Origin of the sequence: Micromonospora sp. DT15, assembly GCF_049841475.1 — a bacterium.
Lineage (GTDB): Bacteria > Actinomycetota > Actinomycetes > Mycobacteriales > Micromonosporaceae > Micromonospora.
In genome coordinates this window covers 172,096-229,766 of sequence record NZ_JBNCKJ010000012.1, presented here as the reverse complement: position 1 = coordinate 229,766, position 57,671 = coordinate 172,096, and the positions used below count along the sequence as shown (strand labels likewise).

The 57,671-nt window shown below is 67.4% G+C and carries 34 protein-coding genes and 1 pseudogene (2 of these 35 only partly in view); 13 read left to right on the top strand and 22 right to left on the bottom strand.

Going from position 1 to position 57,671, the window contains the following annotated elements; genetic code table 11:
• Nucleotides 1–2,470, top strand: the 3' portion of a protein-coding gene (locus tag ACLQ3F_RS25505; protein WP_425851858.1) for an AAA family ATPase. 434 nt of this gene lie to the left of the window's left edge; the window shows 2,470 of its 2,904 coding nt (coding positions 435–2,904); its start codon lies beyond the left edge, outside the window; the stop codon is at nucleotides 2,468–2,470.
• 779 nt (nucleotides 2,471–3,249) lie between these two features.
• On the opposite strand, the gene ACLQ3F_RS25500 is transcribed toward ACLQ3F_RS25505, so the two are convergent.
• Nucleotides 3,250–3,486 (bottom strand): hypothetical protein, encoded by a 237-nt coding sequence (locus ACLQ3F_RS25500; protein ID WP_393226349.1) that lies wholly within the window; start codon nucleotides 3,484–3,486, stop codon nucleotides 3,250–3,252.
• Here ACLQ3F_RS25500 and ACLQ3F_RS25495 point away from each other — a divergent pair.
• Nucleotides 3,485–4,372, top strand: coding sequence for a Scr1 family TA system antitoxin-like transcriptional regulator (locus tag ACLQ3F_RS25495; RefSeq protein WP_425851856.1), 888 nt, complete (start codon nucleotides 3,485–3,487; stop codon nucleotides 4,370–4,372). The two genes, ACLQ3F_RS25500 and ACLQ3F_RS25495, sit on opposite strands and share 2 nt — an antisense overlap.
• Nucleotides 4,373–5,091: 719 nt before the next feature.
• Here the strand turns inward: ACLQ3F_RS25495 and ACLQ3F_RS25490 are convergent.
• The 7 genes from ACLQ3F_RS25490 to ACLQ3F_RS25460 all read right to left on the bottom strand — a co-directional run bounded on the left by ACLQ3F_RS25490 (nucleotide 5,092) and on the right by ACLQ3F_RS25460 (nucleotide 14,512).
• Nucleotides 5,092–5,910, bottom strand: coding sequence for a hypothetical protein (locus ACLQ3F_RS25490; RefSeq protein WP_425851854.1), 819 nt, complete (start codon nucleotides 5,908–5,910; stop codon nucleotides 5,092–5,094).
• Nucleotides 5,911–5,919: 9 nt separating this feature from the next.
• Nucleotides 5,920–10,317 (bottom strand): AAA domain-containing protein, encoded by a 4,398-nt coding sequence (locus ACLQ3F_RS25485; RefSeq protein WP_425851853.1) that lies wholly within the window; start codon nucleotides 10,315–10,317, stop codon nucleotides 5,920–5,922.
• A gap of 292 nt (nucleotides 10,318–10,609) precedes the next feature.
• A complete protein-coding gene (locus ACLQ3F_RS25480) occupies nucleotides 10,610–11,164 on the bottom strand; it encodes a TSUP family transporter (RefSeq protein ID WP_425851851.1) in 555 nt (184 codons plus the stop codon).
• 94 nt (nucleotides 11,165–11,258) lie between these two features.
• Nucleotides 11,259–12,434 carry a metallophosphoesterase gene (locus ACLQ3F_RS25475; RefSeq protein ID WP_425851849.1) on the bottom strand — a complete coding sequence of 392 codons (1,176 nt, stop codon included), beginning with the start codon at nucleotides 12,432–12,434 and terminating at the stop codon, nucleotides 11,259–11,261.
• 475 nt (nucleotides 12,435–12,909) lie between these two features.
• Complete coding sequence (locus ACLQ3F_RS25470) at nucleotides 12,910–13,437, bottom strand: NUDIX domain-containing protein (RefSeq protein ID WP_425851848.1); 528 nt, start codon at nucleotides 13,435–13,437, stop codon at nucleotides 12,910–12,912.
• A 43-nt stretch (nucleotides 13,438–13,480) separates the two neighbouring features.
• Nucleotides 13,481–13,885 carry a YunG family protein gene (locus ACLQ3F_RS25465; protein ID WP_425851846.1) on the bottom strand — a complete coding sequence of 135 codons (405 nt, stop codon included), beginning with the start codon at nucleotides 13,883–13,885 and terminating at the stop codon, nucleotides 13,481–13,483.
• Nucleotides 13,886–13,957: 72 nt separating this feature from the next.
• A complete protein-coding gene (locus ACLQ3F_RS25460) occupies nucleotides 13,958–14,512 on the bottom strand; it encodes a transposase (RefSeq protein WP_425851915.1) in 555 nt (184 codons plus the stop codon).
• Nucleotides 14,513–15,286: 774 nt separating this feature from the next.
• Between ACLQ3F_RS25460 and ACLQ3F_RS25455 the strand changes: the two are divergent.
• Together ACLQ3F_RS25455 and ACLQ3F_RS25450 are read left to right on the top strand one after the other, a co-directional pair.
• Nucleotides 15,287–15,409 (top strand): annotated as a pseudogene (locus ACLQ3F_RS25455) (zinc-ribbon domain-containing protein); the annotation flags it as partial.
• A 66-nt stretch (nucleotides 15,410–15,475) separates the two neighbouring features.
• Entirely contained in the window at nucleotides 15,476–18,010 is a 2,535-nt protein-coding gene (locus tag ACLQ3F_RS25450; protein WP_425851913.1) for a zinc-ribbon domain-containing protein, read from the top strand.
• Nucleotides 18,011–18,377: 367 nt separating this feature from the next.
• Here the strand turns inward: ACLQ3F_RS25450 and ACLQ3F_RS25445 are convergent, their stop codons facing one another.
• The 6 genes from ACLQ3F_RS25445 to ACLQ3F_RS25420 all read right to left on the bottom strand — a co-directional run bounded on the left by ACLQ3F_RS25445 (nucleotide 18,378) and on the right by ACLQ3F_RS25420 (nucleotide 31,120).
• Nucleotides 18,378–19,556 carry a TIGR02679 domain-containing protein gene (locus tag ACLQ3F_RS25445; protein WP_425851844.1) on the bottom strand — a complete coding sequence of 393 codons (1,179 nt, stop codon included), beginning with the start codon at nucleotides 19,554–19,556 and terminating at the stop codon, nucleotides 18,378–18,380.
• 6 nt (nucleotides 19,557–19,562) lie between these two features.
• Complete coding sequence (locus tag ACLQ3F_RS25440; protein ID WP_425851842.1) at nucleotides 19,563–24,530, bottom strand: SbcC/MukB-like Walker B domain-containing protein; 4,968 nt, start codon at nucleotides 24,528–24,530, stop codon at nucleotides 19,563–19,565.
• Nucleotides 24,527–25,831 (bottom strand): DUF2398 family protein, encoded by a 1,305-nt coding sequence (locus tag ACLQ3F_RS25435; protein WP_363888382.1) that lies wholly within the window; start codon nucleotides 25,829–25,831, stop codon nucleotides 24,527–24,529. Before ACLQ3F_RS25435 ends, ACLQ3F_RS25440 begins: the two co-directional genes overlap by 4 nt.
• A complete protein-coding gene (locus tag ACLQ3F_RS25430) occupies nucleotides 25,828–27,369 on the bottom strand; it encodes a DUF2397 family protein (RefSeq protein ID WP_425851840.1) in 1,542 nt (513 codons plus the stop codon). The genes ACLQ3F_RS25435 and ACLQ3F_RS25430 overlap by 4 nt, the downstream gene beginning before the upstream one ends.
• Nucleotides 27,370–28,129: 760 nt before the next feature.
• Nucleotides 28,130–30,721 (bottom strand): tetratricopeptide repeat protein, encoded by a 2,592-nt coding sequence (locus tag ACLQ3F_RS25425; protein WP_425851839.1) that lies wholly within the window; start codon nucleotides 30,719–30,721, stop codon nucleotides 28,130–28,132.
• Nucleotides 30,722–30,832: 111 nt separating this feature from the next.
• Nucleotides 30,833–31,120 (bottom strand): hypothetical protein, encoded by a 288-nt coding sequence (locus ACLQ3F_RS25420; protein ID WP_355577616.1) that lies wholly within the window; start codon nucleotides 31,118–31,120, stop codon nucleotides 30,833–30,835.
• Nucleotides 31,121–31,224: 104 nt separating this feature from the next.
• On the opposite strand from ACLQ3F_RS25420, the gene ACLQ3F_RS25415 reads away from it, so the two are divergent.
• On the top strand, nucleotides 31,225–31,818 hold the full coding sequence (locus ACLQ3F_RS25415; RefSeq protein ID WP_425851837.1) for a DNA-binding response regulator: 594 nt from the start codon (nucleotides 31,225–31,227) through the stop codon (nucleotides 31,816–31,818).
• 275 nt (nucleotides 31,819–32,093) lie between these two features.
• Here ACLQ3F_RS25415 and ACLQ3F_RS25410 read toward each other — a convergent pair whose 3' ends face one another.
• Nucleotides 32,094–32,696, bottom strand: coding sequence for a hypothetical protein (locus tag ACLQ3F_RS25410; RefSeq protein WP_425851836.1), 603 nt, complete (start codon nucleotides 32,694–32,696; stop codon nucleotides 32,094–32,096).
• 67 nt (nucleotides 32,697–32,763) lie between these two features.
• Nucleotides 32,764–39,012: a hypothetical protein gene (locus ACLQ3F_RS25405; RefSeq protein ID WP_425851834.1), complete on the bottom strand. Its 6,249-nt coding sequence runs from the start codon at nucleotides 39,010–39,012 to the stop codon at nucleotides 32,764–32,766.
• 206 nt (nucleotides 39,013–39,218) lie between these two features.
• Between ACLQ3F_RS25405 and ACLQ3F_RS25400 the strand changes: the two genes are divergently transcribed.
• Together ACLQ3F_RS25400 and ACLQ3F_RS25395 are read left to right on the top strand one after the other, a co-directional pair.
• Nucleotides 39,219–41,015 (top strand): helicase-associated domain-containing protein, encoded by a 1,797-nt coding sequence (locus ACLQ3F_RS25400; RefSeq protein ID WP_425851833.1) that lies wholly within the window; start codon nucleotides 39,219–39,221, stop codon nucleotides 41,013–41,015.
• A gap of 16 nt (nucleotides 41,016–41,031) precedes the next feature.
• Entirely contained in the window at nucleotides 41,032–41,562 is a 531-nt protein-coding gene (locus tag ACLQ3F_RS25395; RefSeq protein ID WP_425851831.1) for a DUF6933 domain-containing protein, read from the top strand.
• Here the strand turns inward: ACLQ3F_RS25395 and ACLQ3F_RS25390 are convergent.
• The gene (locus tag ACLQ3F_RS25390; RefSeq protein ID WP_425851829.1) at nucleotides 41,524–43,092 is read right to left on the bottom strand and encodes a CBS domain-containing protein; all 1,569 of its coding nucleotides are present in this window, start codon (nucleotides 43,090–43,092) and stop codon (nucleotides 41,524–41,526) included. The two genes, ACLQ3F_RS25395 and ACLQ3F_RS25390, sit on opposite strands and share 39 nt — an antisense overlap.
• A 1,042-nt stretch (nucleotides 43,093–44,134) precedes the next feature.
• Here ACLQ3F_RS25390 and ACLQ3F_RS25385 point away from each other — a divergent pair.
• The 5 genes from ACLQ3F_RS25385 to ACLQ3F_RS25365 all read left to right on the top strand — a co-directional run bounded on the left by ACLQ3F_RS25385 (nucleotide 44,135) and on the right by ACLQ3F_RS25365 (nucleotide 47,421).
• Nucleotides 44,135–44,710, top strand: a complete 576-nt coding sequence (locus ACLQ3F_RS25385; RefSeq protein WP_425851827.1) for an NADAR family protein — start codon at nucleotides 44,135–44,137, stop codon at nucleotides 44,708–44,710.
• Nucleotides 44,703–45,479 (top strand): hypothetical protein, encoded by a 777-nt coding sequence (locus ACLQ3F_RS25380; protein WP_425851826.1) that lies wholly within the window; start codon nucleotides 44,703–44,705, stop codon nucleotides 45,477–45,479. The genes ACLQ3F_RS25385 and ACLQ3F_RS25380 overlap by 8 nt, the downstream gene beginning before the upstream one ends.
• Nucleotides 45,480–45,919: 440 nt before the next feature.
• Nucleotides 45,920–46,330: a hypothetical protein gene (locus ACLQ3F_RS25375; RefSeq protein ID WP_425851825.1), complete on the top strand. Its 411-nt coding sequence runs from the start codon at nucleotides 45,920–45,922 to the stop codon at nucleotides 46,328–46,330.
• 27 nt (nucleotides 46,331–46,357) lie between these two features.
• Nucleotides 46,358–46,756 carry a hypothetical protein gene (locus ACLQ3F_RS25370; RefSeq protein ID WP_425851823.1) on the top strand — a complete coding sequence of 133 codons (399 nt, stop codon included), beginning with the start codon at nucleotides 46,358–46,360 and terminating at the stop codon, nucleotides 46,754–46,756.
• Nucleotides 46,747–47,421, top strand: coding sequence for a hypothetical protein (locus ACLQ3F_RS25365; protein WP_425851821.1), 675 nt, complete (start codon nucleotides 46,747–46,749; stop codon nucleotides 47,419–47,421). The genes ACLQ3F_RS25370 and ACLQ3F_RS25365 overlap by 10 nt, the downstream gene beginning before the upstream one ends.
• A 61-nt stretch (nucleotides 47,422–47,482) precedes the next feature.
• Here ACLQ3F_RS25365 and ACLQ3F_RS25360 read toward each other — a convergent pair whose 3' ends face one another.
• Genes ACLQ3F_RS25360 through ACLQ3F_RS25340 form a run of 5 tightly spaced genes read right to left on the bottom strand, consistent with a single transcriptional unit; the run spans nucleotide 47,483 to nucleotide 54,365 of the window.
• Complete coding sequence (locus tag ACLQ3F_RS25360; protein ID WP_425851819.1) at nucleotides 47,483–48,493, bottom strand: Gfo/Idh/MocA family protein; 1,011 nt, start codon at nucleotides 48,491–48,493, stop codon at nucleotides 47,483–47,485.
• Nucleotides 48,490–49,761: an aspartate aminotransferase family protein gene (locus ACLQ3F_RS25355; protein WP_425851817.1), complete on the bottom strand. Its 1,272-nt coding sequence runs from the start codon at nucleotides 49,759–49,761 to the stop codon at nucleotides 48,490–48,492. Before ACLQ3F_RS25355 ends, ACLQ3F_RS25360 begins: the two co-directional genes overlap by 4 nt.
• Entirely contained in the window at nucleotides 49,758–51,473 is a 1,716-nt protein-coding gene (locus ACLQ3F_RS25350; protein WP_425851815.1) for a formylglycine-generating enzyme family protein, read from the bottom strand. Before ACLQ3F_RS25350 ends, ACLQ3F_RS25355 begins: the two co-directional genes overlap by 4 nt.
• Nucleotides 51,452–52,216, bottom strand: coding sequence for an alpha/beta hydrolase family protein (locus tag ACLQ3F_RS25345; protein WP_425851813.1), 765 nt, complete (start codon nucleotides 52,214–52,216; stop codon nucleotides 51,452–51,454). The genes ACLQ3F_RS25350 and ACLQ3F_RS25345 overlap by 22 nt, the downstream gene beginning before the upstream one ends.
• A 34-nt stretch (nucleotides 52,217–52,250) precedes the next feature.
• Nucleotides 52,251–54,365 carry an AAA family ATPase gene (locus tag ACLQ3F_RS25340; RefSeq protein WP_425851811.1) on the bottom strand — a complete coding sequence of 705 codons (2,115 nt, stop codon included), beginning with the start codon at nucleotides 54,363–54,365 and terminating at the stop codon, nucleotides 52,251–52,253.
• A gap of 389 nt (nucleotides 54,366–54,754) precedes the next feature.
• Here ACLQ3F_RS25340 and drmD point away from each other — a divergent pair, with 389 nt between their 5' ends.
• Nucleotides 54,755–57,671, top strand: the 5' portion of a protein-coding gene (gene drmD / locus ACLQ3F_RS25335) for a DISARM system SNF2-like helicase DrmD (RefSeq protein ID WP_425851809.1). It continues 254 nt past the right edge of the window; 2,917 of the gene's 3,171 nt are visible here — the first part of the coding sequence; the start codon lies at nucleotides 54,755–54,757; the stop codon falls past the right edge of the window.

Below are 57,671 nucleotides of genomic sequence, written 5' to 3'. Positions count from 1 at the left end.
GGACGATCTCCAGGACGCCGACGCCGAGACGCTCATGGTGGTCGAATACCTGATCGACAACCTCGACCAGCAGCCCACCCTGCTGGTCGGCGTCCTCCGGGCGGACGACTCCCCCGCGCTGGAGGTCGCTCGGGCAGCAGCCCGCCGCGGCCGGTGCACCGTGATCGAGTTGGGCGGTCTCGGGCCCGAGGACCTGCGCGCCATGGCTGGGGCATGCCTCGGCGTGGCGGCCGATGAGCTGCCCACGGCCGCGGCCGAGCTGCTCTGGGGCGGCAGCGGCGGCAACCCGTTCCTCATCGAGGAGATCCTCGCGGCGATGGTGGAGAACGGATTGCTCCGGCACGGTCCACAGGGGTGGCTCGTCACTCCAGAGGCGCCCACCACGCTGCCCACCGCCTTCGCCAGAAGCATGGCGCACCGGATCGAGAAGCTGAGCCCGCAGGCCCGGGAGCTGCTGTCCTGCGGCGCCCTGATCGGGCAACGCTTCTCGGTGGCCGTGGTGCAGTCGGCGACAGGGCTCAGCGACCGCGACCTGTTCAACCATCTGCACGGCGACATCGTCGCCCAGCTGGTGGCACCGGACGACCAGTTGACAGACTGGTACACCTTCCGGCACCGCGTCACCCGCGAGTCGCTGCTCGCCCTGGTCGAGCCGGCCACCCGGCGGGAGTTGGCCCACACCGTCGCCGAGGCCGTCGCGAAGGTCCACCCGGAGTTGCCCGGTGAGTGGTGCCAGATCTCCGCCACCCTGCGCGTCGAGACCGGCGACGCCCTGTTGGCCGGTCGGCTCTTTGCCGAAGCTGGCCGGAGGGCCCTCGCGCAGGGTGCCGCCACCTCGGCCGTCGCCCTCCTCGACAGGGCTTGGGAGCTCCAGGCCGACGGGCCGGCCGAGGCCCGCGCCGACACCCTGGAGACGCTCCTGCAGGCTCTCGGCGAGGCTGGCCTGGTACGGCGGGCACTGGAGCTGGTCAACAGTCCGGACCAGGTGGCCGGTCTCCCCGCTCGACGGCAGGCCAGGCTGCACACCCGGCTGGCCTGGACCGCGGTGTTGGCCGGGGAGCTGACCGACGCGCTGGCCCAGGTGGAGATTGCCCGTGAGCTGCTCGGCCCGGACCCCGCGGCGGAGGACGCAGCTCCGATCGACGTCGTCGCCGCACACCTGGCCCTGGACACGCCGGGGCGGGACCAGATGGAGGTCGCCGAGACCCTGGCCCGCCGGGCCGCCACGGTCGGCGCCGCCGTGCCGCTGCCGGTGGTGGCCTGTCAGGCCTGGCAGTTGCTCGGTGCGCTCGTCCGGCATCGCGACCCGGCCGAGGCTACCCGCTGCTTGGAGCAGGCCCGGTCCATCGCCGCCGAGCACGGCCTGCCGATCTGGGAGGTCCACGCGCTGATTCGGCTCGGCAACGACGACGCGTTGCTGCACGGCACACTGGACCGGCTGGAACAAGCCCGGGAACGAGCGCTGCGAGCCGGGGCGGTGACTGCCCGCCAGCAGGCCGAGGCGAGCATCGCGCTGCACCTGATCATGCGCGGCGAGTACCCGGCCGCACAGAACCTGATCGACCAGGTCCTCACCGCGACGACCCGCCTGAAGCTGATGGAGACCACCCAGTACGTGCTGCTGCTCAGCGCGGTGCTCGCCGCCCACCAGGGCCGGCGGGTGGAGATGCAGGACGCGCTCGCCGAGTTCCGGCGCTGGGGCGGTGACGAGAGCCTGCACACACAGCGGGTCCACGGGCTGGCCGGCACGTTCTGCGCGCTGCTGGAGGAGAACCGCCCGCGGGCGCTGGACGAGCTGTCCCTGGCGGTACGGGCGGATGAGACGAACCCGACCGTGTTCCACCTGGGTGGACGGCTCGGCCTCCAGTTGCTGTTGCGGGCGATGGCCGGCGAGGTCAGCTTTTCGGCGTACGAGGCGATCGTCGGCACACCGGCGAGCCAGCTCCGGTGGGACCGGCAGTTCGCTCTCTTCGCCCGGGCGGTCCTGCTTGGCCGCGCGGGTCAGCACGACGCCGCGACCGCCACCCTGGCCGAGGCCATGGAGGTCGGCGCGCTGTACGCGATGGGGCGACACCTCGCCCTGCGGCTGGTCGCCGAGTCGGCGCTCGCCGATGGCTGGGGCACCCCCGTGGAGTGGCTGCGTGCCGCCGAGAACTACTTCCACCAGGCGAAGGTGACGCCGGTCGCCGGGGCGTGTCGCACGCTGCTGCGCCAAGCTGGCGCGCGGGTCACCCAACGTCGCCGCGGTGCCGCAGAGATCCCACCCGAGCTGCGGGCGGCGGGCGTGACGGTACGGGAGTGGGAGGTGCTGCAGCTGCTCACCGGCCGACTGAGCAATCGCGAAATAGCCGAGCGACTACACCTGTCACCGCGCACGGTGGAGCGGCACGTCTCCAGCCTCATCACCAAGACCGGCGAGCCAAACCGGATCGCATTGAGCGATATCGCGACCGACTTCGACAGTGGCTGACCGGTCCATGAGCTTCCTGGCGCTGGGTCCACGGCCGACCCGGCTACCGATGCCGACACGGACACACGAGCACCCGCACCAGGACCTTCGCCCAACCGAAGATCCTCTACATCCGGGAAGACCACCTGCTCGACCGCATCCGACACGACCGCGGGCTACACCGTCGCCATCCCGCACTGCGCAGCCCCGACCCAGAAAAGCTTGCCGCCTACTTACGCACCACAACATGATCATTGTGTGTGACCACCACGCGTGGACCATCGAAGCCGAAACCGCGATCTACCCGCTCACCGCGGCGGGGAGCTTCCTCGCCAGGACAGCAAAAATCCCCGCCCAACGGGACGGGGATCACGCAAAACACGAACAACCATCACAGTTCGTGTGGAGATAACGTGTCCGAGGGGGGATTCGAACTCTTGTACGTATCATCTGTGCTCCATTTCGGGTGCACACATGCTTATAGATTACGGCACGGCCAGGGTTGGCTCAAAACTGACCGCATAACCGTACACATGCCTGCAGTCATCGAGTGGACTCAGTGAGACATTAGCGATGCTTGACAGTACTTAGTTCTGGTATCAGATGGTTCGCTGGGCAACGGAATCGAGCATGGTGTCACCACCAGCAGCGGGCAGGTGTGGGTCGGCTACGTCGACGAGGGGATCTACGGCAGCGTCGGCTGGGGTAACAAGGGAGCGCCGCCGCCACCGCTGGGCGCACCTGGGCCGGTCCGGATCAAGTCGTGAGCGTTACCCAAACGGCCTAACGCAGTCTGCCAGCTAGCAGCCTTGGGCGATTTTTTTTACTGTGCCCGAGTTGTTCGAGCGCGATGTGCCGGCCGTCGCGAGGATCGCGCCGAGCACGAGCCAGCAGACCTGGGCGGTCGACAGCTGCTCGTCGGCGGTGGCGAGCCCGACCGTTGCGGTTCCGCCGGCGACCGTCACGGCACGCACCAACGCCGAAGCATCAATGCGGCGAGTGCGCTTGTTGCCGGAACGGTCGACCATGTCTTCCATGATGCCCGATCGCCGCCACCCTGCTCCGGACGCCACGGACGTGGAGGAGCCAACGCCTGCGGTGGCGCGTTGGCTTCTACGCACCCGCCTACGCCGTCTGCGCGAGCAACGCATGCTCACGCAGGAGCAGGTGGCTAAGAAGATGGACTGGTCCTTGTCCAAGGTCATACGGATCGAGAGCGGTGCGATCGGTGTCAGCGTCAATGACATGCGTGCGCTGCTTGCCGTCTATCTCGTCAACTATCAGGCTCAGGTTGACGAGCTTCGGCAACTCGTGTTGATCGCACGGTCCCGGCAGGATCGGCGGATCTTCCAAATGCCACCCTCGGTGCGTGCGGTGTTCGAGCAGGTCGCCCACTTTGAACGGTCCGCGACCGTCATCGACGTTTACGCAGCGACATGGATTCCTGACCTTCTGCAAACCCGTGAGTATGCGGCCTATCTCGCACCCCTACAATTCGCTAGCCAACTTGTGGCCGACGATGTTGCCACGTCGATCATCCAACGTCAGGAGTGGCTGGCACGTCGCGCCGGACGCGTCCAGACGAAATTTCTGATCCAGGAGGCGGTCCTGCACCGCCAAGTCGGCGGATCGTCGGTCCTAGCCGGCCAACTAGGGCGGTTGCTGGAGTCACCATCGGTCCGCGTCATCCCCGGCACCGCCGCTGCACGGTTCGTCGCCGCACCATCATTCGCAATGATGACGATCGGCGACCACGGCACCCTCGCTTTCGTGCACGGGTTCGACGGCAGCGTCAACCTTGTTGAAGAGCCCGAGCGGCTGATACACCTGCAGAGTGCTCTGTCCGAAGCAGGCCAATTCGCCGCCGATGCCACAACATCGTCGCGGCTCATCAAGGTCTGTCAAGTTCACGGCCGGTCTTAGCTGTTGAGGCGGTCTCGGGGGTAGCTGGCGTGGTCGGCGGTCCCAACCCGCCCAAATTCGTTGCGATGCAATGACTGCAGGAGTGGTTGGCAACTCGTGTAGCGCGGTGGGCCAGCGCCACGGCCAGTTCGGGGTCCTGCCGGCGCAACTGTTGCGCCAACTCGGCGATTTCGCCCGGACTGTCGGACGCGGTTCTGGTGATCGAACTCTTTGGAGGCGTCGAGCAGACGTCGGGCTGTGGTGGAGAGCGGTGTCTCGGCGGCGAGCGCGAGGCGTCTGCAAGCGTTCGGCCGGGCAAGAGGTCGTCTGTGTGCGGGTCCGCTTGCCATGCTGTCGCGCGGTGCTCGAGCCGGGTGACGGTGCAGGCCCTCCTCGTTGGCGCAGATCAGCGAGGCGAGTCGGCGCCAATGGCGGAACGGGACGTCGTGAGTCAATTCGAGGCGGATGCCGTCCGGGACGTCGGTGGTCAGGCGGGCTGACCTGACCTTCAATCAGGCGTCGGCGAGCCGCCGCTAAGCATTTCTGCCTTTGGCACGCTTCAGCCGGTCGACGTGCCGGCAGCCGTAGCGGTCGGATTCTTCGGCGCTCAGTGCACGAGGTTCACCGCCCTCGTTCGATATCTGCGCTGGTCAGCCGGCCGACGACGGCTGGGGCCCGCTGGCGCACGGGATCTCTTTAGGCATGTCGAGTACGTCGAGCGGCCAGCCGCAGCCTCGGTGTCATGTTGCGGTGGCCGCCAAGTCGTTAAGGGCTGCGTTGATCACGGGCCAACACATGCTGAGAGTATCGCGGTCTGGAGCATGGCCGATCTTCACCTGGGCGTTGGGATGCACGAGGTTGCGGTATTCGCGGAGTTTTCCAGCAAAACCGCGGACGTCGGCTTGTATCCACTTTTCATGGTGGGCGGTCTCGATCAGCTCATGCAGGGTCCACTTGTCGAGAGGCTTTTGTGCGTTGGGCGTGCGGGCCTTGACGGCGTCGAGGAGAACGCCTTCCAGAAGGCTGCCGAGCATGATGATCGCGCTGGCGTAGGCACCGTTGCGGTCGCAGATTCGTGCCTCGTTGAGCCGACTTTCAAGGACGATCGCGAGGTCGGCGTCGCGGACGATGTCTGCCATGGCCACGTGGAGCATGACGTCTGGTGACTGTTGCTCTTGGTCCTCTGGCTGCTTGTAGGGCCGGATGACGGGTCGCCCCTGGCTGTGTGCGATCTCGAAGCCTTCGATGGCGAGGATGCTGTTGAGTAGCTCGGTGACCTCGGCGGCGGCCAAGGGCTCGTTGCGATGAACGTACTCACGTCGGTCGGCAAGGCGGCAGACGAGCGCGTCGATGGCTCCGGGTGCGTCTCGACGTTGACGGAGCTGGTTGGTGAGCCAGCTTCGGCGCTGTTCGCCGTTGTAGGGCGCGACGTTCTCCCAGCCGGCTTGTTGGAGAAGCTTGGGCAGCTCGGCCCCACGTCGATACACGGGGTAGTCGTCGCCGCCACAAGCGATTCGGGCGATCTCATCGAGGGTGTTGTCGTCGATACTCTCGAGCACGCAGGTCTCCTAGAGGTCGTCTTCGTCATCGGACAGCGTTGTGGGTCTCCAACGTGGCTGCTGGCGTGGTGCTGCGGGCAGTGAACGGGGTTCGATGCCTCGTTGCTGTAGTTGCTGCCAGAGTGGCTCGAGGGCGGCAGCGGGGTCGTGCAGGTATTCGCTGTCCCGGATGCGAATGAACTGCCAACCGGCTCGGCGTAGTTCTCGCTCGCGGTGTAGTTCCTGCTGGACCTGCTCGGGTTGTCGGTACCGCGACGGTGTGTCGCACTCGACGGCCAGCCGGCCGTTGTCGCCGACGACGACAAGATCGATGGCTCGATGGTCGACGGGGTAGTGCGGGACTACGGCGTAGCCGCGGCGCCGCAGCTCCAGGAAGACGCGTTGCTGCAGCAGGCAGGCGAAGGGTTCGGTGCGGGTGTCGGGGGTGACGTCATCGAGCTCGGGATCGACCGTAAAGGTCGCCGGAGGGTGGAGCATGTAGGTCAGCAGGGAGTGGCGAAGGTCGGTGGGATTCAGGCTGTTAGGGGGCACCGAGGTGAACAGCCAGAGTTGGTCACGGGCGCGACTGGCCGCGACGTTGTACCGACGCTGCTCGGTGCGGCCGGTGAGAGCCGTTCTGGCCTTCGTCACAACCATGGACAGCAGGACGATGTCGCGTTCGTCGCCTTGGAAGTCGGGGGGTTGGCCAACTCGAATTTGTCGGTGGCGTATGTCGGCCGGGTCGATGCGCTCGTAGAGCAGCTTCTCAAGGATCTGAGTCTGTTTGCCGCTCTGTAGCGCGATGATACCGATGGTCTTGTTGCGGCACATCGGATCGTCGATGATCTTTTGAACGTGATCGATGATGGCGCTGGCTTCGACCTGGTTGCGCAGGGTTGCCCGTTGTCCCTCTTCCATGGCGTCGTTGACCTGCACGACTCTGAGGGGGTCGAGGCGGTCGGCCCCGAACTGACGAAGTGGGATAAGTCTGCCGTCGTAGAACTGCGCAGAGGACCATCCGATGATTTCGGGCATGCATCGGAAGTGTTCGGAGAGTCGAACGACATCGGAGAAGCGGGTGGCGAGGAGTTCGTAGAGATTCGAGGTGGGGAGGAAACCGTTGCGCAGGTTCAAGGCCATGTCGGCTAGGTGCCGGTCTAGGCTCTCTTGCACGGCCTCGGAGTCGTTGTTTCGGTAGTTGGCACCGGGTGCGCACTGCTTCTCGTCGCCGACGACGATGACTCGTGGTGCCAGCCACAAAAGGAAGAGGTTGTCGACGCTGGCTTGGCTGGCTTCATCGACGATGACGACGTCAAAGGCGTTGGGTCGTGGCGTGATGGTGTCGATCACGGCTGATAGGGGCATGACCCAGGCGGGGACGGCCTGCTGGGCGTTCTTCATCGCCTCGAACGCTGCGGTGAGGTACCGGTCCTTGTTCTTGCCCTGCCCTCGGCCGTAGGCGCCCATGTTGGTCTTGTAGGACTGGAGAGCTTGACGCTGTTCTTCCGTTATATGTTCCAGGCAGTGTTGCAGAGCCTGTTTACCAGCTAGCTCTGCGGTCACGCGGTTGAGTTCTAGTTCAACATCGCCGATGCGCTGCTCGTGGATCTGCTCGGTATCCGTTGGCCGGATCATCTGGCGGTAGGCCGCTGCTGCGCTCCAGGCCCACGACGCTTCGAGGTCGTGGAGACGGTGTCCCCAGGTCGGATCGTTGAGGTTCTCGCTGATCTGGGTGGCGAGTGCCGGGTGGGCGGCGGAGAGTCTCTGGAGCAGCTGTTCGCAGCGCTGTTGCGAGTCCTTGTCGCTCCTGGCCAGATCAAGCTGTCGGCGGGCGGCCGCGTAACGGTCGATGTCGCTGCTTCCGAGAGCAACGCTGAGCTCGGCGGCTTCGGGGGCGACGTCTGGGTTCCGGCGCCATGTCTGCATTCTGTTGGTGAGCTCAGTGATGGCTTCGGACGCCTGCCGTGCCCCGGTGATAGTCGTTCGGTTGTGGCCAATGCGGACGAGGAGGTCCCAATCTTGCGGGCTGCGGACTGCGAAGCGGATTCCGTGGCTGCGGAGAAGGCGCTCCACTGTGTCCCGCACGGCGGCGAGCGTGCGCAGGGCCGAGGCGTTGTGTGAGATGTCGTGGAGATGTGCGACTCGACGGCGTAGCGGCCCGTGGAACGTCGGAACGCCGACCTGGGCCCATGCTTCCAGAGCCGTGGTGACGGCTGTTTCGGCCTGAAGGAAGGTCGACAGTGCGGTCAGTTCTGAGGTGGTGGCGGGCGGGGCGCCGTCAACCGTGCAGCTTTGCAGTAGGTCCGTGGCGTCGAGCTGGGCTCGTGGGGGCAGGTAGCGGCGTAGGCGTCGGCCATTGGCCAGGTGCCTACGCAGACGCTTGGCCTGGCCCGAGAGGCGGCTGAGGTGGGCTGCGGTGAGGGGTGTGGCGCCCAGGTCGATGTCGCAGTCGTTGAGCGCCGTGAGGGCACGTACGTGGGGCTCCACCTCTCGCAGTTCGGCGAATAGGGCCTCCCAGTAGGCCGGGCTTTGCCGGGTTAGGAGCGCTTCGGCGGCTCTGCGTCGCCAGTCTGCGGGGTCCCAGTCCGTGATCGCGTCGGGTAGGCCGCAGGATGCCAGGGCATCGGTGGCAACCGCGACGTGGCGCTGAATTTCAGCAAGGGTGGCGTCATCGAGGGTGGTGAGTGACCAGGCGGTGGCGGTGTGGTCGGCGCCGAGGATCCGCTCAGCGTGAGCGATGGTGGCGATCGTGGCGGCGACGTCCGCGGCGTGTGGAACCTGGTCGGGGTCGGGAATGAACTGCTGGGCTCGTGCGGCGCGTTCTGGTGTGGCGGAGGTGAGAAGCTGCCACAACTGTTGGGCCTGGTCGTTCGACAGGGGCGCATCCCCGCAGGCGCCGGTGGGTAGGGGTTCGATCCAGCCGTGCTGATCGCGGCCGGCGTTGATTTGTTCGACGATTTGCGCGAGCGTGCCGCCGTAGCCAGCGGCGATCGGCGGGTGAATCGTGTACTCCTGTTCGCGGATCACGCCCAAACCCCGGATCGTCTGGTCGAGCTGAGCGCTCAGGCTGGCGCGCTGTTGCCGAAGTTGGGTGATGTCGCTACGTAGCTCGTCGACGGTGATCGTGGAGGACAGCTCCGATAGCGCGGTGATGCTGCGGTCGAGTTCGTCTGTTCCTGTCCGTTGCATGCCCGTCATGAGTACACACAGTTGCCGCACCGACTCGGGTAACTTCTCGCGGAGCACGCGCAGCGCTTGGTCCTTCTGGCTCGTGATGAGCAGCCTCTGGCCGTCGGCGAGCAGCGCGCAGATGAGGTTGGCGATCGTGTGTGTCTTGCCCGTGCCTGGTGGGCCCTGCACGACGACGGTCGTGTCGTCGCTGAGCTTGGCCAGCACCCTGCGCTGCTCTCGGTTACTGGCGAGAGGAAACAGCGGGTCGTCGCTGTTGACCGGGCGATCCCGTCCCGCGCCCTTGAGCCAATTGCAGCGTTCCGTTGCCTCGATCGGGGTCACGAGTTGCGCCAGCCCGAGGGGGGTAGGAGATTCCGCGTCCTCAAGGCTGGCAGCGATGGTGCGGTAGACCCGCTCCAGTCCCTTGCGGTCACGGCGGCGGAGGAACAGGGCTGGGGCGAGGGTCAGCCGTGTCGTGTCGGCCTCGTCGAGGAGCGGAGGTTCCCACCGGTCGTCAGCAAGGTGGAGAGCACGGTCCCAGCAACGGCGCCGCCAGAGTTGCAGTAGGCGCACCACCTCCGGCGAAAAGGGGTGCAGCTGCGTTCCCGTATCGAACCAAGGTAATTCGAAGGGTTTGGCGCGGTATCCGTCCTGTGACGTGAGAAAGTCCTGATCCTCGATCTTCATCCGCTGGTCGAGGGACAAGGCGACCTGCAGGCTGTCGGTCGCCGGGTCCTCAACGATGGCCGCGTTCCAGACCAGCAGGTGCCGCCGAATAGCCCAGCGGCCAGCGGCGCTGGAGGTAAGGAGACCGACACCCAGCACAAGCTCCTCGGCATCGCCGCGTTGCTGTGCCAGGCGCTGAAGTCGCTCCAGGTAGGTGTAGGTGGCGCGCTGCTCCCCCACGCAGCGCTCCTGCTCGGCCCACTTCGTCCACACGGCGAGCCAGTCCTCGTACTCCCGCCGAAGGGAATCGGAGATTGCCGGACCTGTCGCTGCACGCCCACTGTCGTTCGTCACGAGCTGGAGTGGCGGGCCTTCGGCATTGCCGTACTCCGTACCGTCTAGCAGGTCACGAAGCGCTGTTGGGGGTACAGGTGGTTCCGGTGGCGGAGGGTAGGCGACCTGCATGATGACCGGTCCGCGGGAACGCGCGTTGCCTTGCGGCAGCCTACGAAACCAGTAGGCGTTGGCCTCGTCGATCGCGTCGCGATTCGGCCGCTCGCTGCTCTTGACCTGCGCGAGCAGGTGCGCCACGAGACCTTGGGTCAGACGTCTGACGGTAGGACTTGTCGGGGACACGGGGTCCGGCACTATGCCTCCTCGGGCTCGCCCAGCCCAACAGGATGCACGCAATCAACTACTGAAGGCAACCATCTGCCGGAAGGGCGACATCTAGCGACTCCATCAGTGGACAGGGCGCAAGTCGTCGACGGCTGTGCCGCACTTTGCTCCGGGAGGCCGGCAGGGACCCGACGGGTACGGCGCCCCTCATGCGGACTGCGGTGGTAACGAGGTCAGATTGCCCGACTTCCTTTGTGCGGTTCCGTCACGGTCCACCCCGAGGCAGTGCAGTAGAGCAGCGCGCGCTAGTGGCTTCGGTGCCGATGTACGCGGCGCGGGTCAACCCGTACGCGAGGAAGAACGGCGCGGTCAAGGGCCCCACCGAACCGAGCAGCGCCGAGCCGAGCCCGGAGCCCGCGCCCACGCCGGCGAACGCCGGGTCGGACGGCCGACGCGGGTGCGGCTTGCGTCGTCGCCAGACGACCACCGCGATGAGGGACACCCCCAACAGCCATTTGAGCGGCCCCAGCGGGGCACGGACCAGTAGCAGCCCGCCAAGGACAGCCGTGGGCACGGCCCCCAGGGCGAACCAACGCACCAACCGCCAGTTCACCTCCCGCCGGTTGAACCACGCCCGCGAACCGTTGCTCCACAGCTGGGTCACGGTCAGCATCGGCACCGCCATCCGCAGCCCGAACAGCCCGGTGAACACGGGCAGCAGCAACACGCCACCGCCGAAGCCGGCCACCGCCGACAGCCAGGCCAGCGCGAACGCGGCCGACGACGCCACGGCGAGGGCGCCGACCAGATCCATCGCCATGCCCCACCTGTTCCAGACCACCAGCTACGGAAGAGCCCATCCTCGCCGACACCACGACGGCCGCGCCATCGAGCGCGTCCCCGTAGCCGCTGGGCTACCTCGCTCGAAGGGTGAGCAGGGTGATCTCGCTCGGCGCGAAGATCCGGAATGGCGGACCCCAGAAACCGGTCCCCCGGCTCGTGTAGAGCTGGGTCTGGCCATGGCGGCTGAGGCCCTGCACGACCGGCTGGTCGAGCCGGACCAGGTAGTGGAACGGCCACATCTGGCCGCCGTGGGTGTGCCCGGACAGTTGCAGATCCACGCTGGCCGCGACCGCGTCGTCGATCTGCTTGGGCTGGTGCGCCAGCAGCAGCACGGGTAGCCGCGGGTCGGTGCCGGCGAGCGCCGCGGCGTGGTCGGCGCGGTGACCGGCGACGCCGGACGAGGCGGCGGTCACGTCGTCGACCCCGGCGACGACGAGCCGGGCGCCGCCCCGCTCCACCACAAGGTGCCGGTTGTGCAGCGGCTCCCAGCCGAGGGTCCGCATGTGCTCGATCCAGCCCTCAGCCTCGCCGTAGTACTCGTGGTTGCCCGTCACGTACACCCGGGCCAGCCGGGCCCGGACGGCGCCCAGCGGCGCGGCCTGCGCCCGGCGCTGGTCGACCGTACCGTCGGCGATGTCGCCGGTGTGGCAGACGATGTCGGCAGCCAACCCGTTGACCACCTCGGTGGTCCGGGCGGACCAGCGGGCCCGGTTGATCGGTCCGTAGTGGGTGTCCGTCAGCAGCACCACCCGAACGCCGTCGAGGCCGGCGCCCAGCCGATCCACGGTGACGTCCACCCGCCGGACCCGGGGCACTCGCATCGCCTCGGCGTACCCCCAGACGGCCAGGACGACCGAGACGACCGCCGCACCGACCGCCACAGCCCGGGACCGCGCCGGATCGGCGACCCCCGCGGCGGCCAGCGGGAGCCGGGCCACGTTGCCGAGCAGCGCCCAGACGAACAGGATCCAGACCAGGCCAAGGAGTGTGTCCCCCGCCCGGGCCGCCGCGTCCAGCCGCCGCCGGCCGTGCCCGAGATACATCAGAACGGGGAACGCGACCAGCGCGACGACGAACACGCTCGTGCCGGCGGCCACCACCGGCGCCGGCCACCGCGCCGCCACCGTCAACGTCCACCACGGCAGCCCGAACAGCAACGCCAGGAGCCCGACCAGCGTCGCCCCGGACACCAGCGGTCGCAGCGACCCCCGAGCCGGCCGCACCTGTACGGCATCGCCAGCAGCCATTGTCGTCCTCCGTTCGGGTCTGTGCAGCATGACACGGTCCGGGCCGGATCGACCACGCCCGAAAACCGGGACGAATCCGGCCCGTAGGTGATCGACTCGGCGAGCTGGGGAACGGCCCGGATCCGGTCAGCGGGTGGCGGGCGACGCCCGGCCGAGGGTCTGCGCCTGATCATTTCAGGCTCGCCGGCGACGGTCCGTGCGGTTGAGTCGGCGCTGTCGTTTCGCGCCGGTCGCGGTCGACGTGGGCGGCGACGTTGCCGCCACACAGTTCCTGCGCCGAGGCTTTGGCTGCTACTGGGACGAGACGCACCTGCTGGCCGTCGACAACCACGGAGCCTGGCGAACGCCTGGCGGCGGATCGTCGGACGACGAAGACCCACTGCGGAAGAGCTCGAGCGGGCCCGCGACGACCTCGCGCCGTATCAGGTGGCGCTGAGTGGGAGCCGCGTGGTCGGTGGCCATTTCGCTGGCACCTTTATGGGCACCGGATTTCCGCACCCGGCGATGCGGTTGTCCGTGCTTCGTCGCGACGAGGCAGCCGGTCAGGCTCAGGCAGGGAACCAAGCAATGCCGGCAGGGCGCCAAACACGAGGGGAAGGCCGCTCAGCTCGCTGATCCCGACCCATGCGATGTCGTCATGCTCATAACGTGCGCGATTGGTGGGAGAGCCGACCCAGTCTCTGATTTGCCAGACGCCCACGTGAACGGCGTCCTCGCCACTGCCTCCATGCCAGTCGCCCAACCGTGAAGCGGACTCCGCCACAATGTGAACCCCTAGCTCCTCGCGCATCTCACGCGCGAGGGCCTGTAGTTCCGACTCACCCGCATCGACATGCCCCCGGGCAGATCCCAGAGATCCGGGTATGCCCGGCGGGTTGGACTGCGGTGTAGCAGCAGGACCGCACCATTCTTTACGAGTGCGCCGCAGACGACGACATGCATGACGGGATGAGAGCACAGGGATAGGACAGGCTCGCCCGCGCCAGAGGGCACGCGCGGGCATCCGGCTCTGCCGCCGTTCGTAGGCTCGGCCTGTTCGCCGGCCGTCACTGTTGCGTGGATTGCTTGGATCGCCCGCCGTAGAGGGCAGCGAAGACGCGGTCCCGCAGGATCTCGTACTGCTGGCGGCATCGCCGAGGTGGGCCCGGCGGGCGTTGCTGGACTTGACCACCGACTACGACTTCCAGTGGCTGGAACTGGTCAGCTGTCAGGTCGACCTCGCGGCCGTCGGCCAATCGATTCCAATAGTGGTAGCCGACCTTGGCCTCTCCGGCGAGGACCTCGCCGAGGATCAGCTCTCCGCCGAGCAAGTCCTGAATGATCAAGGCAGTCACCCCGCATTGACCACGGGCTGGGTTGCCGGTGTGCCAATCCTGCACATCGTGCGGGTCGCAGGTATCCGCTCCCCAGCCGCCGCGCAGTACCGGCCGCAGCATCTCCAGGTCAATCACGAGAGGGACTGATCGTTGGTCGCGCTCTTCAGACGTCACCCAGGAAGGGTCAGCCCTCGACCGGGTCGAGAGTCAAGGGATACCCCCGCCTCGGGTCCTGGCCGACCGAATGGCGCCACTAGCTGGCGCGCTCATCTGGCACCCCTCTGTGTCAAGGGGCGGCGAGTAGTGGTGTTCTAGGCAGTTGTTGCGGGTCCGGGAAGTGACTGTTCCGAAGTGTCGACCATGGGGATTGGGTCGGCCGCGCTGGATTGAAGAGTCGTCCCCACGTGTCCTCCCGGGCCCGTCCTCGCAAACGGCGTCTTTGATCATCTGCTTGTAGATGGCGTCGGACAGGCGTCGTTTCAGGCAGGGTATGGCTTCCATCGGGGTCTTGCCGGCGGCGAGTTTGCGCCGGTAGTACGCGCGACCTTCGGTGTCGTGCCGCATCTGGACGATCGCCATGATGTGCAGGACCCGGTTGGTGCGCCGGTTCCCGGCCCGGGACAGTCGGTGGCGTTTCTGGTCGCCGGACGAGGCGTCCAGCGGTGCGGTGCCGTTCCAGGAGGCGAAGTGGCCGCGGTTGGGCGTCAACGGGATGTCGGTTCGGTGCTTGCCGACGTCCCGGTCATCTAGTGGTTTGAGCACTCGCAGTCGGCGTTGAAGCACCTGTAACAGCGAGGCTTGTCCCAGCAGTGCCAGCACGCGTCACAGGCGGCATCGTTGGTACGCAAAGTGTGGTGCGCCACGGCTTGCTCGTTTGTAGGATCAACTGGATCATGACAGGTCTCGCAGGTTCCCACTTCGGCGATCTCACGTCCAGTCACAGTGTCCACCCTGCCATCTCCGGCCTGCCAATTGCCATAGGACTCGGAAGGGTAACTGGGGTGGAGACGATCGACTCAACCCAGTGCTGACGCTGCCAAGTTGGTCATCAGACCTGCTTCGACAGACATGACAACGGTAACAAGCGTTGCTACCATCCGGCTCACCTTGCTCTCAGGACTCATTGCCGATACGGACACTGAGACAAGGGTTGAGATGCAAGCCAAACTAAGGAAAATCAGCACCACGGCCCGGTGGGTCAACACCGGGTTCAACCGACCGGCTCCATGATCAATGGTAGCCATGTCCGGCACATGCCGTCTCCTCCGTTCGGCTCGTTAGAAGTCGAGGCGGCCTTGACGCTCACTCACACTGCCCTTGAGTCGATGAGGGCGTCGCGCCGGTCCGCTTAGGACGGCGTGTTTGGCGTCCGGCGACCAGGAGAGCCTGCGGCAGTGGGTACGGCCTCAGCCGTTAAGGCATTCGGAAGGTGTCGTACTCGGTCGCCATGATGCAGGCGTGGCTGCCAAGACCCGGGAGACGATAGCGAACGTCCGCCCAGATCTCCTGCCGGAGCTGCTCGAGGTTGCGGGTTGGATGGGGGCTCTGGGTGACCTCCCCCGAGGCTCGAATCGCGAGGCCCGGTGGAGGTGCGCGACCTGTGGGGTCGAGTGGTGGCAGGCAACTGCGGTGCGGGTGCGAGCCGCACCCGGCTGCAAGGCTTGCCGGAGCCGTCTGCGGCGCAAGGCCGAGACACCAGAGCCGGGCAGTAGCCTGGCGGAAGTCATGCCGGAGCTGGCCGCGGAGTGGCTGGAGTGCGTCACCTACCCGACCGCCACACCCGAGACGATCAGCGCCCAGTCCTCAGCCGAGGCACGGTGGTGTTGCTCGGCCTGCGGCCACTCCTGGGTGGGCCCGATCGTCCGGCGGACCCGGTCCGGGGGCGGCGGTTGCAAGCCGTGCGCGGGCAAGCGCCGGTCGGATGCCAATTCCCGGCGGGTGGCCAACCGGGTCGGCGACGCGTGCCCGGAGATCGTCGAGTTTTTTCTGCACTGGGAGGATTCGGCCGAGCAGGCGCTGGTTGCCGAGGTGAGCGTCCGTTCCGACAAGGTGGCCTGGTGGCGCTGTGCCTGCGGTAACACCTGGCACACGAGGGTCCGGCTCCGGGTCGCGGGAAGCGTCTGCCCCCGGTGCAGAGCCGCGAATCGTCGGCCGCCGACCACCGCGCCGCTTCGCGCCACTCACCCCGCGGTTGCCGACATGTTCGTCCGCAACCTCATCAATCCGCACCGCACCCCCGACTCCCTGCCGAAATCTGCGAGGGACCGCTGCCGATGGCGGTGCAGTGCCTGCGATCACGAGTGGGAGCAGACGGTGTACAACGTGGTCGGCGCAGCCCGGCCCTGCCCTCGATGCGCTGCGTTGATGGGCGGTGCAGCGCAGCCCGGTCGATCGCTTGCTGACCTCTTCCCTGAGATCGCGGCCCAGTTCGTCGCCAACCAGCGGCGCCCCGAGCGCGGGCCGGCCCTGCTCCGGCCGAACTCGGTCGACCGATGCTCCTGGCGCTGCGGCGACTGCGCGCACGAGTGGGTCTCCACCGTGACAAACCGAACCGCCGGCCACGGCTGCCCGCCCTGCGGGCGCCAGCGGGCGGGCGAACTGCTGAGGGACCCCGGCGAGTCCGCGCCGTTCAACAGCACGCATCCGGAGTTGGCCGCGATGTTCGTCGCCAACAAGTCCCACCCCGGCCGGGGCCCGCAGAGCTTCACCGCGGGGACCAGCGACATCTGCGTCTGGCGATGCCCGGAGTGTTCCGGGCACTTCGAACGCTCCGTCGCCACCCATGCTTCCCGGCTGCTCTGCGCCGCCTGCGCGTACCTGGCTAGGGGTGCCGCCAGTCGGGTCGCCCCCGAGAAGAAGTCACTCGCCACGCTCATGCCGGAGGTCGCCGCGTCCTTCGTAGCAAACCTCTCCTGGCCGGGGCACGGCCCGGCGGCGCTGTACCCGCGCGCCGGCGCACTCTGCTCTTGGCGCTGCCGGTGCGGTGCTCTCTTCGAGGCGCACGTGCGCGACCGCGCGAAATCACCGGACTACGGCTGCGGCCGGTGCCGTCGTCGCGGCCGCAGCCTCCTCGAACTTGAGCTCGCCCATCTACTGGCGGCCGCGACCGGCGACGAGGTGGAGGTGGACGTCCGCCTCGACGGCGGCCGGCGCTCGGCGGAACGGCTGGACCTCTTCCTGCCCTCGGCTGGCCTCTACATCGACCTGGACCCGGCCCAGTGGCACTCCGATGTCGCCGCCCACGCTCGGGACCTGCGCAAATCGGCGGTCATAGCCAAGCTGGGTGTGCGTTATCTGCGGGTTCGGCAGCCCGGCACCCCGCCGGTTCCGGGAGCGACCGTGGCGGCGGGCACTAAGGACGCGACGGAGTGGTTCCTGGTCCTCGCGGAGTGGCTGCGGTCGCAGTCCATCCCGTGCCCGCCCCTATCCGATGACCGGATCGCCGTATGCCTCGGCACCGCACGTGAGGAGTGGAAAGCGCTTCAAAACGTGCCGCCCAGCGAGAGCCTGGCCATTCTGTTCCCCGAGCTTGCGAGCGAACTGGTAGAGAACCTGACGCGTCCGGAGATGAGCGCGCAGTGGTTGCTTCCCGGCTCGGCGGACCGCTGCGTCTGGCAGTGCAGGACCTGCCAGCACGTCTGGCGTACCCGAGTGGCCGACCGGGCCCAGCGCAACACCGGCTGCCCGCCGTGCTCACGGCGGGAACGCTCCTACCAGGCCCGTCTGAGCCGGGCCGAACTCCGGGTCCGTGACGTCGCTCCCGAACTTTTCACCCAGGCCGTGCGCATCCTCGACGTCGACGAAACCCGCGACATCAAGCTGCTCGACCTGGCTCGGGGGTCGACCGTCCGAGTGCTCTGGCGATGCCCGGACTGTGCGCACGAGTGGGTGGCGCCAGTTGTCACCCGCACCTCCGGGCACGGCTGCCAGCCGTGCGGCATCCGCCGGCGCACCGCATCCCGACAGCAGCCTTCGCCCGGTGGATCGCTGGCCGACCTACATCCCGAGATCGCGGGCACCTTCCTCGCGAACCTGGACCACCCTGATCGAGGGCCTGATCGGCTCCGCCCGGGATCCCACGACCGCTGCCGGTGGCACTGCCCCTGCTGCGGGTCGAAGGAGTGGGAAACGACGGTCTCAGCCCGAATCCAGCGGCAGGGCTGCGGAGGGTGCCGCGGCCTGAGGACCGGCAGGCCCAGGCGGGGCGCCGTCGCCAGCAAGGGCGACGGGCAAGAGTTCGACGTACTTCGATTGTTCTGAGGGTGGCCGATCGCGCGGTGTCGTGGCCCATCCGATGCCGAGACCGGGAACAACGCGACGCTGATCGAGGGCGCGGGCTCAACGTGAGCGCAGATCACGTTGCCTACAGCATCGTAGGAAAGTTGGGCGCCGACGTCATGCCACCAGCGCGAAAGATGCTCCCCCGTTCGGTTTACGCGACCGCCCGGCGAAGCGTGTCAAGGTCAACCTATGGCTTTCTTATGCACGAAAGCCGATGACTTGTGCATAGCGACGCAACCGCCGCAGACGCTGGCTGGGCATCGACCGATACCGCCGGACTGGCCTGATTCACGGAGTCCGCAAGCGAGGAGTTAAGCGTCCGCAATCGCGCTGCTGAGGTGAGGCGCTACTGGAGAAGGCGGTGCAGCAGAACGTCGTGTTCCTGGTAGATCGCCGGTGTGTCGGCCTGCGTGGAAGGTGCGGAGGCGACGGCTGGTGGCCGCTGCTGGGCTTGCTGCGCGGTGTCAGCGTCCATAGCAATGAGTTCAGCGCCGTAGGTATCGGCGACGATGGCGGCGATGTGCTGGCCGGCGTGGTCGATGTCGCCGGCGTATCGCACGCGAACGCCGTGGTGGACGGCGAGGCGGAACAGGGTGTGGTCGACGGCGCGAAGTTGTCCGCTGGTGCAGGCCAGCGGCTGGGGTGAGCCGTTGAGGTAGGCGACCTCCAGCACGGACGGGTTCTCGACGACGGTGAGAACTTGCGGGCCGAGGGTTGGCGGCTCCTGCAGGAGGTCGAGCAGGGTGAGGGCGACGGGGGTGCTGCTGTCGCGTAGCCGCCGGTCGATGGGACCGTCACCGGTGGTGTGGACGTTGAAAAGCAGCACGGTGGCCGACAACCGGTCGGCCACGATGCCGGATTCGGCCAGCAGTGCCCGTACGAGGTCGGGTCGGGCTGGTACGGCTTGGCCGGTGTGTTCGGCGATCGCGGCAACGAGGCGTCTACCGGCGAGCCTGTCCAGGTCGAAGTAGTGCGGATCGCCGACGGTGTCGTGGGCCAGTTTCGCCAGCGGCTTCGGCGGGGTCACGGGCAGCTGTTTCAAGACCGCGGCCAGGACGGCGATGGTGGTGCGGATGTCGCTGTCGTCTTCACCGAGGCCGGCGCTGCGCATGCGGGTGACCAGCTGAGGAAGCCCGGGAAGCTGGCCGGCGGCGTACTGCCAGAGCTGTTCGCGGTGGGCGGCTGCGGTGCGGGCTGTGGCGCTACGGTCGATGATCGGGGCGTCGATGGCGAGTTCCACGATCGTGACGAGTTGGTCAGGGGTGAGGTCGAGGACGTTGAGCAGGTCGCGGACGGGAACGGTGATGGTGTCGACGGTGATGGTGACGGCTGAGGTTCTGCGGCGGCGCCGGGTGGTGGTGTCAAGCCAGGTTCGCAATTGGGCGAGACCGGCGTGATTCATGTCGGTGACGCGAACGGTGGTGAGGGTTTCGGGGGTGGTGCCGGCGCACAGCCGGTCGTGGATCGCCTGCCAGAGCGGGTGCAGGTCGGAGTCGGCGGCGAGGTAGGTCAATTCGGTGGGCACCGTGGGTCAGCTCTCGGTTCGGGTGGCTGGTAGCGGCAGGGTGACGGGGGTGGCTTCGCCGGCGCCGTTCCACAGCCAGGGGATGGTGACGCGGTGACGGCCTGCGGTGGTGATGACTTCGTGGATGACGACGTCGCGGGATTCGCGTTTGATCAGTGGGGCGATCGACGGGGTGGTGGCGAGCACGTCGAATTTCCAGGTGCGCAGCAGGGCCAGGACCTGACGCAGGTTCTTGTCGTCGAAGGCGGCGTCGATCTCGTCGATGGTCAGCAGGCGGGGGCCCTGGTAGGTGGTGCCGGAGTACATGGACCAGGCGGCGGCGAGCAGCGGCAGCATGGTGGCCAGGCGTGATTCGCCGGTGGACAGGCTCTTGAGCGGGTTGGAGCGGGCGTTGACGGGTTTGAACTGGTCGACGCCGAAGCTGCTGTGGGTGACGCTGATGTGCCACTCGTGCCACGAGCGGTAGTCGAAGGTGTGGGCGACGCGGTCGGTCCAGGTTTCGTCGCCGGCTTCTTCCATCCGGCGGCGCAGGACGTCGTACATCGACTCGAAGACCTGGTCGGAGGGCGGGGCGGTGAGCAGGTCGACCATCTGGCGGGCGTTGTCGTCCTCGCGGACTTTCCAGTCGACTTGCACGCCAACGCGGGCGACCCCGGTGCGTACGTTCTGCAGGGTGGCGCGGATCTGGCGCACTAGCTCTTGGGCGGCTTCGCGGCGTTGCTGGATGTCGCGGCGCAGCTGGATGAATGTCGAGGTTTTGAGGATGCCTTTGATGTCGTGACGGAGGTCGGCTTCCAGGCCCGCGACGGTGGTGCGCAGGGTGGCGGTGGCGTGGCGCAGGTCGTCGCCGACTGCGGCGTTGGGGGCGGCGAGGGTGACGCGGCGCCAGTCGGTGTTCTCCAGGGTGGTGATGTCGAGTTGCTGGTCGAACGCGGCGAGGGCCTGGTTGACGGTGCGCGTGGTGTTTTCGAGCTGGCGCAGCATGCGGTCGCGGTTGCCGATGAGAGTGTCCAGGCGGGTGGTTCCCTGTCGTTGTGCCAGGATTCGGCGGGCCCAGCTCAGCGCGGCGGTGACATTGGCGGGGGTGCCGTCGGGCTCGTGCGCGATGTCGTCCGGGACGTCGGCGAAGCCGTAGGTGGCCAGCAGACCCATCCGGTGGTGGTATCGGGTCCGGGCTTGTTCGGTCTCGGCTCGTTGTGGTGCAAGGTTGGTCAGGGTCAGGCGGGCTTCGGCTTCGGCGACCTCGTGCTTGCCGTGCTGCTTGCCGAGCGCTTCGTCGTCGGCCTGCCGGGTGTCGTGTTCGGCTTCGAGGGTCTCGCGCGTACGCAACAGGTGGGTGTATTCGGCGCCGTACAGGGCTCGGGTTTGTTCGACGCGGGCCTGCAGGCTAACGGCGTTCTGCTGCAGGTTGCCCGCCTCGGTCGCGGCGGCCTGCGCCTGGGCGGCGGTGCGGCCGGCCGCTTTTCCGCTGGTGTGAGCGGTGGTGAGCAGGTCGAGGGTGCGTTGGGCGGCGCTGGACCAGGTGCTGATTTGACGGTCGAAGCTTTCGACCGCTTGCCGGTGCCGGTTCAGGGGTTGCGCGCTGGTGGGCAGCATGGTGCTGTCCGGTTGCGTGGCCGCGGTGTTGACGGCCTGCTGCGCCTGTGCGACACGGATGCTGGCATCGCGGTGCAGGCGCTCGTGGTCGGTGACGCGGGCTCGGGCGGCGATGGCGGCCTGATCCGCGGCGTCCTCGTCTCGTAGGGCTTGTCGTAGGTCGTCGAGGTCGGGGAAGGCATGTTCTTCGTGAGCGCACCGGTCTTCGGCGGCTTGGGCCTGAGCACGGTGGTCGACCTCGGTAGCCAGTTCGGCGCGCATGGTGTCCAGGTGTCCGGTGGCGGCGGTCTCGGCTTCCAGAGCGGCGTGCAGGGCGTCACCGGCGGATTCCACCTGTTGGCGGGCGTCGAGCACGCTGCGGTCGATGGTGGTGCGGGTAGCGGCGACGGCGGCCAGCGCGCGGGCCATGACGGCATCGGCCTCGGCGACGACTTTGGTGGTGCGCTGCTCGGCGGCGGCGAGCGCGAGGCGTAGCTGAACCAGGGTGTCGCGGGCTCGGGTGATGTCGTCGGTCGCCGGGAAGCTGTCGACCTCGGCTTGGGCGGCTTGTGCCGCCTGGTGCAGCGACTGCAGATGCTGCTGCGCGCCGGCGAGCATGTCACCGGCGGCGGCGAGCTGGTGTTCAAGGTCGGTGACCCGGGCGAGGCGGGCCCGTTCACGGGCGGTGCGGCCGATGAACGCGGCGCGGTAGCCGCGCGGGGCGGTCGCGATCAGCGGGCCGACGCGCAAACGTCCGGCGGTCGTGTCACTGTCGAGGTCGTCGATGGTGATGCTGCGCAGCAGACTGGTGATGCGGTGCGGGTCGATGCCGCAGTCCGGTTCCGCGGTCAACAAGTTGGCGAGGCTGCGACCGGGAACCGAATGGTGGGGGGACAGGGTGAGGTCACCGTCGCCGATGAGCCGCCCGTCGTGAGTGATCGCCGCATCGAGCAGGCCGGAGACCAGTAAGGCGCCTTCCAGCCGGTCGGCGTGGCCTGAGTCTGTCTGGGGTGCGAACGCGACCGTTGCCCAGAACGGGACGCAGGCGTCCTGGTGCCGCACGGCACGCCACGGCGGTGCCGCAGGTACCGGCGATTGCCGACGGGCGTTGCGCAGCTCGGCCTCGAGGTCGTCCACGGTGTGCTGGGCTTGGTCGCGGTCGTGTTCGGCGGCGGCGATGCTGCGCTGCAGCCGCGCGGTGAGCGTGGCATGTGCCTGCTGGACTGCTCGTGCCGGCTGGTGCAGGTCGACAATGTCCAGATTGCCGGGCAGTACGACGGCGGCCGAGTCGAGGTGGACCAGCGAGGTCCGCCATACGGCGACGTGGTGAGCCCAGGTGCGCTCGGCGGCGGCGGCAGCAGCCCCGCCGTCGGCGAGTGCTTGTTCGGCATCCGTGGTGATCTGCTGCGCGGCGTCGACCGCAGCCTCGTGAGCGGCGTGGTCCTGCCGGGCGCGTTCGTCGGCAGCCTCGTGATCGAGGACGGCTTGCTGCTGGGCTCGGGCAAGGCCGCGTTCGGCCTCGACCGCCGCTTCTGCCGCCTTCTCGCGTTTGCCGGCCACTACGGTCAAGGCAGTCTCCGCAGCGGTGACGTTGCGGCCGGCGTTGAGGACGTCTTGTTCGCGTGCGGCGAGCGCGATCCGCTGCCGGGTGCTGGTGCCGGCGCGGTGCAGCCAGCTCACCAGCGCGCCCGGTTCGGTCCTCTCGCCGGTGTCGAGCAGGTGTGTGGGTACGGCGGGCAGCTCGACGCGGTGGATGTCCCACTGCTGCACCGCGGCGCCGAGTTCAACTATTCTGGTTTGGCGCGCGGTCACGGCCTGCTCGGCAGCCTGGTCGTATCGGTCGCGGTCGGCTTCGGCGGCACGTACCTGGGCGGCGGCGCCGCGCTGGCCCTCGTGGGCTATGTCGAGTTCACGCATGGCAGCGTCGATGCGCTGCAAGACGTCCAGACGGGCCTGCACCCAGCTGTGGGGAGTGCCGGTCAGCTGAGCCAGACCGGTCAGCGTCACCGATGACCCGGGCTTACTGCTGGTGAGATGGTCGGTGGTGTCGGCGATACGGTCGACGAACGCCTGCGCACCCACCTCGGCGGCGCCGGCCAGCAGATGGGCCACGAGTTCGCTCAGATGCCGCTGCCCACTGGCGGCCTGATCCAGTGCTTCCTCGGCTGCGGCGGCGGCCAGCTGTGCGTCGTCGTTTAGGTCGTCTCGTCGCTGCCGCGCCGCGTCGTGCAGCTTGTGCAGCTCGGTTAGGCGCTCTTCGAGCTGGGGCAGTTCCGCGCCGGCGTGGTCGCGCAGGGCCGCGTCGGTCGCTTGGAGCTTGCCTTTCAGTTCGGTGATCGTGGTCCGCAGATCGGCCCGTTGCGCGGCGACGGCCGCTGCAGCCCGCGCGGCCTCGCTCAGCTTGTCCTCGGCGGCGCGCACCTGACGGGCGTGATCGTCGAAGACGGTTTGGGCGTGGGAGAGCTGCGCGGCCTCCACTGCGGTGACCGTGTCGAGGTAGCGCCCGTACTGCTGCTCGGCCTGCTCCAGCTGGCGGGTCTCGGACCGGGCTCGTTGCAGCTGGCGTTCCAGGTCGGCGATGCGTTCCATGGTGTCGGCGATGAACTGCAAAGCCCGCGGATCCAGAGCAGGCAGGGCCTCGGTCAGTACCGTCCGCATGGCGTTCGGGGAGATGGCCTCCGCGGTGCGCACGCTGCGCAGACTGCGCAGAACGCCGAGGAGCGCATCGAATTGCACGGTATCCAGCGGGGCGAACAACGTGGTGCGGACGGCGTCGCGGTACTGGTCTTCGTCCGCGACGCGCAGATGCGGTTTCGCCTTGCTGGTGAGCCGGTCGTGGGAAGTGAACAGCCGGCCGTCGAGGGCGGCCAGTTGCGCGGCGAGGTCCTCGACGGCGACCGGATCGCGGTCGCGTTGCAGGTACACGTCGATGCCGACCCGGCCGGGCGTGAGGAAGAACGCTCGTTGCAGGCTGCCGCCCTGCGACCGCAGCCACAGCCCGGTGGTCAGGTAGCGCACGTCCTCTGAGTCGGCGGTGCGCAGGCCGTACTCCAGCCACCAGGCTCCGGTGCGGTCCTCGGTGGGAGTGCGGTCGGTGTGCCGGTCGATGAGTGTGCCGGCGGCCTCACCCGAAACCGACAGGGCTTTCTGCGAGGTGTCGGCGTCCAGGAGCATGGTGACCAGCATCGACGCGGTCAGGGATTTACCGGAGCCGTTCGGCCCGGCCAGGGCCAGCCAGCCGTCGGCGAACAGGAACACCTCGTCGGTCCAGGCCCATGAGTTGACCGCACCGGCCCGGGTGGGCTGCCACCTGCCGACCACCCGCGGGACACCGAGACCGGCCACGTCCTCGACTGCCGGCTCGGGCAGGCGCCGGACCTGGTGCGGGATCACACTCACTGCTGCTGCTCCCCTGCCGTGGTGGTCATGCTGAACAGGCTGTCCGGCTCCGGTGAGGCCGGTGCGCGGGTGCGTGATCGCTCGCGGTGCCGCACGCGTACGTGCCACAGGTGCACCCCGGGCGTAATCTGCCAGCGGTCGTCGCCGCCGGTGGCGTGCAGCAGCCCGACGGCGACCAGTTCGGCGGCCGCGGCGTGGGCAAGGGCCGTGGTGCGTTCGGCGTAACCGGCGGCCCACCGTGGCGTCTGGGCCCGGATCCGCTCCACCATCGTGGTGATGTCGGCGACGCTCACGTACCGGTCGGGGTGCTCCGGCAGCATGGCCAGCAGCGCCAGCGCCGCCTGCCGTTCGATACGCCGGCCCTGCGGAAAAGCACCGGTGGTAGCTGATGCCGCCGGGTCGGTAATCTCCCACCAGTCGCGGCGGACGGTGCTGACCAGTCCCAACGCTGACGCGACATTGAGGGCCCGCTCCCGGCCGGTCAGTGTTGCGAGATAACCCACATCGTTCAGATCATCAGCAGGGTCTGCGGCAGGATCGTCGGCAACGCGCCGTAGCGCCGTCAACCGGCGGACCTCCACCCCGGTGCGTCGTTGCGCGGCGGCGACCGGGTCCGCGTCGGGCAGCGACACCGCGGTCAGCGCTTCGACGTGCTGGTCGGGTGGCCGGTCGTTGAGCGCCAGCAGGGTCGGCGATAGCGACGCGAATTTGTTGGCGAGGCTGTCGCGGTCGGCGGTGATGAAGACTTCGGCGTCCTCATCGGTCACCGCTCGTTCCAAGTCGGCGTCGACGGTGATCTCGCCTTCGGCCTGCAGCAGCCGGATGGCGTCGACGATGTTCTCGCGGGCGGCCTGCGCCTCCTTTTTGCTGACACCGTCCGCGGCGACGATCCGGAACGCGGGAAGCCGTCCAGTCACCGCTTCGGCGGCGCACACCTGAGCGACCGACTGCAACAACTCGCGCAGGCTAATGCGGGGGCGGCGCCACAACTGCTCGCAGACCAGGGCCACCAGCACGAGTACGTGGGCCGGTGCGAGGTCTCCGCGGCCGGTCCGGCGGGGCAGATGCGGCCCGCGGTCGGCGGGTACGTCGTCGCGGCGTTTGTGCAGCCGGACCACCCCGGACACATCGTGGATGTGCAGGCTCCAGCCCAGTTCAGCGCGAAAGAACTCGGTGAGTTCGCGGCGGCCGCGCAGCACGTGCCGGTAGCGCACCGGTTCATCAGCGGCGGTGATGCGGCAGATCACCGTGAGATGCCGCGCGGCTTCGCTGAGGTCCGGGTCGAGGGACCGCTGGGTCATGCCGCCCCCTCCACCCGCGCCGGTAGGACACCGGTGTCGGCTGGGCTGACGCTCACCAGCAGGTCGGGGGCCCACAGCACGCCCTCGGCGAACCGGACCGCCACGGTCGCTCCCAGACGAGTGACACGCACGCGCACCACCACGCTCGCGCCCTCGGCTTGGGCCTCGCCGTAGCCGGTGACAGGGTCGGTGGTGTGCAGGGCGGTTTCGACGGCGCTCAGGAGGATGGCCAGCGCCGGCGTTTCCAGGCCGGAGAAGTGGGTCATGCGGAACTCGCCGTCGGTGAGCAGCAGTGCGGTGAACCTGCGCCGGGCGGCGGATTCGGCGGCCGCGCGCTGCAGCGCCGCGGTCCGGGCTTCCCCGGCGTCGGGGACTTTACGGGGCCGGCCGCCGGCCGGGCCGCTACGTTCGTGTTCGCGGAGCACCACCTCGACCTGGTGGCGGCTGATGCCCGCGTCGGCGGCGGTGGCGAAGGCCACCTCCTCGTCGGCGGTGTTGACCGCTGCGTGCACTGAGGGCCATCGGCCGAACGCTGCCGCATACACCCGCCGCGCCTGCGGGTCGTCGGGCTGAGCGTGCAGGCTGTAGGCCAGTTCCCGGAAGTCGGCGGCCAAGTCGGAGCCCCGGCGCAAGGCAGTGTATCGACGGTCGATCGCGACTAGCAGGGTGTGGACCGCTCCTGCGGCGGACGAGATCAGTCGTTGCACCGAACCGTCTGTGCCGAACCACGCCTGCAGGTCCGTCAGGCGGCGCGCCCGCTCGTCGATCCAGTGCTGCTGTTCGCCGGGATCGATCAGACAGGCGTGCATCGCCGCTGCCTCCACCAGAAGCCTTGGCCCTGCGGCGGCGAGTTCGGCCAGGGTCGACTCCACTCTGCGCAGCGCCCGTTCGGACTCGCGCGGAAACTGACGTAACGCCTCGACGACCCGGTCACGGTTCTCGCCGAAGATCAGGTCGTCGGTCACATCGGACTGCACCATCTGCGCCAGGGCTGCGTAGAAGTCAGCCGTAACGCGTTGCATCTCCTCTAGGCGGGTACGCACGTCGTCAAGATCGGTGGGCAGCAGTCCCGGGTCCTGCACCGCGTGTTCCAGCAGTGTCCGTAGCGTACGGTCGACGCCGTCGAGGAGCCGGGTCGGCAACTGCAAGGCTCGCCGAGAATCCACGACGGCTGAGCGCACGGCACCGACCACGGCTCGGCCAACCTTGGTCAACGCCCACGCCTCCTGGCGCCGCATCACCGCGTCCAAGCCGGAATTCAGTGCGGCATAGTCGCGGAACGGCTCCACCAGATGCGCGCTGGTTAGGTAGTCGAGGACGTCGCGTAGGTCCCGGTCGGTGATCACGTCGAGGAAACCAACTTCGCGCATCTGCGCTTCGATGTCGTTCAGCGCTGACATCGGCGCACGGGTGGCGAGTTCCTCCAAGGCGGCGAGGGCCGCGGTGTTGCGTTCCCGTGCAAGATCATCCGGTTGACCGAAGCACCGCCACACCACGGGATCGATGTCCTGCCACCACAATCGCGGTGGGTTCGCCATGGCTCCCCTCTCCGTCGGGCGCAACCTACTGCGTCATCATCACAGCACTCTCTGACACTTTCCGACATCCTCCGGCCCTGCATCTCCCGCGAGGTCGCGCATACTCCGCTGGTCAGCGAAGTACACTTCGTCGCCGTCCAGGCCATCCATACCGCCCCGACCTCAGCCGACGGCGTCCTCCGCTGCTATTTGTTGGCCGGGGTGATCTGCTGCGGCGTGTGCGGCCGAATCATGGACTCCCACTGGGTCCACGACCGTGCCGGCTACCCGATGCCGACACAGCAACACCAGCACCCGCCCCACCTCATCGAGACGACAGAAGCCCCTCTACGTCCGAGGACCATCTCCTGGACAGGATTCGACACGACAGTTGCCTGCGTCGCCACCACCCGGTGATGCGCGACCAGGATCCAGACAGCGTCGCTGGCCACCTGCGGCTCAACAACATGATCATCTTGTGCTACTACGACGCCTGAGCCATAGAAACTGACACGGTGGTCTTCCCGCTCACCGCCCCGACGAGCGCCCTGACCCGCACAGCAGAAATCCCCACCCATTGGGACGGGGATCGCGCGAAACGCGAACACGAATCACGCTTCGTACGAAAATGATGTGTCCGCGACACGAACGATGCCCAACACGGGTTGCGCCTTCGGCGCTGTTCCGCCCGCACGAAAACCGGGCTACCTGACGGGTCCCGGGCTGACCGCCCGGGACCTGGTTAGCACGAGAGCCTCCTCAGCGGGACGCCGCTAGGGAGTCATCGTTCACCTTGGCCTGGCGCGGAATGGCTCAGTGAACTGCGGAGGTCGTCGACTGCGGGCCTCAACCGGGCACGCTCTTCATCGCCGGCGGCGATGGTCTCGAGAAGAAAGGTCATCAGCCTGGTGAGTGCGGGTGCCGGTTCGGCATACGGATGCCGGGCGCGGGTGAAGTCGTCGAGCGCGGGCTTCGTCGACCCGGTGGGAGTGTCGAGGGCCTGGGCACATCGGGCGATCCCCGTCAAGGTCCAGGCGGCGAAGTCGCGGTCATTGAGCCCGGTGCGGAGGTTGGCTTGGTCAACGAGCTCGGCGAACACAGATCGGGCCGCGCTTGGTCCGTTGGCTCGGCGGACAGCGACACCCTGGATGGCCAGGACGATCAGCGCGTCGGTGCCGCTGTACCGCCGGGCCATCGCGGCCTCCCGGGCAGCTTGGCTGAACCGGCCTTCGTGCATGTAGACCACGCTGAGGGTCGAGCGGGCCTGGAGGGCCACCACTGGGTCGTGGGCGGGAAGGGCCAGCGACACTGCGTCGCGCGCGAGCCGCCTCGCCTGGTCGTGGTCGCCCTGAGCCAGCCGAAGGTCTGCCTGCACGTCCAGGTAGGCCGCCCGCAGCGACTTAACTTCCTCGGTCTCGTCCCGGACGCCATCGAGCAGCGACTCGGCTTCCCGAAACTGTTCGATCTCGACGTACAGACGCGCCAGGCGCAACTCGATCGGAATCCGGCGGCCGGGATGCGGCCCGGCCGCACGCAACGCCTGGGCCAGGTACCGCCGTGCGAGGGTGTACTGGCCGTCGCGTCGCCGGCACCGGGCCATCCCGGCGAGTGATCCAGCACGTACCGCAGGGTCGTCCGGCGCCATCTTGAGCGCCTTCTCAAAGTTGGTGAACGCGTGCCCCACGCTTCCCTGGGCCCACTCAAGGCCAGCGAGATTGATCAAAATTCTGGCTCGCCAGCCAGGCTTGTCGTCGCCGGCAAGCGCGTACGCGGCCCGGTAGAAGTCCGCCGCACGTCCGAAGTGACCGCTGGCATGGTGCAGGTAGCCAAGGACGTTGTAGTTGGCCGGCCTCTCGGTGGCCTCGATCTGCTCCGCAATCAGCCGCCGTGGCCGCCGAAATAGCATAAGGGGACTGCCATCTGTGACCTTGGCTTCTATATCCTCGATCGACCTTAAGGCCCCGTCTACCCGGTCGGCACGCAGCCAGGCGTCAACCTCGGCCAGATACGACGGGGAATTGGCCCAGTCCCCATGATGGTCGGCCTGGCGTCGTGCCCGCAGCCGCCAGGCAGCACCGATCAGCAGCCGCCGATCAGCAGCCATGCTCTCCCGGGCAATCTTTTCCCGCCAGACCAGCACCCGGCTCGCCTCGGCCGGCTCTAGGAAGAACGTCTGCTGCTGACGGTCAGTGTGGATAGCATATCGACTCAGCTCGATCAACTCGCTGCGGACGAAGCCCATTTCGAGATGGTCGTCAGGTGGGCGAAATTCGTTGGCCAAAGCCGTGACCACCTTGGCGTCGACCGGAGTAGCGAACGCGGCGACGGCCCGGTAAACCTGCCGACGGTCGGAGCGGAAGGCCGTGGTCATCCGGCTCCGCAGACGGTCACCGACACCGTCCACGCCGGTCCGAGCAGCCCAGCCATGCACTTCGCCGGCCAAGTCGAGCGGCGTCGTGCCCTGGTCCGACTCCAGGACCGCGTCGAACAGCTGGGCGAGGCGCGGTCTGCCGCCGAGATCCCTGCAAACTTCATCCAGCCGACGGTCGTCGAGCGAGGACAGCAGGCCGGCGCGGCCACCTGCGCTCCTCTCGACGAACGCGCGGAAGTAGTCAAGCGGTAGGCCATCCACCGCGACCCGGCAGGCTGCGTCGACCCAGGTCCCGCCTGCCCCCGCCATCGGGACGACGCTGGAGATCAACATGACCTTGACGCCGTGCCGCGGACCAGTGGCAATCAAGTCGAGCGCTTCGTCGAGGGCAAGGTCGGTCAACTTGTGGTCGTCATCGAGCAATCGCTCGACCGAGTCAAGCACGATGATGCACGGCTTCCTCGTCCTGCCGCGCAAGATGGCCTCCAATTGCCCGAGCGGCGAACTATCCAGTGGTAGCTCGGCCTCGGCATCCACCCCGCCCGTCTTCAGGGCGCGCAACAGGGTGTCCACGGTCGGAGAAAAGGCCGGGGTCACCAAGTACCATCGGTGGTCGATTCTTACGTTGGCCAGGACGCGCCGGACAAGCTCGGTCTTGCCGACGCCGGCCGGGCCGTGCACCACGATCAGCCGCGAACGCGGGTCACGCAACGCCCACCGGAGCCTGAAGCGCTCGCCGCGACGGTCCACGAAGAATCCGAGCACCTGCCGGGCTTGCTCGGCAGCCCTCGAGGTGGAACCGGTCCCCCGACCGTCTTGGCGACGCTGTGAGATCGCCACCCGCAGGGCGGCGATCCCGACCAATAAAGACAGGATACTGGCGAACTTGTCACCGCGGTCGATTGCCCGCAGAAGCCCGTTGTCCTGATCGTCGCTAAGCAGGCCCCACCATCGCGGCACGTCGCCGACCATCAGGACCGTTCCCGAGACGAGCGCCGCCACGGCCACCCAAAGTGATCGAGGTCTGACTAGCCGCACCATAGTGCCATCATGAGGGTCTGGATCGCCTGCCGGAACTCCTCTCGCACGCCGGCATTCTGCAGGTGACCGTCGCTACGAGAGGTGACCGGCGCGGAGGGCGGCCATGACCACCCGGACGTCCAAGAGCGACGGCGCGGACCGCGGATACCTCCGGACTGCGACCTCGTCGAAAACCCGCTGGTCGAAATCCCCGTCGGGCAGGTGCTGCCACTCCCTGAGCTCTCGGGCGACCGACAAGATTTCATTTCGCTCTTGCAGCGTGACCCGGATGTTGAGCATCTTCGCCTGCCGGATGATCTCCCGGTCCTCCTCGGTGATCGGGAGAAACGACCCGAGCCCGAGGTCGTTGTCGACGACCATCCCTCAACGCTAGGGCCGAGGGACCGGGCAGAACCACGACATGTTGCGGCGGGTTCCCGCCGGGTCTGCGCCGGTACCACGCCGCGCTCCCTACCCTCGTCGCCATGGATCTCGCGGTGATCGACCCCCTGCCGATGTACCGGCACGGGGTTATCGCCGTGCTTTCCGCAGCCGGATACCAGGTCGGCATCCCGACGGACCCCCTGGACTGGGCCCGTCAGAGCCATGCCGGCCTGATGCTGCTGACACTGGCCAACGCGACGGACTGGAACCTACTCGGACGGGTAAGGCAAGACGCTCCGGAACGCAGCGTCATCGCAGTATTGAGCGAGGAGTCGGCAGGCCTGGGCGCGCGTGCGGTACGCGCCGGGGCGCGGTCGGTGCTGCACCGCGAGGTCTCCGCGGCTGCACTTCGACGGACCGTGGAGGCGACGATCGACGGGCAAACGGTCGTACCCGCCGCAGTGGCCGCCGCACTCGCGGGAGCGGAGGCCAACCCCGTAATCACGGCGGATCAGCTGACCTGGCTACGCCACCTCGCGGCCGGAATGACGGTCGCCGAACTGGCCCGACTGGCCGGCTACTCCGAGCGCGCGATGTACCGCCTATTGCAGACCCTGTACCGACGGCTCGGCGCCCGTACGCGGATCGAGGCGATCGTCCACGCTCAGGAACAGGGATGGCTGCTCTCCAGGTGATTGCCTATGCGGCGAGCCGACGTGACGTTCGCGGACACGGACGGGATCAGGGGCTCCGTGCACTGGACGTCTCCCACGCCAGCGGATCCGGCGCCGCAGGTACGAAGCCGGCCAACGGCCGCTGGCCCATTCTCACCGACTACGCAATAGCCACCGCTTGACGAAAGCCGGCGGACTTCAGGATTCGTATCGGCATGGGATCGACACCGTAACCGCACACAGAACGACTTCATGTGTCCCTAGCCAGCCGAGATCTGGATATCGAAGGGCAACAACTACAACTCCTGACCGGTCTCTTGCTGATCGCCGCGGGACTGCATGAGCAGGGACTTCGCGCGTTCGCACGCCGCAGCCAGTCTTTCGAGATCCCTGAGCTTCCGGGCGTCAGGGGCGGCGCTGTCAGCCCCGGCCTCCTCGTCGTTGTCGTCTACGCCCGACTCCATCAGGTCGTCCAATGACTTCAGGAAGGAGAACTCGTCGTCGGGAAGCTTTCTGGCCAGTTTCACCCATCTGGCTTCCTTGGTTGACGCCACCTGCGCGGCGCTGTAGATGAGAGAGCGAACGACGTCGCGTGCGGCGCTCTCCACCGCCAGCGCCGTGGACAGCAGCGCGTTGGAGGCGACTTGTTCGGGGGTGGGTGTGTTCTCTGCATCGAATCTGCGGTAGAAGGCCCACGGCGGTGCCTTGGGGTCGAGTCTGGCGAGGGCTCGGTGTAGTGCCTCGTAGGTCGCCATGGGACGCTCGTCGCTACTAATGGTGCGGCGGTGGCTCCACAGTCGCAGGATCTCGCCGGCACACTCCCGGCGAAGCTCCTCACGCTCGGGGCCCGCTGGTGCATGTTCCACACGGGTTATCAGGTCGGCGATGTACTGCGCCATCCACCGGCCAAGGGTGTCATGTGTGTCCAGCATGGACGCGAGGTCCCTGCCGAGCGCGAGAACCTGGTCAAAGTTCGACGAACCCGCTGCGGCCGTCGAAGACGACAACTTTGAAATCGGGTTCGGTGTATCTGCTTGCTGGGTCATCTGATTCGGCCTTGTCGCCCGTGGCGGCGGGTCTGCGCCGCTCGATAGTCACTTTGAAGATCACGTTCATGTTCGTGGCGTCAGTGAGAAGACGCAGACTGTCGATTGTCGCGCTGAGCCGCTGCCCCTGGCTGCCCGTGGTGTGGTTGGCGTCGCGATCTACAAGATCGCGCCACACGTAGGAGCGCATCACGGCCTGACCGTCTCGATGCCAGAGCCTCTGGTCGGCATCTGAGCTCAGATCCAGCCAGGCGCAGGCCTCGTTCGAGGGCCTGGGGCCGGGGTATTTGACGCCGCCGGCCAGCGGGTCACGCTCGTCGAGGCCGCCGACCAGGTCCGTATGCTTGATCCAGCCGAGCAGGCGGTAGCCGGCTAGATCGATCTCGCAGTCGTCTCCTGCAGTCGGAACCCTGAAGTCGTAGCTGCTGGCGGACGCCTGCCAGGCGGCGAGGAGGTGGTTGGAGCGGCCGGGCTCGACGAGGGCGCTTTCCACCATGACGATCTCGGTGCTGTCGTGGTAGTTCTGCTCGGACCATTCCCAGATGTTGATCATTCCCGGGTCCGCTTCGAAGATCTGGGCGGTAAGGTCTTCTGACGTGACCGGCTGCGTCCAGGTGCCGTCGCGGTATGCCGCGTCGGACAGCGTGCTTCGATCAGCGGGCACCGGGTCGCGGCGGTCGGCGAGCCAGCGGCCGTCCGGGCGCGTCGGACGGAATCGCTGAAGCCAGTCGGGGAAGCTGTCGAAGCTATCGGGGTCGTCGCGGGCGGGTCTGGTGTCGATGAGCTGACCGGCAACGGTCATCAGCGCGTGGAAGCTCAGATAGAAGTCAAGATCGTGAACAGTCGGAGTGTCGTACTTGTAGTAGAACGTCTTCTGTCGGTCGAAGAGTCCCCGACTCTGGCGCAGGTCCTCGACGCGGCCCTCACGAAGGTCGAGCCCCCACAGCGTGGTAATCACGTCGCCAGCCATGCGTACCGCTTCTGCGGGGTCCATGGCGAAACAGCGCGCGAGCGGCTCGATCCAGTGCTCTTCGAAGTCGAAGTGAAAGCGGTAAGCGCCTCCCTGCCGCCGGCGCGGCCTTGAGCCGAGAGACTTGCGGCGTGTTCGGGTTGCTGAGACCTTGCTGATCGGCTTGTTGCGTGCCGCCAGACGGGCGCGCTCATCGCTGTCCAGGTCGATAAGCCCGTGGCGGTCGAGCGCGTCCAGTAATCGGCATGCGCTCTCTCGCATCAGCACGTGGGTGTGCGTGCCGAGTGCTATCCGCCGTAGCTGCGCCTCGAAGGGTCGTAGGCTCGCTGGGTTGTCGATGACGACCCGTTCCAGACCCATGAACAGCCACAACTGGGCATGCTGCTCGTAGAAGGCCACGCGGCTGTCGGCGAACGGCTGCGGGGGCGCGGCGTCGGCGAACTCGGCGAGGGCATCGAGTTCTGCCTCGGCACCGAGCCGGCCGAGCAGGTGGACCACATGGGCGGCCAGCCAACGGGTCCGGTCGTCGGGGTCGGCCAACGCTGACCACACGTACCCGGCGGCGCAGACGCGCAGATCCTCTGGAGGAGTCAGCCCAGGCATCCATGGGCCGTCGGCGGTCTCGGGATCGATGAGATAGTCGAGCTCGTCTGCGGCTTGGTCGAAGGCGTCTCGCGCGTCAACGGGTGGCAGCCATTTCGCGGTGTTGCCGACCAATGCGAAGCAGGACTCTGAGTCGAGCAGGTCGTTTCGTGCGCCGAGTTCCGCCAGCGCCGTGTCGTACAAGCCCTGCGGCGGCTGCCCAGTGACACGGCTTAGCATTTCGATGGACAAAGACCGGTACCTGCGTGTCACGATCTCGCCACAGAACCGGCTGACCGCAGCTGTGGCCAGGTCACGGGCGGCGTCTCTCGCCGCACGGGGCAGGCCGGTGGCTTGCTCGAGCTTTTCCAGCAGCTTGCCGTGTGCGTACGCCTCCAGGTGGGGGTTCAGCGCGAAGGTCGTAATGGCCTCGTGCAGGTTGCGTGACGTGGTGGCGAGCACCGCGTCGATGAGGTCGTCGATGTTGAGGTTCCGGTGGCGGTCTAAGCACAGGCGGCGGGCTTGCTCAAGCCCTGCAGCGCAGGTCACGTCGATCGCGGCCAGTTCTGCCAGGTCGGGAGCTCTTCGCGTTTCCCAGGTGGAATGGGAGACGTCCCACGACATGCCGTGCCGGTGGGTCGCGGTGTAGTTGTCGACGGCTCGGTCTTTGCGGGCGTCTCGCGCGTAGCCGGTGCCGGACAGGTCTACGGTGCGCCGTCCGGCGAGTTCGTCCAGGTGCTCGAAGTAGTCGACGGGATGCCAGTCGACGCGGTCGTATTCGCCTGCGGTGTCGAAGAGCAACTGCGGGTGGGCCGACCCTGATTCCAGTGCGGTCTGCAGTGCCGCGCGGACGTCGGACGTCTCGGCGAGGGGCAGTAGGGCTAGGCCCGCCAGCGGGGCCTGCTCGGCGAGGCCTTGACCTGGCTGCAGCAGTTGCCGTAGTACCAGATCAGCGTATCCGAAGTTGCGGCTGCGCCACCGGGCGGCGATCGCTACCGCAGACCGATGGCTGAACCCCGATACCGTCTGGATGCATTGAGCGTGGTCGGCGGCGTCTTCCAGGTAGGGGCTGAGCGCCTCGAATGTCCTGGCGACTCGGTAGGCCCGTTCAAGGTCTTCCCCGAGGTCACCGGCGCGCCGCGCGAGTGCGTTGATCCCCGCCCAGCGGTCCATGATGTCGTCGCCGATCTTGTCGGCGGTGTCCACCGCACGACCGAAGTAGGCCTTCGCCTCGCCGCGCATGGCCGGACGGATCGCTTTGGCGAGTGCGGCAAACATGTCGATCTTCTCGCTGGCGGCGACGTGTGCCCGGGTGACCTGCTCGTCCAACCGGCCTGCGACGGCGAAGATGACGTCGTCCATGTGCCGTGACAGGGCGCTGTGCCGGACGACGTCGATCAGCGTCGGCCAAAACATGTAGCCCCAGACGGTCTCCAGCCAGACACCGTACTTCGTGATCAAGGCGGGGTATTGACGGCGGCTGAGGATCTGCGCCGACAGCCGTGCCACTGATGCCAGCATCAGACGCGGTGTCTGATAGTCGCTGACACCACGGCTGTAGGTGCTCGCGGCAAGCTGTTCGAGTTCCTCCTCGACGTCGTCGGACGAACAGGCGACGCGTGCCCACAGACTCGCCCATGGCAACGATGGCGTGATGTTGCGCTTGAACTCCTCGAGGTCACGGGAGCTTGAGTAATTCTGCTTGTCGAGCTCCTTGAGAAGGTCGGGGTGGGCGAGATCCCGATCGGTGAGCTCGCAGCCATCGATACGTGCCTTGAGCGCGTATGCCTTCAGCAGCACGTCCAGCGACGTCCCGTGTGTCGCCCCAATTCCTCTGGGTGGCACGCTCGGCAGGTAGAGACTCAAGATCTTCCCCAGCTGCGCCGGCTCGGCGACGCCATGGGACGCCGCAGCCGTCACGAAAGCGATGGCGGCCCACAGGGCATCGAAATCGCTGCCGAAGGGGTCCGCGCCGTCAGCCACGCCGATACGCCCGGAATGCCCGTCGAACATCGCCAGCGCGGCCTGCGCAGCCGAGGCGTCCAGGGGCAGATCGAACTTTCCGGCTTGGCTGAGGGCGGCGAACTGGATGGGCATGCTGTGCTCGGCGGCCACGATCAGATCGGCCATCTGCTCGACACGGCCGGTCTCGATGAGACCGGCCGTCACGATACGTCCAGCCCGGTAGACGACCTCCGCAGGTTGCCAGCCGCCGAGATAAGCGACTGCGGCCTCAATCCCATCAGTGTTCACCAGGCCCAGCGCGACCTGCGCGAGGTCGGACCCGCCCAGCCGGTGCTGTCGACTTAGCGACTCAGGCAGCCTCGACCACCCGTCGATCCATTCCATGGCGCTACGCAGGCGGCTACGCGCAAGATCACGCTGACCGGCAGACGACAGAAGGCAGCCCTCGTAGGCCAGGTTCGAACCCGGCCAGTCCTCGCCAAGAGGCCCCCGCGCGACCAGCTCGTCCAGTGACTGCGCGTCGAGCAGGTCACCGGCCAGATGTGTGTTCGCCTTAATCAGCTCGCGGCGTCGTGTGTGACCCAGTGACAGCGAGCCCGCCTTCAGTGCCAGCCGCACCGCCGCCGCCCGAGCCTTCTGCTTCATCGCCGCCTTGAGCGCGAACTGAACCCGCTGCTGCTCAATCTCGGCCCGCTCAAGCGGGCTCAGCGCGGGCAGGGCCGCACCGTCCACCGCCAGATCAACAAGATCGGCCAGACGTCCGGCCTCCCACAGCAACTGCGGCAACGACGCCGCCGCATAGGCATGCCGGTCGGCGAGTGGCCGAAGCCGCTCGAGAAATCCGTCGAGCCGGCGACCTGCTGGTCGGTGGTTTCCCCGGAACCACGTCTCGGTCGGCTCGTCGCGAAACTGCACACAGCCGCCCTCGATCAGCAACGGCCGTCCGAGATCACTGACAAAGCTGTGGACCGCTTCGCTCGGCATATCACACAGCTCGGCAATGACCTGCACCGGCACCCGAGGCCGCAGCGCGGCCAGTGCCTCGCAGATGCCGTCGACCTCAGCGGTTGTCATCTTCCGCTCGTCGCGGACCTTCCCGACCGATCTCGCGATCACCGCATCAAGCACCCCGGCCGCGTCCGGCACCCCGGCTAGGGCAAGGGACCGCAGGCAGGCTGCGGCGCTGGACACGTCGGCCAGCGCCGTGGCCTGCACGCGCGGATTGCCAAAGGTGCGGTGGTGAAACTCCGCCACGTCAGCGTCTGCCGCGTCCGCAAACCGGGCCCGCATGTGGGCACCGCTTTCTCCCAGGTTGAACCCACGCAACTCGATGCGCAGCGTGCCTGACGGCACCCCCAGCGACGCGACTCGCTCGGTGCGCGCAAACATCACCAATCGCACATTGGCCGGCAAGTTCTCCCGCAACAGGTCAGGCACGAACGAACGATGTCCGAACTCCCGCGCCGCAGTAACGGCATTGTCCGCCGCGTCCACCGCGATGACCAGCAGCGCATCGGGGCACCTCGCCCCCATCACGAAGGCGCTGGAAGCTACCCGGTCAAGGAAAGCCCGCATGTAGTCCGCTGCGGTGGCGCTGGCCGAAGGCACCAACGGCTGACAGAGCCCACGAGCGGCGAGTTCGTTCGCGATCTGCAGCACCACCTGCCGATGCTCGTGCCGCAGCTCGCTGATCAGACGATAACCGCCCGCGCCGAAGCAGTCATACGTGACGCATTCAGACCCGTCAGGGAGAAGCCTTTCAATCGACTCAGCCAGCACGGACTTACCGACCCCGCCGACCGCATGTACGACGATCGGCCCCTGAGCACCCACGATCTGATCGGCGATGTCGCGGAACTGCTTTCGATCGAGGCGGTTCGCGACCGGCGCCAGACGGGAAGGGGCCGGCATGAGCTGGTCCTCACTTGCGCCAAGCGCTACCAGTACGTCTGATCGCCGGATGGAGTTAGAACCCTCCAGCGATGTAGCCCGCCGCGACACGATCTCTTTGAGGCGAAGCGGCGCATCACCACGCACTCCCGGCAGGTAGTCACCAACCCTCCGCTCGAAATCCAAGCTCAACGCCGCCAGCCCCAGCTCAGGATTGCCAAGGTCAACCAAGCGGCAGAACTCCCCAGCAACCGCGTCGTCGTCGATCCCGAGGTAACCTCGCAGCAGTGTCATCTGGGACTTGTGCCGCGGCGCACTGCCAGCCGAGAGATCTTCCAACGTCTGGCTGACCTTCTCGCCCACAGGCCGATTAGACACGAGCCGGAAACTGATCCTGTCCAGCAGCGAGGCGTCCGTTTCCCGCAGCTTCGTGAACCGCTCGGCAAAGCCGCTCAGCGTCCCTTTGAGCTCAGACATCGTCCATGCTTCGCCGTCTCGGACAGTGGAGTGTTTCAACTGCCGGTACACCACACGGTCGGCGTCCGGAAGCTGCTCAGACCCGAAGTACTCCGCAATGTCGATAACCTGCTCACCTGCGACGATACCGTCGTCGCCAGTGAACTCCTCCGCCGACGCCCCTTCGATAGCCACGGCGGTCAGCGGAGCCATCGGCGGCAAGAGCGCTAAGCACCGACGCGCCGCCCAGTGGTAATGGAACTGATCGCCATCGCGGCTCGTGCGCAGCAGGTCTGTCTTCGCCATGGTCGTCTCAGCGTAGGCCAGGCCGCCGACATAACCGCCGCCACGACCACGACCAGCCCTCAGGGGTAGGAACCACGGGCGTTTCAGGGCCACCGACGGCGGCCAAGTCGCCGGCCTCAGGTTCTGCCGACTGGCGGGTCGCGTCACGCGGAGACGGTTTCGTGGGGTTGGATTTAGGGCGTCGCCGTGTGTCTGGGAGCGCCGCAGTGAATCCGTATGATCAGCTTGCTGGCCTTGACCTTCCGACCCTTCAGGTGCTGGAGGCGGCTCTGGCGTTGGGTGGCCTGGTCACCGAGGTGGAGGTGTCGGCGTTGGTCGGTGCCGACGCGACGCCGTACCTGCAGCGTGCCGCCGATGCAGGGCTTATCTCGCGGCTCCGGGGCCGGCTCACGGTAAACGGCGTACTGCGGGAGGTCTTCGCCCGTCCGCTGGGTGTCGGCCCGGCCGCTGGTCAGCTCGCCGCCGTGTTGAGCGTCGATGATCTGAAGGTCGTGGCACGCAACCTGGGACTGCCCACGAAGGGTCGCAAGGCGGACTTGCTGGAGGCGGTGGCGGAGTTCTTCCTCGACATGGACAACGTGCACGCTCTGGTCAAGCGGATGCCAGCCGCGACGCGGACGGTGTTGGAGGAGGCTGACCGCGACGGTGGACGGATCCGTCGCCATGGCGGAAGCGGCATCGCACATCGGAGTCGGTACACGAGCCGCTATCGGCAGGTGCATCCGCTGGACTGGGCCGAGGAGCACGGGCTGCTCTACCGGGTGACCTGGGAGGACTATCAGCTGGCGGGTCAGGTTGCGCTCGTTGTGCGAGGAGCGAACTACCGGGCGCCGTTCCAGCCGCAGGAACCACCGGTCACCTGGCGTACGCCGAATCCCCCGGCAGTGCGCCGCGACGCCCAGGCCCAGGGCATCGCCGTGGTCGGGCTGCTGTCGGCGCTGCTGGACGGGGCTGGACGTGAGCCGCTAGTCACGGTCAAGGCCGGCGGCGTGGGCGTGCGCGAGCTGACCCGGACGGCGACGACGCTGGGAGTGACGGTTCCGACCGTGCGGCTGCTGCTAGCGGTCGCCCAGGAGGCCAGGCTGGCCGACCTCGACGATCGCGTGGTCCCGACGGCCGCGTACGACCGCTGGCTCAAGCTCGGTCTGGACCGGCGGCTCGCGGTGATGCTGAAGGCGTGGCGCGAGCTGGAATATCTGCCGTCGTCGCAGACTGGGCCGTGGGTTCCGGAGCACCGCCAAAGCTGGTCTGCGCAAGCCCGGATCGCCGCACTGCGGGCGTTGGGCGACCGGGCGACGACGAACCTCGAGCAGGCCGCCCAGTGGATGTGGTGGCAGCAGCCGCTGACCTTCGGCGGCACCACGACCGTACGCGGCGTGCTGGACGAGGCCGCAACCCTGGGGATCCTCGGCGCGGGCGCTGTCAGCCCTGCCGGGCATGCGCTGCTGGCCGACACGGACATCGCCGAGGCAGTCGGCGACCTGGGTGAGGTCGCCCGCACCGCCCGGCTGCAGGCCGACCTGACCGCGGTCGTGGCGGGAACACCGAGCCCGGATCTAGCTGAGCTCCTCGGTGCGACCGCCGTCGTCGAGTCCCGCGGCACGGCCACGACCTGGCGCTTCAGCCCCGCGGCGGTACGCGGCGCGTACGACGCAGGCTGGACCGAGCAGCGCTTGTCCAAGGCCCTGACGAAGATCGCCGAAGGCGGGCTGCCGCAACCACTGGTCTACCTGCTGGCCGACGTCGCCCGCCAACACGGGTCGGTACGGGTCGCGCCCTTGGCAAGCACCCTGGTCAGCGATGACACCGCGCTGCTAGCGCAGATCTGCGCCGACAAGCGGCTGGACAAGCTCAACCTGCGTCTGCTCGCCCCGACCGTGCTGGCCAGCCAAGCCACCACGGCTGACACGATGGCCGCCCTGCGCAAAGCCGGCTACGCGCCACGCCAGCAGAACGCCGACGGCCGCGACGTCATCGAGAAGGCCCGCCGCCACCGCGCCTGACGGGCTGGAGAGCACCATGCTGATCGTACGCGCGACCAAGAAACTCCTCGATCACACCCACCCGCCTCGGGCTGTCGAAGGAGACCACGACACGACCCTGCTGGGCCCGTGGTACGCCACCGCGCTGTTCTGGCGGCCCCGGCTGGCGCTGCTGGTCAACGAGCGAACCCTGCTACCGGTCCTGCTGCCCCTGGCACCAGCGCGCAGCCTTCCCGCCCGCGTCCCCGACGAGATCGCGACGGTCCTCGACGCCCACCAGGTGCCCAGGGCCTTCATCGCCGACGAGCTACGGCACATGCAGGACTGCCGATTCGCCACGACGGCCAACCGCAGCGTCGTCGGGATCATGAACGAATTCACCAAGCTCGCCGAGATCTACACCGACGATTCCGCTCACCCCAACCTCGTCACACTCTCGCTGCGGCTGGCCACGACGCCCTGCAGCCCCCTGTACGCCACGAACGTCAGCCCCGACCGCGAACTGGCAGCACTGGTGGGCGCTGCCGGATCAGGGAAGGGGGTCGACGGCGTGCAACATAGCGAGTAGACCGTCGATCGCCCCCCACTCGTTCGGGATGGGGTCCGGCGAGAAATGCATCATCTTGTTACGGATGCCGGCGACATCCTTGACCTGCTGAACGAACTGGGCGTGGTCGAGCGGCCAGTCGAGGAGCAGGAAGTGCTTCTCGTCCTTGAAGACGTGGACGTAGGCTCCGAAGGTCAAGCTGTCAGCGTCCTTGTGTCTCTTGTTCGTGGCGGTCTCGATGATGTCCGGGGCGATCCTGGACTTCACCCTACGGTGCAGTCGGCGCTCACATTCCTCGATCATCGTGAAGGGCCTGGCGATCTCGCCAAACCGGTTGGTCAGGTCGGCAGCTGTCACGATCCCCGCGATCGTCTTGCCGTCTCTCGACCGGATGAAGACGAAGCCACGGCTGGAGATCTCGTCGATGCGTGGCAACACCAGCTCGTCGTAGGCGGCGTCTGGCACGGTCTGCTTCGCCTGATCGACCGTCGGCACTGCCTGATGTGCCATCTGCGCCTTTGCGATCGACTCCCAGCTGATGGCCCCCTGGAACGTGCCGTCATCGTCGATCACTGCGAGTTGCGAGTAGTTGTACCGCAGCATCAGTGTCCGGGCCAACACGATCGAATCCGTGGGGCGCACCGATACCACTGCGGTGTCCGTCCGCAGCAGGTTACCGAACCGCAGGGTGAACGGCTTGTCCGGGACGAGTTCGTCGTCGGCAGGCTCGTCAGAATCGGTTTGAGCACTGTCCTCATCGTCGATCAGCTTTTCGGCTGCAGTCTCGTCTGTGGAGTCGTCGGCCTCGGCGCCAGACTTGAAGACGCGGATGCTGCTGCCGATCCAGCCCTCAGTGAAGGGCGGAACCGTGGTGAGACCGTTCTCGCTGAGATCGCGTTGGATGACAGCTACAGCGGAGCTTGTCCGTCGCCCGGCGTCCCACTGTCGAAGGAGCTCCCGGATGGTTAACTCCAGGCCGTCTTCAGCTGCGACGGCGCGGGCGATGAAGTCGTCCGGGGTCACCCACTCGTTGCTGGACATCTCCTCAGCGGTCGGACCGGGGTCGACGCCAGTCTCGGCGAGTGCAGCGATCCGTCTCGCGGCTCCGTTACGCCGAAGCTGACAGATGGTCAGCAGTGACCCCAGGCTGTAGAGCAGATCCTGCCCGATGGCCGATCGCGGCAGCGCCCGTTGAATCCAGATGACCGGGCGCACGTGGCGCCGATCCGCTGCGGCATCCCGGCGGTAACGGTATCCGCCGGCGATCCGGCCGATGGCGACGTGGTCCGGCACGGTCTTCAGTGGCAGCACTACGTAATCGTCGACCTCCATGACCTGGATGAGACGCCACAGCTGCCCAGTCCAGTTCGCCACCACGGTTCGCGAGCGGTTCGGGTATGCAGCGCGAACAACCGCGTGTAGTTCTCTGCGCGTCGCCACCTGGCTGAGGTCGCCCACCTCCGGCCAGCCGGCAATGACGAGGGACTGTTCAAGGGCGTCCGCCTCGCGCTCGCCCTCGCGTCCTGCCCGAACCATCCACGCCGTCGTCATCGGCCCCCCAGATATCGCGCGAGACGTAAGGGAGATACTCGTCTTTCTGCCCGGCAGGGGACAACGCGTTCCGCACCGCCACAGTCACACCGGCAGGACCATGCGGGCAGTGGCGTCGAGCCAGCGGCACCAGGACAGCCTACGCAGCCTTTCAGAGGGCCAAGCGGTCTTCAACCCTCTGACGAGACTGTCCCGAATTTGATGGACTCGATGTTCCCGGGGCGGTTCACTCGGCCTAGATCGGCGGTCCTCGCCGGAACGCTGGGGTGAGCGCGGCTTTTCGGCTGTGGCAGGGCCACCTCGTTGCCCGCCGCTCGACGCCGTCAGCGCGTGCGGATCGCCGTCGCCTCGCTGGTCGGGACCGTCTCTGCAGGTCCGCTGCCGTCGCACGCTTCCCACGCCGCCGGTACCGTCATCAGATCATGCAAGAACCTCGTGCGCCCGGCGGCCTTCCTCGAACTGTCAAGGCGATCGACACCAGCGGCCTCATCCGATTGGACGCCGAAGCGATCGCTATCGGTTCAACCGCAACCACGGAGCCGGCTGGCTGACCGAGTACGCCGCTCCGCACGCCACGCACTACCTGCGCCCCGTGCTCGTGCACCGTGCCGCCCATCGACCCGAGCACTCTCCGCACTGGCGGTGCACGCTCCTGCTGACAATGCGCGACGGTCAAGAGGTCTTCTCCCTGCTGGATACCTGGCCACCCTCCTTTGACGAAATACCCGACACCCTGAGCCCGGCCACCAAAGACGCGATCGCCCACCGGCTGGAACGTGGGCAACTCTTGGCCTCAGCACAGTGGGCCGACCTCAACATCTAATGGCCGCACGGGGCGACCGCCGCGCGGAGGTCGCTGCGAGGTTCCAGCCAGTGGCGCGCCGTCATTGTCCGGAGCGGCTACTCGCCGGCCAACCGGCGAGCTGCTGGCTGGTCTCCGCCCCGAGTGCCGCCGCCGCTCGGGGCGCCGACGGCGACGTGGCCGCTATCGCGGCGGTAATGGCGATGCGGTGGAGCCTGCTGGTGCCGCACACTCGCTCGCATGGTCACGTCAGCGAGCAGCGTCGCCGAGTTGAGCGGCGCGGTGCGTGCGGGTGCCCGGGTGAAGTTCCTGTTCTTCTGGGGCCACCAGCCGCAGCGCGACGGCAGCATCGGGGCCGGATGCTTGAGCCAGTGGTGGCCGGCGCCGTTCACCCTCAACGGCCAGCGCTTCGCCACCACCGAGCATCACATGATGTGGCGCAAGGCCACCCTGTTCGGCGATCACGCGACGGCCACCAAGATTCTCACGGTGCCGCACCCGCACGCGGCAAAGACCCTCGGCCGGCAGGTCACCGACTTCGACCAGCAGACATGGGAGCAGCACCGCTACGACATCGTGGTGGCCGGCAACACGGCGAAGTTCGACCAGCATCCGACGCTGCGTACCTACCTGCTCGGCACCGGCAAGCGAGTGCTCGTGGAGGCCAGCCCACTCGACCGAGTGTGGGGCATCGGCCTGGCCGCCGACCACCCACACGCCACCGACCCCGCACGCTGGCGCGGGCTGAACCTGCTCGGCTTCGCCCTCATGCACACCCGCACGATCCTGCGGGAACAGGAACCGACCGGTGGGTAAGCCGCCGGAACTGGTTGCCGCCGAGTACGCGCTGTGCAGCGTCGATGTCGAGCGGATGCCCTGGTACGCGGCGGACTGGCTCGCCGACGGACACGACGGGCCGGCCCTGCGTGAACTGGCCGGACTCGACGGCACCGACACCCGACTGATCGGCGAACTCCTGCCCGACGCCCTCAGCGAGGTGGGCGTGCGTGTTCCGTCCGCTGCGCAAGCGGCGGACACCTGGCTGGCCACGCTGGCGCAACGGCTGATCAACGGCGAGGTCGACGAACGAACCGTCAGCGAGCACGCCTCGGCCTTCGTCTCACGGCACCTGGATCTCGACGAGATCTGGCACAGCCCATTCACCGACCTGCACGTGCTGGTCGACGAGTGGGATCAGGACTGGGGGCGCGGCAATCAGGAACTGGCGACGACGGTTCGTCAGCTATGCCGTGATCACATTTGCCGCGTGCCGGCTTCGCCGGGGATTGACCTCACGAGCCTCGCCCACGGCAGCGCAGAGCAGCAAACGGGCGGGCTTCGCCGGCTGCTCAACGCGTGGGACGTCATCGGCGTCCACGACCCGCGGGCCAACGTCGACGAATACGACTGCCTGATCGCACCGCTGCTGGCGAGACTGACCAAAGGTGCCGGCGCGGGCGATCTCAGCGAGTACCTGTCGGCTGAGATCCGTGGCCACTTCGGGATGACCGTCAGCGACACGGAGACCCGGGCCTTCGCGCGACGTCTACTGACCTGGTGGGGCACCGAGCAGAGGGCCCAGTGAACGCTGCGGATAGCACCCAAGGTGGGCCGCTGCGAGAGCCGGACTGATCCGAGCGTTGCGGGAAGTCCTACATCACCGCTCCGGTGGTCTCGTCATGGGTCAACGCTTCCTCTGAACCACTCGACGCCGCGAGTCAACCGAACCCGGGGCAGTCTCAGCCGATACCGCGGTCATCATCGTGAGTTCGTGGGCCCGTGCTGGCGGAACCGGGACTGAAGGGCTGTCTCGCCTGCCTCCCTCCGTGGGCGAGCGTTCCGCGCATGTCGAGGAACAGCAGTGGACGCGAGCCTCCCTCGTGGCGCTATACGCGGCGGCTGCCGATCCACCCATCAGTCTCTGCGTGGCGCGATGATCGGCGACCACAGCCGCCCGTTCTGCGGTGCGTGGTGCGACGTCGGCGCCGCTACGCTCAGCGGCTTCGGAGGCCCGAAGGAGGACGTGTGACCCCCACGAACCACCAAAAGCACCAGGCCGGCCGTCACCTCGCGGTCGCACACGCCATGCTACGCGGCTACTCTGCCGAGATCGTGGGCCCGCACCGGTACGTCGAGGTCAACGGCCTGTCCGCAGTCGTCATGCTCGCCGGTATGGGCGCCTGGCAGATCGCTGACGTCACTGACTTCATCGGCTCCGGCCAGGAGCGCTACATCCTCGTCGGTATCACCGACGCAACGACCGCCCTCTACCTCGTGCCCGGTGACGAACTCCGCAGGGGCGTACGAGAGCGACATGAGTCCTTCCTCGAACGCGTCGGTGGTATCCGTCCGCGCAATCCGCAGAGCCGACACGCAGCAATCGAGCCAGCCCACGTCGCGCAGTGGCGCGACCATTGGTCGCTGTTCGAGCACTGATCACCGCATCCGCCAGAGGGGCGAAGTATGACCGAGGACGAGTACGCCGAGCTGCTGCAATACACCCGCGATGCGGTGATCGAATCGCGGCGCGGTGACCTGGACCAACTCCTGGTCGGATCGGCCCGCTGGGCCGACACGCCAACCGCTCGACGGCAGCTGATGAGCTACCTGCACGGGCTGCGCGGCGAGATGCGCCTCGGCAGCGACCGCACAGCACGTCGCATCATGGAGCGCCTCGCTCACGTCCGCACCGAGTCCGGCGGCCCAGTGGAGGGCATCGTCCTCGACCTGACGCCCGCCGACCAACTCGCCTACGGCACGGCGACGATCGACCTGGTGGGTTCACCAGATCTCGACGCCGCCGTCCAGGAACTCGACGAGCTGATTGCGCTGCTGAACGAAGGCGAGGAGCAATGGGACTGACGGTTGACGACATCAAGAAGCGCATCGACGCGGTCATGGCCCGCTACCGGCATGCCTCCGTCACATCCGCGGGCGGTCTCACACTCAGCATGACTCCCGGCAAGCTCTACGAAGCGTGGGTCCTCAGCGTGATCCTGGAGAACCTACGGACCCACGAGCGATACGAGGTCATCCTCGTCGGCTCAGACAAAATGCGACTTCGCTCATCAGGCGGACCCATCGATCGTTCGTTCGCGCACTTTGAGCTGCGTAAACGGAGCCAGTTGCTGTTGGAGGTCTGGACCGACATCGAGATTCTGACATTGAGCCACCGCCTCCGCCGAGGTGAGTTGCCCCCGCAGCGGGGCGACTGCCATGAACTCGACATCGTGATCCTCCCGGCTGGCGTCAAGGCGGGCTACCCTCCCCACGACCTTGTCCGGATGGCCGTGGAGTGCAAGAACACTGCATTCCAGAAGCACATGATGCGTGCGGCACTCGGAGTCCGGCGCGAACTCAGCTACCTGACGACACCCAGGCCGACGTCGTTCTCCATCTGGCCGCGTAGGGACGTCGCGGCCGACCCGGCCTCCGTGCTCGCTGTTTACTCGACGGACCCGACCGTCGCCGAGTATGACGAGGCAGGGCAGGTGTTCGGGGTCGACTTCATCCACGAGCCGATGTAGTGCGCAGCTTGTGAGACCATCCCCATCTTCGCTGGAACCTCACCCGTCCGGATGAAAGGAGTCAGCTGAGTGCGCCCGGCAGGCGGTACGGCAGGCCACCCTGAGCGGCTGATGCATAGGCGGCTGTGATCGCATGTGCGACAACGAGTGCGGGTCGCGCCAGCTCTGCTTCCGTAGCAGGCGAGGCCACCTGGCGGAGTACATCATCGGCGAGGGCGGGTAGCCAGTCGTCGTGGGCGTGGCGACTCCGTGGCGTCTCGGCCAGTCGCCAGGTTCGCCGCCCGGTGGGGCTGTCCTCGACGAGGGTGTCGTCGTTCAGGACGACCGTGCCGTGTGTGCCGGTGAGGCTGTAGGTGTTCCTCCGGTGCGGGGCTCGCCATGAGAGCAGGATGTGGGCTTCGATCTTTCCGCTCATGTCGAGCACCAACTCGACGTGATCTTCTACCCCCACGGTGCTGTATCCCATCGTGCAGCCGACCATGTGGACATGCATCCCGGTCAGCCATTCGGCAAGGTATACGCAGTGCGGGCCGTGATCGACAAGGACACCTCCCCCGGAGACTGCGGGGTTGCGGCGCCACGACGGGTTCCAGTCCGGAGATCCGCTTGCCGACGTGGGGCGTTCGATTCTCATGTCGAGGCGCTGCAGGGGTCCGATTCGTTCGGGAGCGCCGAGTTCGCGGAGACGCTGTAGCAGCGGCGAGTGCACGTAGTTGTGTCCGGGGTAGATGATCCTGTTACGTTGCCGGGCAAGCGCGATCAACTTCGCTCCGTTGCCGGGGTCGAGGAAAGTGGGCTTCTCACAGAACACGTGGGCGTCGCGCATGAGCGCCTGCTCGGTGTAGGCCTCGTGGCTGGTCGGCGGCGTGCAAATCAGCACCAGTTCGATATCCACGTCGATGTCGTCGAGAGTGGCTGCCACGGCGGCGTGCGGGAATCGGGCTCGCGCGGCGTCGCGCCGGGTTGGCGTGGGGTCGAGGATGGCTACGATCCGGGTCTGAGGGATGGTGTCGTAGCACCGGGCGTGGGCTTCGCCTGCCCGCCCGTATCCGATGACACCAACGTTGATCATGTCGGGGCCTTGTAGCGCTGTAGCACTGACACGAGGGTGTCCACGGCTGCGGTGAGTTCGGTCTCGTCGGCGGTTAGCGGCGGGTAGAGCCGTAGGGTGTGCCCTCCGGTCATGACCAATACTCCGGCGGCTACGAGCTGTTGGAACACCTCGCGCAGCTGCTCCTTGCCGGTGACGTTCAAGCCGATTCCGATGGCCATGCCGACGCCGTGGACGCTGCTGACCAAGGCCAGCCCGGCGAGGTCCTGGCGCAGCCGGGTGAGCGTCCGAGCCCCCACCTCGCCCGCTCTGTCTGCCAGCTGCTGCCTGTGTACGGTCTGGGCCACGACGGCGACGGCACGGCATGCGAGCGGAAAGCCGCCGTAGCTGGAGGAGCTGGCGCTGGGGGCTCCGAATGGGCCGCGCTGCATGAGGTTCGTCGGGGCGCAGATGGCGGAGACGGGGTAACCGTTGCCGAGGCCCTTGCCGAGTACGACGACGTCGGGGAGTACGTCTGGTTGGTCGCTGGCGAGGATGGTGCCCGTGCGGCCCATGCCGGTCATGGACTCGTCGGCGATGAGCAGTGCGCCATGTTCGTCGGCGAGGCGGCGCAGGGCACGGAGGTAGCCCGTCGGCGGTACCACGTTGCCTGCGCGGCCTTGGACGGGTTCGACCAGGATCGCTGCGATTGATCCGGTGGATTGCTCACGCAGGATGTCGCGGGCGAGGTCGACGCAGGCGAACTCGCAGGCTGGCGAGGTCAGGCGCAGGGGGCAGCGTGAGCAGTTCGCGTATGGGGCGCTGATGCTCCCGGGTGCGGTGGGTCCGAGGCCCGTGCGTGCCCCGCTGGTGTGCGCGAGGCTGCCCAGTGTGCGGCCGTGGAAGGACTGCCAGAAGGAGAGGATCTCGAAGCGGCCGGTCGCGGACTTCGCCAGCCGGATGGCCGATTCGACGGCCTCGCTGCCGCTGCTGTACAGCTGTATGCGGTCAAGGTGAGCCGGCAGCAGGTGCCGCAGCAGGCGCGTCATCTCCAGGCGGGCGTCGCTGGCGTGCGCTCCGATCATCCAGCTGCCCATCTGTCGGGTCAGGGCTTCGACATACGCCGGATGCGAGTGGCCGAGGAGGTTGACGCCGGCGGCGCCCATGAGGTCGGCGATCCTGCGCCCGCTGGTGTCGGTGAGGTGCATGCCTGCCGCTTCGGTGACGGCGAGACCTGCCCACCGGACCGCCTCGGAGATGCCCGGTCCGAGGACGGTCAGCTCCTCATCCCAATGCGCCTGGCCGCTCACGACGTCGTCTCCCTGGCGTTGGTGGACGCCACCCGGAACCCGCCCGCGGGGTGGCGATCGGTGGCGAGCATGCGGTTGCGGGTGAACGAGTTCGCGCACTCGGTGGCGTAGTAGAAGGCTCCGCCGCGGATGACGTATCGCTCCCCCGGTCGGGTGCTGGCCATCTCGCGTCCGTCGTCGTGGCGATAGGGATAGCCGAATGTCGGTTGGTGTCCGCTGTGCCCCCAGAGGCTGCGGGTCCATTCCCAGACGTTGCCGATCAGATCCTGGCAGCCGGCCTCGTTGTCGCCGTCCGGGGAGAACCGGCCGGGGGCGACGACCGCGCCGATGCCGGTGGCGCGGATGTTGGCCCGACGTGGATCGGGTACGTCTCCCCAGGGGTGTCGCCCGCCTCGGTCGTTGCCTGCGGATGCCTCCCACTGCGCTTCGCTGGGCAGGACGATGCGCTGTTCCGGAGCCAGCGCCCTGGTGTGATGCAGGTGGCGGGTCAGCCAGGCGCAGTAGCGCAACGCGTCGAGCCAGGACACCATGACCACGGGAAGGTCGTCCCGCCACAGCGAGTCGTCGGCCTGCCAGTGGTCGGGGCAGGGGCCGCCCTCGGCTGCGAGGAAGGCAAGATATTGGCGGTTGGTCACTACGGTGCGGGCCAGCCGGTACGGCTGTAGGCGAACTGTGTGTCGTGGGCGGCAGTCGTCCTGTCCGTCCGGTGCGTCGACGCCGAGGATCACCTCGCCGCCGGTGCACGGCAGCAGGTCGGGTACCGCCGGTTCCTTCAGCGCTGCTTCGTGGACCTCGCGTGGGATGACGCCGTCGGCCAGCAACTGACGCAGCGACGGCTGCCGGTCCTGCCGTGACATCGTGTCCGCATAGCTGCGGACGGCCTCGGCGCGGTCGCTGGCTGCCAGCCGCAGGAGGCTGGCGCGCGCGAACGGGGTAGATGCGGCCAGCGCGGCGAGTTCGGTGACCGCGTCGAGGCGGGAACCCGGGTCGGGCGATGTGAGATCCTCGCGGACGTAGTCGGGCAGTTGCTCGCTGACGTACCGGGACGTGATCGCAGCCTGGCTCGCGCCGACGGCGAGGTGAGGGCTCCCGCCTGCGGCGACGACGCGTTGCCGGGCGAGGTCCAACAGTTGCGGCACAGCCTGCTGGGTTCCCGAGGCTGCGAGGTCGCCGAGGACCGCAGCGAGGCCATCGTGGCAGGTGCTCTCGGGCCTCGTATCCGCGGCGGATGGCGATGCGAGCACGAAGGCACCCGCAAACGCGGGGGCGACGGCACCCACCGTGTCGCGAGCGGAGACGAGGTCTGCGCAGACGATGACCGGCTTTCCCGCTTCTGGAAGAACGACCGCCGACAGCTCATCGATCCGAAGCATGCTGTTGGGGCGTCCCGGAACGGAGCCGGGCAGCGCCAACGCGGTGATATCGCCGTCGCGACGGGTGAACGTGACAGCGTGGCCCGCCAGGCAGACCAGCAGCACATCCTGCCCGCCGAGAGCCTTCCTGGCATCGTCGATGGCGCGGCGGGCGGCGGCAGGGTTGCCGAGTCGCCGGTCGGCAACCACGATGATCTTGCTGTCGAAGTGGTGGTCGAGCTGCCAGCGCAGCTCGGCCTGCATCTCGCCGTGCGCCGCCCAGCCGATCGTCGGCAGGTGCCGGTAGGTGGTCGGCGCGAGAAATAGTGCGCCGATAGTTACAGGTATTCGCGGAGCCATGTCACCGTCTCGCGGTACACGATGTCCCGTTCCTGCGGTTCTTCGAGGCAGTGATCGCCGTCGGGCACCCCGACTACCTTGTGCGGTCCTGAGACCAGGTCGGCCGCGCGTACGCTCTGCCCGAATGGCACCTCGCCGTCGGCTTCTCCGTGAACCAAGAGCACCGGCGTGGACAAGCCGCGCAGCGGTGAGCTGACGTCCTGCACGTCCTGCAGCTCGTCGAGGAACGCCACGCCGATCTGCTCGCCGTCGAGATCCACATAACCGTCGCGCCGTGCCGCGCTGAGGTTGTCCTCGCTCACGTAGGACTCGAACGCGCCGTCGAGCAGCCAGATAGCCGGCCACAGCAGCACGACCGCCCGGTATGCCGGGTCGAAGCCAGCTAGGCCGACGGTGGCGCCGAAGCTCTCCCCTATCAGCGCCCAGGCAGTCGGCTGATACCTGCCATCGACGAAGCTGCGGACCGCTCGCAGGTCCTCGACCTGCCGGGCGATGGTCATATCCCGGTAGCTGCCGGTGCTTTCTCCGCAACCACGAAAGTCGAAGCGCACGGAAGCGATCCCGGCAGCGCCGAGATGCGCGGCAAGGTCGACGTAGAGGTCGGCCGGCCCGTCCTTCTGCCCACCCGGTCCGCCGTGCAGCATCATGACCATGCGTTGCGGCGACCCGGTGGTCGGTGTCGCGACGACGGCAGCGAGCTCGTCATTGCCCACACCGATCCGGTGACGTGTCTGCTGGATCATGAGAACCTGCTCCTCATCTCTCGGTGGCGCGCAATCAGTCGCCGCCGACCGTCTGGCTGGTGAACCTGATTCTCGGACGCCGGTACGCGGCCAGCCACAGCCACGGCATGAACAGCGCTCGGGTCGCATAGCGCGAGGTGGCCTCCGCTTCGGACTGCTCGCCAGACAGTGACAGCTGCCGTGCGTCTACAGCGGCCTTACGCGCGTGCCCGTGTGCTCTGAGCAGGCGCCCCCGGAAGAGGTTCAGCCGAGCATCGGTCAGGTCGATGCGGACCAGCTGACGGACGTCGCGGTAATCCTCAGCGATCTGCCGCGCCTGACGAAGCAACAGACCCGAGTCCGCGAACGCCCGCCGCATCAGACTCACCTCCGCCAGATCCCTGATCGCGTATGCCTTGCCCCGCTCCCAGGGCAACTGCTCACAGGCTTCCAGGAACCGGCGCACCGTCTGCTCACACGAATCCAGCTCGCCCAGATGCCAGTAGGCGGCTCCGACCAGCGACTGTATGTCGATCATGTTGTTCGGGTCGCCAGCTGCCTGGGCGATCTCCTCGGCATCTTCCTGAGGGTTCTTGACCACGGCGAGGGCTTCGGCCGCTTGGCCGGCTCGGAACAGTGCGAAGCCGACGCACCGGAGCTGTCGGGCGATCTCCCGTGCCGAACCGGCGCCCCGGGCGATACCGAGCCCCAGCTGGGCCGTGCGAGCCGCCTCCTCAGCCTCACCGCGCACCGCGTGCGTAGATGAGATCACTGACAAGGCCAGCGAACGCTGCTCATCGTTCCCCAACGCCGTCGCTGCCTCGTACGCGATCCAGCCGAGTTCGATACGGTCGTCGAACAGACCCAACGTGAAGAAGATGTCGAGCGTGACCTCGAACAGCTTCACGCACTGCTCGTACGCCTCATGCCGGTGAAGGTCGCGGACGAGCAGCCGTATCGCCTCGATGTGCGCGCCGGCGCCGGCGGCGTCCTCCCAGTCCTGGCTGAAGCGGGCGATGAAGTGCTCCGCCAGCCTTCCCGCGAATGACACAGTCTCGCCGGACGCTGTGTGGTTGAGCACGAATAGCCGCAGCGCAGCCGAGCATGTGTACACCGTCACGCCGTGCTGCTGGCGCGACGAGAGCAGCCCATCGGACCACAGCCGCTCGACGAGGGCGCCCACGTCGGCCGCCGGGATCGCGAGTGCCACTCCCAACTGCTCAGCGTCGGCGCTGCCGCCCAGGTAAGCGCACACACGCAGCAGGCTGCGTCCCATCTCGTTTACGTCCTGCCACACCACGCTGAATAGCGCGTCAGCCAACTGCGTCGACCCGCTCTCAAGCTGACCAAGCCGGTCCGAAAGACTCCGGCCGTCTCGAGAACACGCCAGCACGAACAGCTCAATCGCCCTCGGATTACCGCCGAGCAACCGATGGATGCGCTCGAACGTGGCAGCATCAGCTCCGACGATCTCCGGAACGCTACGGCGCCGGGCCTCCCGAAGTAGCAGCTCCTGCATGTACTGCAACTGAAGCTCTTGCAGCAGCACCCGCGGCGCCGGCAGCCGACCAGGAGTGTTGGCGCTAACGATGGCCAGCGAGCCGCTCGGCAGGGTCCTGAGGAAGTCGATCAGGTGCTGCGCATCGGCAGCGGTCAGCCGCAGGTTGTCGACAACCAGGACAGCCGGATGGTCAGCCAGGTGTGCACGTAGCGCCTCGGCCTTGTGCTCGGCGGGAGCCGCTGACAGTGCCGGACTTCCGGTGGCGAGTCCAAGCGTGCGGGCAAGGTCCGCGAGACTCAGCACGCTGTTATGAGCGTCGAACCAGACCAGCGACGTGAACCCGTGGCCCGGCTTCCGCGCCGGCCGGCGCTCGGCAAGCCGATGCGCCACCTCCGTGGCCAGCGCGCTCTTGCCGACACCAATGCTGCCCTCGATGGAAACCAGGTACTCGCCTCGGTCGAGATGCTGCAGAGCCTGGGCCACCTCATTGCCGCGGTCGACGAGTTGGGTACGAGACGGCAGCAGCACCTTCGGCTTTCGTGACCGGTTCCTGCCAGCTTCGCGGAGACGCACGATCAGGGGCGGCAACCCCAGGACAGCGGCGACCACCGCCAGCAGCCCGGAGATCAGGCCGAGCCACTCGCTCACGCCGGAGGTGAAGCCACCCACAGAACAGACCTCACTCGCACGCCATCATCACGATCGGTCATCTACCGACCACAGAACGACGATCATCTGCCGCCAGTCTTACCGAGGTCCAAGTTGGACGCAACGCCATACAGGACTGCATCGACCAGAGGCTGAGCGAGTTGCAGCGCCCGCCAGGTGCTGGCCCCGACTTCGCCTTTACCGCAATTTCACTTCTTAGAGTGTTTTAATTCGACCTTTCTCACCACCAGCCATCTCGGGGCGTGCGGGGTCGCCTCCTTGGGCCGTCCGAATTGATCCGCTGCATCAGACAGCTGGCGGGTACGTCCAGGCGTGATTGAGGAATCGGCAGTCAGGTAGCCGACACATGGTCGACTTGATCACGTAAGCGCGCAGGTTAGGGTTCTTCGGTGACACTCTCGTCCACCAGGGCGACCAGCGCGTCAGGGGTCGCCGAACTTGCCCTTCCGGAGCCAGGTCAGGTCGTCGAGGTTCGCGGGTCGACCTGGGCGGTGGCACAGGTCAAGCCGCAAGGACTGCCGCGCAGCCCGGCGGACGAAGCCGTGGCCTCGCTGAACCACGCGGTGACCCTTCAGGCGCTCGATGAGGACCGGCTGGGTGAAGAGCTGACGGTGGTCTGGGAGCTGGAGGTCGGCCACACCGTCACGCCCGCTCAGGGGCTACCGACGCAGGTCAACCCGGACGCCTTCGACGACCCGAACACCCTCGCCGGGTTCGTCGACGCGATGCGCTGGGGCGCGGTGACCTCGGCGGACGACCGTAGCGTGCAGGCGCCGTTCCACAGCGGAGTGGCGGTGGAGGCTTACCAACTGGAGCCGCTGCGCCGGGCGCTGTCCTCGCCCCGGACGAACCTGCTGCTGGCCGACGATGTCGGCTTGGGCAAGACCATTGAGGCTGGCTTGGTCGTGCAGGAGCTGCTGCTGCGGCACCGGGCGCGTACCGCGATCGTGGTGTGCCCGCCAAGCTTGTCCCTGAAGTGGCAAGACGAGATGCGGGACAAGTTCGGTCTGGACTTCACGATCATCAACAGCGAGTTGATGCGGGAGGTACGGCGCCGCTACGGCCTGCACGCGAACCCGTTCCAGCTCTATCCTCGGGTGATCGTGAGCATGGCGTGGCTGCCGCATCTGCGCGCCCAGCGGATGCTGCGTGACGTGTACGCGCAGGCGGCGAGCACGAAGAGCGCTCGGCGGTACGCGTTTGACATCCTGATCGTGGACGAGGCGCACCACGTGGCGCCGGCCAGCCCGTCGACGATCGGTGGTGGGCGCGGCTACGCCGTTGACACGCAGCGCACGCTCGCGGTCCGGGATCTGGCTGACAAGTGTGAGCACCGTCTGTTCCTCAGCGCCACTCCACACAACGGGCATCCGGAGTCGTTCACGGCGCTATTGGAGATGATCGATTCGCGCCGGTTCAGCCGTGGTGCGCTGCTAGACGAGCGGGCGTTGCGGGAGGTGACGGTTCGGCGGTTGAAGTCGGACCTGCCGGAGAAGGGTTTCCGCCCTCGGGAGCTACGGGTCATCCCGTTCACACCGCGCGCCGACGAGCAGGAGATGTTCGCTCTGCTGGATCGGATTCTCACCGAAAGCGCGAAGGCGAACGGGACCGGTGAGTCCGGTGACATCACCGCGATGCTGTTCAAGAAGCGGTTCTTGTCGAGCCCGTGGGCGTTCGGCATGACCTTGCAGTCCTACCTCGCCGCGCGGTCGGTGGGCCAGGCGCCGACGGACTGGGACTACGACGACATCCTCGGCGAGGGGCAGGCTGACGAGGAGGAAGGCCTCTGGGAACAGGACGAGGCGACGGCCCTGCGGCATAGCAAGGCCACCGACCCGCTGGTCGCCGCCGCGCCAGGCGAGTTAGAGCGACTGGCCGAGTGGGGGCTGAGCTTCGAAAGTCGACCCGACTCTCGCCTTGACGAGCTGATTACCGCCCTGGATGCGATCTGCCGACCGGGCGGGTTCTGGTCAAACGAGCGCATCGTGGTGTTCACCGAGTACGCCCACACCCTGGAGTGGGTACACCGGGTGCTGGTGCAGCAGGGCTACGGCGACGTGCTGGAGGTCATCCAGGGGCAGACGCCGACCGACGAGCGCGAGCTGATCCGCGAGCACTTCACCACCGAGCCGTCGGCAAAGAACCTCGTGCGGGTGCTGCTGGCCACCGACGCAGCCGGTGAAGGCATCGACCTCCAGGACCACTGCCACCGGCTGATCAACCTGGACATCCCGTTCAACCCGTCACGGTTGGAGCAGCGCATCGGCCGGATCGACCGGTACGGGCAGCAGCAGACTCCGCTGGTGTTCCAGTTCTCCCCGGACCGCTCGGCGACGCTGTACGCCGCTGACATGGAGTTCATGGGCCGGATCGCCCGCAAGGTCGTGACGGTCGCGCGTGACCTCGGATCGGTCAACCAGGTCATCGCCGAGGAGATCCAGAACCACTTCACCCGCTCCTCAACGGGACGGCGCAAGAAGGGCGCGCTCGACGGCAACGCTGTGATCAACAAGGCGTTGGCTGGCGGGTTGGACCTGAACAGCAGGTTGACTCAGTTGGAGAAGGGCTACGCCGACAGTCGGGCGGAGCTGCACCTGGAGCCGGAGAATCTGCGGCGGGTCGTCGACACCGCGCTGCGGATCAGCCACCAGCCGCCCCTGGTGGTGGCCGGCGACGACCGGACCGACGCAGCCGTGTTCGCCGTGCCGCCGCTCGGCCCAGCCTGGCAGTCGACGTTGAAGGGCCTGGACACCCGCTCCGAGCCGGGTGTATTGCGGCCGATCACGTTCGACGACAAGGCCGCGGCAGGGCGGAAGGACTTGGTCTACGTCCACCTGGGTCATCCGCTGGTGAAGAAGGCTCAGCGGTTGCTGCGACGGTCGCTGTGGAGCGCGGACGCGCCGTTGCACCGAGTCACGGCGGTCGTGGTGGATGGGCTGGAGGAGTCCTTCGTCGCGGCCGTCACCCGGATGGTGCTGGTCGGCCGGGGAGGGCTACGCCTGCACGAGGAGATCTTCCTCGCCGGCGTACGCCTGCGGGGCCGCCGTGCTATCGCCGAGGAACGCGCCGAGCAACTGCTCGACCAGGCCCTCGACGCCGGCAGGCTGACGCTGGCCGCTGCGGACGTCCGCGCCGACCTGGCCAGCGAGTGGAACGAGCCGGAGTCCCCGCTGCGGTCCCGGCTGCTCGACTCGATGACGCGCCGCGCCGAGTCTCGCCATCAGCGGGTCAGCGACCAGCTCGCTAAACGCGAGGAGGCCGACGTCAACCGGGCGCGGGAGATCTTCGCCGCGTTCCGCCGCAACC

Excerpts from the sequence above, each read along its gene's own strand:
- ACLQ3F_RS25370 (WP_425851823.1), top strand. The coding sequence starts at position 46,358 with ATGACCGAGGACGAGTACGCCGAGCTGCTGCAATACACCCGCGATGCG.
- ACLQ3F_RS25365 (WP_425851821.1), top strand. The coding sequence starts at position 46,747 with ATGGGACTGACGGTTGACGACATCAAGAAGCGCATCGACGCGGTCATG.
- ACLQ3F_RS25405 (WP_425851834.1), bottom strand. The coding sequence starts at position 39,012 with ATGGCGAAGACAGACCTGCTGCGCACGAGCCGCGATGGCGATCAGTTC.
- ACLQ3F_RS25390 (WP_425851829.1), bottom strand. The coding sequence starts at position 43,092 with ATGACGACGGCGTGGATGGTTCGGGCAGGACGCGAGGGCGAGCGCGAG.
- ACLQ3F_RS25385 (WP_425851827.1), top strand. The coding sequence starts at position 44,135 with ATGGTCACGTCAGCGAGCAGCGTCGCCGAGTTGAGCGGCGCGGTGCGT.
- ACLQ3F_RS25360 (WP_425851819.1), bottom strand. The coding sequence starts at position 48,493 with ATGATCAACGTTGGTGTCATCGGATACGGGCGGGCAGGCGAAGCCCAC.
- ACLQ3F_RS25415 (WP_425851837.1), top strand. The coding sequence starts at position 31,225 with ATGGATCTCGCGGTGATCGACCCCCTGCCGATGTACCGGCACGGGGTT.
- ACLQ3F_RS25495 (WP_425851856.1), top strand. The coding sequence starts at position 3,485 with ATGATGCCCGATCGCCGCCACCCTGCTCCGGACGCCACGGACGTGGAG.
- ACLQ3F_RS25350 (WP_425851815.1), bottom strand. The coding sequence starts at position 51,473 with ATGGCTCCGCGAATACCTGTAACTATCGGCGCACTATTTCTCGCGCCG.
- ACLQ3F_RS25450 (WP_425851913.1), top strand. The coding sequence starts at position 15,476 with ATGCCGGAGCTGGCCGCGGAGTGGCTGGAGTGCGTCACCTACCCGACC.
- ACLQ3F_RS25435 (WP_363888382.1), bottom strand. The coding sequence starts at position 25,831 with ATGACCCAGCGGTCCCTCGACCCGGACCTCAGCGAAGCCGCGCGGCAT.
- ACLQ3F_RS25410 (WP_425851836.1), bottom strand. The coding sequence starts at position 32,696 with ATGGCGCAGTACATCGCCGACCTGATAACCCGTGTGGAACATGCACCA.
- ACLQ3F_RS25475 (WP_425851849.1), bottom strand. The coding sequence starts at position 12,434 with ATGGCTGCTGGCGATGCCGTACAGGTGCGGCCGGCTCGGGGGTCGCTG.
- ACLQ3F_RS25430 (WP_425851840.1), bottom strand. The coding sequence starts at position 27,369 with ATGGCGAACCCACCGCGATTGTGGTGGCAGGACATCGATCCCGTGGTG.
- ACLQ3F_RS25420 (WP_355577616.1), bottom strand. The coding sequence starts at position 31,120 with ATGGTCGTCGACAACGACCTCGGGCTCGGGTCGTTTCTCCCGATCACC.
- ACLQ3F_RS25395 (WP_425851831.1), top strand. The coding sequence starts at position 41,032 with ATGCTGATCGTACGCGCGACCAAGAAACTCCTCGATCACACCCACCCG.
- ACLQ3F_RS25480 (WP_425851851.1), bottom strand. The coding sequence starts at position 11,164 with ATGGCGATGGATCTGGTCGGCGCCCTCGCCGTGGCGTCGTCGGCCGCG.
- ACLQ3F_RS25500 (WP_393226349.1), bottom strand. The coding sequence starts at position 3,486 with ATGGAAGACATGGTCGACCGTTCCGGCAACAAGCGCACTCGCCGCATT.
- ACLQ3F_RS25345 (WP_425851813.1), bottom strand. The coding sequence starts at position 52,216 with ATGATCCAGCAGACACGTCACCGGATCGGTGTGGGCAATGACGAGCTC.
- ACLQ3F_RS25470 (WP_425851848.1), bottom strand. The coding sequence starts at position 13,437 with ATGCCCGCGCGTGCCCTCTGGCGCGGGCGAGCCTGTCCTATCCCTGTG.